The organism is Dysgonomonas sp. GY75, assembly GCF_015234155.1.
Taxonomy (GTDB): Bacteria; Bacteroidota; Bacteroidia; order Bacteroidales; family Dysgonomonadaceae; genus Dysgonomonas; species Dysgonomonas gadei.
This window is the reverse complement of the sequence record NZ_JADCLQ010000012.1, coordinates 533,089-586,646: the sequence shown is the minus strand read 5'-3', so window position 1 is coordinate 586,646 and position 53,558 is coordinate 533,089. Positions and strand designations below refer to the sequence as shown.

The window sequence follows — 53,558 nt, the reverse complement described above, 5'->3', positions numbered from 1 at the left end:
TCATAATGCTTCCTTGTATTTATAAGTTTTTCAGTTCAAAGATAATTATTACCGGCCTGATCGTTCTTTTAATATTCAATATGCCCGGAATATATTGATTATATATTGTTTACCCGACTAAACTGAGATACCGGACCAAAGCATCTTTTTCATTTTCCGCAACCAGCGTATAAAAGTCAAGAGGGTCATTTTGAGTATGCGATTTTTCCAAAGCCTCGTAATACCTTCTCTTGCTCCGGTTATCCCCCTTAAGGTTGACGATAACGTAACCCTTGCCTAATAAATACAGGTTCATTAAAAGGCGCGATGTACGGCCATTGCCGTCAATAAAGGGATGTATCTTAACCAGCTCATCGTGGAGATATGCCGCTATGATTACCGGATGCTCTTTGCTTTTGGTCATGTCATGGAAAGTCCGTATAAAAGCTTCCGTTTGCGGTTCTATAAGGTAGGGCTGGGGCGGCATATGCGTACTGCCCGAAATCATAACCGGGACATTCCGGTATTTCCCGGCATTATCCCTGTCGATCCCCCGTAAGATAATAGAATGGATGTCTTTTATGAGCCTGCCGTCTATTTCAAACTTATCCTGCGCGATATCTTTAACATATGAAATCGCTTCGGCATGGTTTATTGCCTCAAGATGTTCCTTCAATGGTTTTTCACCGATAGTGATCCCTTCATTGACAACAAGAGCCGTTTCCTGTAATGTCAACGTATTACCTTCAATGCGGTTGCTTTCATACGTATATTCAATGTCCAGCGCTTTCTGTATCTTATCCAGCGCTTCCTTAGGCAAAGGCCGCTTTTTGGATAATTCTTCTTTCAGCTTATCGATTTCGGATAATATCCGGTTTAATGGTTCCATATTCATTTATTTCAGATTACTGTTCCAGCCGTTATATGAATACTGCGGGAACGGATGATTATACAAATATAATCAGGAAAGGACCAAAATCTTATTCTTCCGGCGATTAATATTCAATAAGGTTTAAATCCCTTCCTTTTAACGTATGCCGGAATATTCCGGATTTATCCGGAGAATTTAATATTAAATGTACAATATCCAGTATATATATGATATATGGTCAAATATAAACAGGAAAAAACGGGAGTATGTCCAGTATAATGAATTACATCTTATGGAATGGGGCGCAGTCTCAGAACAACATTTTTTCTCAATTAAACAGCTTGTTAATATTGGCTTCAAATGAAGCTAACTTATCCGTTTCCCCGGCAATCCATACCACGTCACTTTCATGGAATACAAAGCCCGCACTGAAATTCGTTATGGATTCATTTCCCCTGTCTATACCTATAACCAGGCATTCGGTTTGCTCCCTGACACTTAGACGGGCGATGCTTTTATTTATCATTACCGATTCTTCTCCGATGGAATACTGGGAAAGGCTGATATGATGCTGTACGGAATCGCTCATTGCTGTTTCCCCGTCATTCCGGTTCTCGACTGATTCTACAAACCTCATTATTTCGTCGTCCGACCCGCAAATAATAATCCTGTCGTGCGGATACAGGTGTGCTTTGCCGTCAGGAATATTTATTTTTCTGTTTCCCCGTATGATCGTGATAATATTGATGCCTGTGCTTTGCCGGAAATTGAGTTCGGCCAATGTCTTGCCCACGCTTGGCGAACCGGGCGACACTTCAATTTCTTCGATATGTATATTTTTGGATAACAGGCCTTTTGCCACTGCAGATGATATTGCCGCGTTTTTTTCCTTGCTGTTAAAGTTGTCGATAAACCTTTTCTCTATCCTGCGTGACTGGACTTTCACCCCTTTTATGAAAACGATAGCGGCAAGGTAAACGATAGCAATGATTATTGCCGTTATAGATGAAGACGGGAATAATATATGCAATTCGAATATAACGGCAAAAAAACACAAGGCTATGCGGAATAAGATCAGGATAACCAGGGCCACACGGTTCGAGGACTGTTTGTCCCACAGTTTCCGGAACTCGTCCGACCTGTTTTTCTTCATTATTATAGCACGCAGTAACGGGGCCATACATGTCAGCGTTAACGCAGTAGCCAGGACTCTACCCCAGATACCCGGAATACTTTCTATTATGAACGGGTTTATAAACAGTTTGAACAGTTGTATGACAGCTATACTTATCACCAGGTACACGACAACGAATGTGAAAACTTTTTTCAGGAGGACGCTCCATGTTTTTTCCTCCGTAACCGTATTGTAAGCCGATGACGCATAGCCTTGTATTAATTTTTCCCATTTAGGCGGTATTTGTTTTATTATCCAATCGGCAAAAGGATCGGACATTTTCAGCATGTACGGGGATATGAAGGTCGTGATAACCGCCACCGCTACAATAATAGGGTAAAGCGCTTTGCTTATCACTCCCAGGCTTGTACCCAATGTAGCGATAATGAACGAAAATTCTCCGACCAGAGCCAGGCTGCATGCGGCTTTGACGGCAACCTTTAGGCCTTGTCCCGACAATAAAATACCGATCGTAGAGAACAGGGGGCGTCCGATAAGAATCACACATGTAAAAAGCGCTATATATACCCCGTATTCCGCTATGACCTTAACTTCGATCATCATGCCCACCGATACGAAAAAAATAGCCCCGAACAGATTCTTCAGGGGCAGCATCATATGTTCTATATGCTTGCCTTCCAATGTTTCGGATAAAATGGACCCCATGATAAATGCGCCCAGCGCCGCCGAGAACCCGACGTATGTGGCAAACAATACCATTCCCAGGCATAAACCGATCGCTATAATAAGCAAAGTCTCGTCATTGAGATGTTTTTTCAGTTTCTTCAGGAATGTAGGGATAAGGTATATACCGCCCACAAACCATATGACAATAAAGAAAGTAAGCTTGAGGATTTCGTATGCAAGCTGGGTACCTTCGAAGTGTTTGCTGACCGCGACCGTACTCAGCAAGACGAGCATTAAGATGGCGGCAAGGTCTTCCACGATGAGCATGCCGAAGGCAATACCTGCAAACCTGGTTTTCTGCAGCGACATATCGTTGAATGTCTTAATAACGATAGTCGTGGAGGACATGGACAGCATACCTCCAAGGAACAGGCTGTCCATATGCGACCAGTCTAACAGCATGCCGATCGTATAGCCGACGGCTACCATACAGGTCATGTTGAATAATGTCGCAATGGATGCCGTTCCCCCTACATCCATCAGTTTCTTGAAACTGAACTCGAGCCCCAGCGCAAACAGGAAAAAGATAATACCTATCTCGGACCAGGTGTGTATACTCTCCATGTCAACTATAGATGGAAAGAACGTTGTATGTGGGCTGATGAGAAGCCCGGCAACGATATATCCCAATACGACAGGCTGTTTGAGATATTTACATATAATAGTAGCTATTCCCGTAGTAATAAGGATAAGGGCAAGATCATTCACAAATCGTGGCAAGTGTTCCATCGTTGTAATTATTTAGTTTATGTTATGACGCGTCTTCCGCTTTGAAATACCTGTTATACCTGACAACCGGGATCTTTGTATGATCTTCCCGATCTAAACCTGTCATTTCCGGATTCAAAAAGTATACAATGTACCGATAAAAATAAAGTACATTGCCAACCGGTATTCAGCATCAAAAATATATACAGAATTTGAAATTCCGGCAATTTTTGCCATGATTTTTTAACAAAATCATTACAAATGGACAAATGAAAAAAATACAAATATTCCCGGCAACTTTTTTATGCCCTTATTTATTCTGCAGGAGCTTTTTGATATCGAAACATATCAATGCAAAGCACGGGTTCACCGATTTAAGAAAGTTTCCCTGCGGAATCAATTCTTCTAACCATACCTGCCTGGCCGGTTTGTCAAAATCTTTAATGTTCTATAAACCGGACATACATATTCCTGTTAGGATAGTCACCGTCATTCATCATTGCGGCAAATTCGTCCGGTGTGTATTTTTCGATACAAGGATCAGTCCCTTCGTCAGTGTTATAATCTGCTATAATTTCTTCATCGGTTGCATTGCGGTCGAAATGTTCCTGAGGGAATAAAAATACGCGGAGTTCCTTATCTGCGGGATAAACAGGTTGTTCGGGATGAATTAAATTCGTATACCATACCCATAATGTGACTAACCAATCTATACAAATTTCGGTTAATTCACGCTCTTCATTCTGCCCGGATCTGGGATTGAACAATGTACATGATGAATCCGGCCTTATTTCGATAAGCCTGTAATATTGATAGGCTGGCGCTCCGTCTACCTCTACCTCTTCTTCTACATAAACGGTATGCGGAAAGAATTCTTCGGGGAACTTCCGTATACAACTCAGCCGTTTTACCAGTATCTGATGCAGGTCATTGACTTTAGATTGTATGTTCATACTATTTCATGTTTTGATTAATATACGCTGCTAATTGGCTATCCGGAAGGGTAATTTTATCAACAGGAACATAGAATTTTATAGTTTCATCAACTTGTCTGGCTTCTTCTGAAATGTAATCCCCTTCATCGTCCAAAAGCATATCATTCAGGGTCTCTGTACTTATTCTACTCCCCTTCAGTTCTCCTTCAACATTTAATGTTCTGGCATTGAACTCATGTCCGTTTAGAGTTACAACCTCAAAGCAGGGTTCATCCAATCGTTTGCCACAATCCGGACAATATACGCTGCCTTCTTTATCACTAAAAAAGCCACGCCAATGGTCACAGGTATCACAGTCCGGAGTCTGGGTATATACCGGATCAAGGCTTATTACTTTTTCCCAGCCGTCAGCATCACACAACCCTTTACAATATGCTCTCATTTTTGCTTCAGTGCGAAATTCCACAACATCAATACACCCATCGATATCTTCATCTTTCGGTATAATACCTGTCTCATCATATTTATTTACGGCCCCTGAACCGAATATTATTGTTGCTCTTATCATGATATTATTCCTTCAAATCCCATAAATTCCCAAATCTGCCCTTCTATTTCATCATACAGGCCGTTAAATTCATCCTGAGTTTTCTCTGTAAAACGGACTCCATTTCCCTCTCCTTCATCTTCAATCATTTCCGACATTGGTAACTGATTCTGTTCAATAAGCGCAAGGTCTGCCAAATCGGAAATAATAGCCATCAAGTCGGAATTTATACCGTTCTTGTCTTGCTCCGGTTCTGAGCACTGTATATAAATGTCCTCAAGCTCTTTCGTATATTTTTGAATATTTTCCCTGTTTTCACTGTGATATTCATGTTTGATTCCTCCATTTCTACTGTAGAAATCCTGAGGCAGTTTGTTATATTTATCCACCAGGTCTTTCAGGGCAAGCCGTTCGGCATAGCTGTGAATACCCTCCCGGATTGGAGCCGTGATGAAATGAATTATATCGGAAAATTGTTCCGGATAGATGAGAAAACCCTCTTGTTTTATTTCGGATTCCTGTTCTATGCCGTCGGCATAAACCTGAACCGGACAATGTTCCTGTTCCTGCAGGTAGACATCGGTAATTGCGACATTATAAGTCCCATGCTTGCCATATAAAGCAGAGATAACCGGATACTTGTCATCCAGGCCGGTTTCATCATCATCCGCATTCGGGGATATATAAGTAATGCGTCCGCCATTCGCTCTTAAGGCACTGAGGATAAAGTTTTTCATATCCCCCTGTAACTGACCTTCTCTTTCGGTTAGTTCTTTATACTGTTTGAATTGCATGTTTTATTCTGTTTTTTGGTTTATATTCTTGTCAGGGTAAATTTTTCATCTGCATTGAGGCTGATATATTGCGCCTTAGCATAGGGTGTCCCGTTTATTTTGATCCTGCATCCATGCACCGGATGAATCTCGCCGTGCCTGTATACCCGGAATTCCGTTACGACCCATTCCCCGGGTTGCTTTTGCGGATTACCGGGAAAAGAGATAAGGTAACGCCTATTTAACTCATATCCCCGGTTTGCGATATATCCGGCTTCCGCCTGATAGACACGCTCCCTGCTCTCTAAGTCCTCTATTTTGATGGCGTCGCGTATAATAGACTCCGCGCTTCTTTTTATGGAGATTTGTTCTGCCGGACTTAACAGGCTATTGTATTCATTCAGGACGTGATAAAAGCCGGACAGATCGAATATTTTATCATGGATATCCCGGTTTAGGGCGTTGATACAAGCTTCTACTGCTTTTGATGTTTCAGGATAGATACCCTCTTGAAGCTGCCCTGAAATAATTCCTGCGACCGTATCTTCGCCAAGCGATTGCTTCAGTCTTTCGATTTCCCCCGTCCGCCTTCTTGAGCGGTCTGCTTCTTCATTCATTTTTAGTCTTTTGATATTATTTCGTATTAATGATTAGGGAGTTAAAAGAAAAAGGGTTTACCACTCTAACGCGAATAAACCCTTCATCAGAAAAAACATTATGGTTATATCTTTCTCAGGCTTCGACAAGCTGCTGCTCCGATACTTCAGCAAGTTCCGCTTTTAACTCTTCCAGGTTATTGCGTTGCATATAACTTCCGCTGTAGCAAATAGTTTCACCGAGGAAGGTGTGAGCGTATATTTTTATATTGGATACCACATCAACCTGTTTAACTCCCATATAGAGATTGAGTTGCTGTCCTTTCAATCCTTTTTGTACTTCAGGCTTGACAAATTGGGAATCATTATCTGAAACCATTTTTTCGAGCCATGTCTTATGGAATGTACCGACAGTGCGGTTGAAAACAATAGCCGGTTTTATAGTCATCGGTGAACGCCTTGTCATTATCAGCCTGTTGTAGGTATAGCCTCCGTCTTTGTCTTCATAGTAGCCGATATAACACTCACCGACAGCAAAGTATGTGAATTTCTTATGCTTGTCTTTTACATCGGGATAAGATGTTTCCCCTCCGAAAAATTCTTTTGGAAGCCCTGTTTCCATCACAAAGTCATCCAGGTAATGTTTAGGAACATATTCTTCCAATTTCCGGTGATTATTCCAACTATCCGTTTCCAGATAGGCTTTTACGGCAATATCATAAGATATAAGGTCAGGGCGAACGTGGCGAACGTTGTAAATGTTATGCTCAATAACAGCATCTGCAATTTCCTGTGTTTGTAACTCCCGGGGCATTTTGTCGAACCAACGGTATTTTTTTGCGTTTTCCATACAGAATTGCACAAATTCCGGCGTCCATATCCCGGGGGCAAACACTGGCGTATCGTATTCTTCCAACTTAATTATAGCTTTACAGATATCTGTGTCGAACTTCTTAACATCAAAACCGGAATAGATATTCGACCCCATTCTTGAATCTTTCTCCGTGCCCAAAGCCAGCAACAACCTCTTTTTAGTCTGGTACTTCTCCGGCAAAGAAGAAAGTTTGTCCGGCCATCTCTTCAGGATTGCATCGACCATTTTGCTGTCGAGTAATTCAAGCACCTTTTCTTTAATATCCGTATTCTTCTCCCGCCAGTCTCCCCAGAAATCCGTCTCATGGTTCTTTCCGGATTGAATAGCCTCAAGCATGACATTGTAGTTAATCTTTTGGAGAGGAACGCTTTTGATGCTTTTCTTTGCCATTGTCAGGTAATATTTTTCATCCTTGAACTTGTCAGGCGTAAGGAAGTCTATATCTTTAATACTCATCGAACTATCGAATAAACCCTGATAGAGAGCCGCAGTTTTCAGGCTCACCGGAACATAATACAGGAATGCCTGTACCATCCGCATTTCATCTTCTTTTTTGTCAGAATTCCTGTTTGATGAAGTGCCATAATAGATAGAGCGGATACCTTCATTAACCGCATCATTGCTCCATGTCTGTTCCGGAACCAGTGGCATAAAGTTCAGGTAGTTTGAGGCGGATACCATTAAGTTGCACAACATTCCAGTCGTCCGTTTATCCTCCGGAACATGTTTATAGTTGTCCTTGTCTTTTTTGACCGCAGTTTCGCATATCGCCTGTGTCCGGGCCTCCAAAGGTATATTGGACAGATTGAAGCTATGCCAGTTGTACCCGTCTTTATCAGTCTTTTGGATAATATTGTTGATATTCTCTTCCGTCAGGTATTCCTCCGGAAGGATGTTGAGAACTTTGATATTCCCCTCTTCTATAGCCGCCTGATATATCTGAGGTGTAATAAGGCTGTCAGGCAGGTTGTTTATTGCTGAATAAATATCTATACTTTTTCCCATAATGTTTTTAGTTTTTTGTTATGCTACTATTTTTTGCTTTCCCCAGCAGATATGGAATTTTCCATCTTTGTCCTGTTCACGGGTAAACATCGAGTCTATAATCGAGGTGGAAACTCCAAACTCATCGAATACAGCCGATTCTTCTGTCACTTCTCCTGTCTGGATAAAATCATTGAGGCGTTCTTTGGTCAGGATAAGCGCCATAATATTCTGCTCGATGGAGTCGCAGTAGTTGACGAAGTGTACATTGGTATGCCCTTCGGAATCGAAACGGATGAAACGGAAGTAAAACTGTTCCATGCGGGGAATGTTCCACTGAAGGGATTCTAAGATAACTTCGTTACATTCAGGTATGTTAATCGAACTTTTCAGGCTTTGCTGGGTACAAATAAGGATACCGTTACCGGTCGCTTCGAACTGGCGGATAAGCTTCTGCCTCCTTTGGAATGTTACATCTCCCTTTATGATAAACAACGGCCTGCTGGGGAAGGCTTGTTTGAAATGTTCCCCATAATATTTCAGGGCATCGATAGAGGTGCATCCGATAGCGACACGTTCCTGCATATTGCGTACCATGTTCTCTATATAGGCTACTTTCCGGGGAAGTTTCTCACTTATATAGCCCGGCATCATATCCGGAACGGAACAGGCCTTGATAAGCAGCTGTATCTGCCGGACAATCTTCAGGGCCGACTCTTTACGGCTATCGTCTGTACTGTTGAAGTACAGATAACAGATATCCATAAAGTCCTTGATAATCTTCTCATATACGCCAAGTTCTCCGATACCGGGTTCTACAGGGTGTGTATGGACAGTATACTTATCTCCTGCAAATTCTTTGAATTTGCGGGTAATAATGGTTCGTTCGATGATATCCCATAAGGCCTGTTTATTGTATACATCCTGATTTTGTTTTTCGATGCCGAATACAGTCGCTTTACCCGGATTGAAGCAGGCTTTGAACAGGTAAGCCCCTCCGCGTAGTGGGAAAGGTTTGAGATAATAGTTATTCAGTTTGCTCTTGATATTACGCTCATCATCTTCGAAGTAGATTTCACGGCAATAGCACATAAAATAAACAGAGCTGTTATAAAGCAGCTGGAATTGTGAGTAAAGCTCGCTGATATAGTTCCGGGTAGTAGTTCCGGTACCCAGCATCTTATACTTCGCCCTGCGGAAACATTTCAAAGTTCGTTTTGTACGCAGGCTTTGGTCGCTGGTTAACTCGTCAGATTCGTCGAATAGCAGGCAAATTTTCTGTGAACGCTTTTTCATAAATAACCGCAGTGCATCATCGACCTTACCCAGCATGGATACAGAAATAATAACAAATTTACTGGCAGGTATATCTTCGAGATGCTCCGGACGGCTTGCTAATATGTAATCTTCGTTATTGTATTTGAGAAAGGTTTCCCATGTCATGTGCAAAGCATTGGATGGAGCCACAATCACTACATTCTTGACTGTGCCCCGGTATAGCTGGTATTTACCAAAGTGGTATAATACTGCTGTCTTACCCGAACCTTGCTGCCAGTTGAGCAGGGAGCAGTTCCGCTGAAAGAGCAATCCGGCATCGTGTTTCTGGAGGTCGGAAAACTTACAGGTTTTCTTTTTCATGCCGACAAACGTGAGGCCATCGATATATTCATCGAGTTTCCCGTCCCGCTGCATATCTTTGAACTTGGTTGTCTGCCGGATAAACTCTCGTTTCTTTTTGGCGATACGTTTCTCCGCGTAGCTATATTGCAGGCGAAGCTCCGGTGTCATTGTTTTCGGATAGGGCAACAATACATCATTGGCAATGATGTCCACCATTGAAACATATTTGTCGGTAATCCTGTCGGAAAAAGGATTGGCTTTGTTCTTCAGTTTATAGCCGTACTGTGTGCTTACCAGATCGTATTTCTTCCGGGCAACAACGTTTTGCCTTTTGATAATACGTCTTAATTTGCGAAGCACCTGGTCGGCAGATATCCTGATGTGTTTCTCCCAATGTTTTCTCTGTTCGTCGGTACAGTTAAGCGGAGGCCTCTGGTTGCGATATTTGGCAACATAGGCCTCACACCGTGCATATTGGCTTCTGAGCCGTTTGTGTGTTTTAAGTTCATAGAGGTATTTTTCTATAATCCTATCAAAAGATTTACCACCAATGTTGGCAGACAGGCTTTTGAAAAGCGAGTCCATATGATTGGATTTTTGTACTACGGTTTTCTTTTTACCATCTTTGTCCGTATCACTCTTCGATTCTTTATATGCCTTTAACCGGCTTTGAAGACTACCCTCGGAATACATATTTTCTTCCTGAAGGAGTTTCAGTTTCAGCTTCTTTTTCTGAATACGCACATCATCCAGCCGTAGCCTGAGTTGTTCCATAGTAATGAATTCCTCCGGCTGGTAAGGCTGCTGTTCGATAAAGTCCGATCTGCGTAAGAAAGCCATGACCTTTGTTTCAAAGTTGTCAACGCCGACAGACTTAAATGTATTTGCAGATAAGTATGTTTGCCCGACAAATGAGAAGTCACGGTTTATCATATTAATGTAGGTCCTGTCACCGGACTCGCTCGCCAGATAGGACTTTGGCATAACAAGCAGCATCAACCCGGCAGGTTTTAGCATCCAGAAAGCTTTATGGCTGAAAAAATACTGCGATTTGACACCTTCTATATCGAGGCCAAAAGGGGGATTTCCCAGTATCATATCGAAAGACATATTCGGATCATAAAACTGCATGTCGTTTACTTCGATATTGGCATCCGGGTACAAACATTTGGCTACCTTGACCGCATTTTCATCGATATCGAAACCAAAAGCATTATACTGGTTCGGCAGGTGATTAAAGAAATTTCCGATACCGCAACACATATCCAATACGGTTTCGGAAGGTGTAGGCGCCGCCAGTTCCACCATTTGCCGGCATAGCCCATGGGGAGTGAAGAACTGGCCTGATTCGAGAGCCTTTTTAGCTTCGGTGTAATCGTAAAAGTTGGCAAAATCTTTCATCTCCAGCCCATGCAATCCCCCAATTCCGGTATAATAGTTATATATATCGGTATTGGTAAAATCTTTTTTTCCTTTAAGGACAGAAATAAGAATCCGTTCGTTCAACAGGGCACGTTCACTTTGTGATATTTTAGTATCAAGAATGGGATATATCATGCTGCTTCTTCGGTATTTTCTATTTGATTTTGAGGATGGATTACAGAAATGAGCTTTTCGTTGCGATATACATAATATTTACGTCCGAGTCTATCGGCTGTGTCCTGTACTTCGCTCCACCGGCGAAAAGCCTGAGGTTCGAGTTTGCGGTGATTATTGGTTGGCCGGTAAAAACATACGAGCAGTCCTTCCATCAGTTTTTCTTTTTTCAGGATAGAAATATCAATCGCTTCTATGGATTCTTTATGTCCTCCGACCAATATATACCATTTACCTTCATCAAAGAGGAAACCGCAGTTTACCAGGTAGTCCCTGCGATTCCTGTCGATTGCATTCAAGAATTCCTCTTCGTTGTCGGCATAGGATGCCCCATGTTTTCCGGGGCTCCATTTCCTGTCCCTTATTTTGGACAGGCAGTTGACGATATCATCATCGTCCTTATTCTTTTTATATGGTGAAAGGCCCAGCCATTCAAGGTTTCCCAACTCGATAAGGGCATCTATCCTCTCAGGCTTTTTATAGAAATTGCGAAGGGTATTTACTACCCGGCCAAACTGGCTCAAAGAATCGGATTCGAGTGTAATATAACGGATCTTTCCGTCTTTCTTTGTTGCGATAAGTATACACATGATTATTGTTTTTAGGGTTATTACCGGATATAAAAGGATGGCAGATAAGCCGGGATGCAGTGAATTAATACCAACCGGATATCTGTTGATAAAGAATAGTGTTATAAGTATGTATTGGGTTATAGGTTTACACTAATAATCTATTAGTTTGTATACCTGGGAGATTTCTTCCTTTCTAAGACCTATGTATGCCTTGGTGACAGATATGGAAGAGTGCTTGAATATGGTGTTCAAAAGGATTAACGATTCGGCGGACTTACCGGATTTTTCATATACCATCCGTCCGAATGTTTTTCGAAAAGTATGCGTGGAGAAGTTTTGGACAGGTAATTTATACTTGAACTTGAACTCTTTCAGCCTGGCATTGATATGTTGAATGGTATACGGTTTATCTGTATATGGGCTTTTAAAAATATATTCCTGTAAATCAGGTTTTCCCATTAACTGGTATATTTCGTTATACCTCTTTCTTACATTTTTATTGAGTTCAATCTCGCGGTTTTTACCTGTTTTCTTTTCGGTTATCAGGGTAGTATCCTTACCCAGAATATCAGCCCACCGTCTGGCAATCACATCTGAACACCTGAGTTGGCAGCTAAATGCCACATAACAAAACAGTTCCCACATATACTCTTTTTCGGCTCTCAGGATGCCCAGAAAACTATAAAAGTCATCGATAGGAAAATAATCAGCCGTTGTCAGTACGCCTTTTTGTGCCATAATATTATAAAATAAAAAAGGCAGACTTATATGATAGCCTGCCTGGGATGAACGATTGTCGTATTATTTATAAATAAGATTGTCTTGAAGAACCTCTTTCCCGGAGTATCCTTGTGCTGCCATTATATAACTCGCAGGCACGTTTGACTAACTTTATTCTGTTGCCGGTATCAAGGTCAGCATAGAATTTCTCTGCTGCACCTCTGGTTGTTTCTTTGGTGTGATATATCCATTTATTCCAGAAGTGTTCCCATTCCCAGCCGAATATTTTTTGAGATTCTTCCAGATGCCAGGCATTCCACATATAAAAGAAGAAACTGGAGACGATATTCTCGTTTGTTTCCTCTTTAAGTTTTTGCTTTTCGATTTCGAATAAATAAACGGTGTCGTTTTCCTGTTTAGCCAAATGGTAGCATAAATGCCTGACCATATCGGAAAGAATATCTTTTCCGGCTTCATATTTTTGTAAGGCCGGGCCGCCATAATAACCGAAAATGATTACTTCCTGATCAAACAATATCAGTTTTTTTGCACCCCAATAGCCGGAACCATCTTTATTCTCACTGAAATTTATTTCAACGCCTTTTTCCATGTTTAACAGCTTAGATGCCAATTCTGAAACAGTACATTGGGTATCTGTTTCTGAGGTTTGTTATCTGATCTGTTCATTGCTTTTTTGTATTTGTGGTGAGGGTTGGGTTCCATGTTGAACTCATTTTTCAAGACTTCGTCTGACAGATATTCTGTCATTTCGGTATCGTTCTTTGTTATTAAACCAAAATCAGGATTTCTATCCAAATCAGAGACGGAACATTCTTTCATGCCTTCATCAAACCAAGCCAATGCTCCTTCGAAATAGCAATGAGGACATTTATCGGCCCCTGTCGGTACCAGCATATTTGTGTCACACATATTGCAATGAACAAGGTCACCATCACTTATATAATGGTATACACTAGTAATTTTCTTATTCATACTCCTTTGTTATATGTTGAAATCCTTTTCCATTAAGCCAAACCGGAGCTATCCGGTCAATGGCTTTCATTGCCTGTTCCACAGTAGCGATCTTTGTGCAACCAAAGAAGCAGCCTGTCATCGAGTAATCGCTGTTCGCTCCGCAACTGAATGTGTAAGTGAATGGCGCTTTATCGATAACGTATATTTTACCTCTCCGGCATTTCCGGCTCCATACATCCTGTGTGACTACTTCACGGTTGTAGTGATCATTTGTTTTTATCCAGTTTGTCATAATAATTACAGGATTCTTTTTTTATTATATTTCATCTGAAAAATATTGCTTCTTTACCTGTATCCTTTGTATTGTATACCTAAGGTCCATCCGGCATCTTTCTAGCCTAACCCCAATACTTTTTCGCAGAATTCCTTATATTCCCAGAACTTCTCACCTTTGTAAAAATCAAACAGCGGATAAATACAAAATCCGGATTTGCCTGTTTTGTCAGTTCGAATACCAAGCTGATTTTGTTCCAGCCAATCGAGTATTTCTTCTCCTTTATTATTGGTATCGATAAACTGGCAACCGGCATTGCGGGAACAATCAGGAAGATTGACCGTGATATATTCCCCATCATCGATTAATTCTCCTTTTTCATATGTTATAAGGTTTATTACTATGGGGCTTCCTAATCCTTCAAGATATGTGTTTACTTTGGGGAATACCCATTTATTCCGATAGCGGAGTAGGGTAAATCCTATGCCGTTAATTGTAACTTGTTTTGTTTCCATGTTTTTAATATTTCCCGTTTAGTTATTTTTACCTGGCGCAGATAAAAAGCAAAAGCCATGCTTATATTAACATGCAGATGTTTTGCCTTTGAAGTCTTCGGGACTTTCATAATCCCCTTTCAGCCATTTGACGGCGTCTTCCTCGAACTCGAATTCCTCTACGTTGCATTCGCCCGAAGTATTGTCGAAAGCGATGAACTTATTGCCCTCGGGGAATATTCCGCAACGGTTATAATCCGGATTATCCCTGACAATCTGGTAAACGAATGTAGAACCGTCACCCCCCAGCAAATATTTTAGTAATTTTTCCGCTTCGGTTCCGAATAGTATTTTGTGTTCCATTGCAGATATATTGTAATAAATCGTTTGTCATATCTGTTCATTTTTATCTTCCCGTATCTTTATGGACAAAATGCAGGTTGTCGGTATCATTCAGGCAGATATGCTTTCCGACCTGCAGTTGATAAATGTGGTATCCGGACGCTGGTACCTGCCGTTTACATAATCGTTAGCCACCTTTTTATACGTGAGTCCGCAAATTAGTCCTCCTCCATCGAGAAACCTGGCATCATCGTCATTGGCGTTAATGACAGGATAACCGCGGAAAGTGCCGGGTAGTTCTTCCCCGAATACGGCTGCCACACGGTATCCTTTTTTGAGCAGCATGTCGCAATCACTCCAGTTTTCACCGGAATAGGAAAAGGTAAGGTCGTAATTGCTGTATTTCTCTGCAAGTTTGGTATGCTCCAATACTTTAGTATAGTCGTAAAACTGCAAATCCGGATAAAGCTGAAGTATATTCCTGCCATCCAGGACAAATTCCTCAAGGTTGATATCGGATATACAGTTGAGCCGGATTGCCAGTTGTAAACCGGATTCTTTTGCCTGAATGATGGCTTTGTCAATCTCATGAGTTAACAAACTCATAAATGCCGGACGATCCTCAAAAAAGAGCTTCGTCTTTTTTATACGGGATTTCTGTATCGGACCTCCTCCCTTAAATGTCAACAGCTCTATCTTGTTTCTGCCGGAACCATGCAGGCAATATTTACTGCAATTGCAGGATTCGGGACAGACACTGTAACCGCTGATATTGTGCGGCGCCAGATAAACGCCATAGGTCATTACGTTTCTACCCATACTTTTAATGAGTTTGGGAGAATTACATCCTCCCAGATAACTTATTCCTAGTTGTCTTTTCAGTTGATTCGGATTCATAATTCATTGTTATTTAGCATGTTTTTATAATCAGTCTTTGGGATAACAGGATAGCCAGTATGCTCTCGGACCAAACCTTTCGAGCCCTTTATTATCGGTTACCTTTTCGAGGATAAATCCATCTTCCCTGAGTCCGTAAATATCATTCATGTCCCCGTATTTGAATATATGGAAGATATCTTCTTTTTCAGGTTCTTTGCCAAAATGCATCCTGAACAGGTCGACAGGCAGATAAAGGGACATTTCGTTCGTCCGGTTTGTTTTAGAGATGAAGCCGATGTCACACCCAAAAAGGAATGCCGTTTTGTCTGTATATTTGAGCCATACATATTTCATACAGGACCATTCGCGCTGGCAATCCACATTCTCACAATACCAATAGCCATGTTCGAACCGGGGCTGTTCCCCGCAAAGCGGGCAGCAAGCTACGGGAAGATTGCTTGCATATCCAATAACAGGAAGCCGGACTGAACTGAGTTGCTCCCAGCTGTCTATTCCTATTTTCTTACCAAGTGTGACCATTTCATTATCCTTAATAAGGTGGGCATCGTAAGCATATTCAATCAGGTCGTCACGGTGTATAACGCAGGTGGGAAAATAATTCAGGTCCTCCCGTATCTTTCCTAACAATTCTTTTTCTTCTGGAGTCAGGGCGGGTTTGGAACCCAGATATAACCTAAGTTTTTCGAGTGTTTCTATAAATCGCATGTTTCTTCTTTTTCAGGGTTATTTAAAAACCGTTCGGGAATAGGGATTTGCATTGCAGTTTCGAAAAGTACCTGCCGTGCCGTTTTCCTGTTCCATTTCGCTTTTCCGGCGAACCGGTTAATGATGGATGCCGAGGCCTGTACCGATAAGCACCGGTCGATTCCCTCCATAAAGTCAAGGGCTTCTCCGGGGGTATAGCCGTCACGTACAAGTGTTTCAGCAAATACTTTGACTTCTGAAGTGGTCATCCGGGAAAAGCCCGGGAATAATTTCCTGTCCATAATCAATGCAGTTTTTTCCCGCAGGCGGAGCAAAAATTACCCTGCTGCGTCCTGCAGTTACCACACTCTTCACCTAAGCCTTTGGTGTAGGCGTCTATAGCTTCGGCATAGAGGTTATACAGGATGTGATGCAGTTCGTCCCCGGCTTCGTCTTCTGCCAGTCCTTCACCGGCAACAGCGGATTCTTTCCCGTCAATATAGAGTTGTAATTGGGATTGCCGCAATACATCGTCACGTTCATGATAGTCAGGAAGATATTTCTCAATAAAGTCCCAGAATTTTTCCGTTATTCCAAATGCATTAGTCTTTTTCATAGCCTATAAAGTTTTCATCATTAATCAACAGATAATAGTAACCGTTCAGGCAGTCCTTATATTCAAGGTTCAGGTAGCCCCGGATATCGCCCGGACTATTGTAGTTATCGCCTTCCTTACATGGTTCTATTGAAATAGTCATTTCATAACCCCGGAAAGGAATACGGAAAGAAGTGTACGGGCTTTTATTGGCAAGTGCCTGCCGGAACAATTTTACTTCCCAGGGATGCTTTTTAGCGATGGATGTAAGGGAGATTATTTTGCCGGAATTTATGCTTCCGCCGCTGATGCCGTTTTCGCAGGCCGTCTTATTTTCATCCGCAACCAGGCATTTGCGGATAAACGGATTGGTAAAGGAAGCCTTAGCCGCTTCCCGCTTGCATTTCAATACATGCCTGCGCTCTGTTTCCCCGGGTGTGTCAACCTTAGCATCCTGGGGATAGTATATCCTGGAAATTCCTGAAAAGTCCGTAAACGGATAACCTCTTTTGCGGCTTCCTTTCATGAACATGTAGACACTACCGTTCCTGTCATTGATAAATAACCTGCGTTTTTTACCTAGATACCGGATATAGAGCGTATTCGGGGTATCAGGGTTACGAAGGTATTCTTCCCCCGGAGATAATTGGGGTATTATGGTTGTTTCTGGCATGGTAAAATCAGGTTATAAATTTTGTTGAATAGGGTTTCTTGTAGTTCATCGAACGGGGATTCCCCGCCGTTCAGCTCCTGATAGGCCTCTTCATCAAATCCGCATTCGGAGCAGATTTCATCCTTTATTATCTGGAATTCGTTTTGTGCCAGGTCGCATATAGTATCATCTTCATAATTGTCCGGAAGATATTCTTTCCTAAGTTTAGATTCCATTTTTTCTTGAAGGGATGAACCTGCATACAAGACACTGTCATCTGTTCTATTAACCTTGGAAATAAGTGTATCCATACCCCAGCCGCATAACGCGATAAGCATCATCTCCGGATTTTCCTGCAAATATGCACGGATGAATTGCCTGCCGACTTTATGAAAGCCTTCATCGTCACTGTTTATTTCGTTAATCAGGACTTCTGCAAAACGCCCGCATTTATCTTCATTTTCGAGAAACCTGTCGATAAGCTCTTTTTCCTGTCCGGTCTTTACTATAAAATCATGCTCTTTAAGCCATGATACAATACACTCCAGTCCTTCAACTTGCACATTTTCCAAAAGTTCGTCCCAGTCCTCGCCGGCTTCACCGTTCAGCGTACACATCAGGCGTCCGTCTTCAAGGTAAATATCATAGACCGTGGCCGCTTCAAATCCGCCATAAGACCCAAAGCTGCTATTATGGACTACGACTATGGGAGAATTGGAATATTCTTCTTCGGTCCGGTCAACCGTATGGTGTACTCCGGCATTTTTATAAAAAGTTCCAATGCACCCTTTCGGTTTGACGGCATTAGCTATAGTTTCCACCAGTTCTTTGCGAACCGGATTAATCAGTCCTAATACTTTCATAATAAGCTGTTTTTTAGGGTGATACTTTTCTGCTTAACTGGTCTTAAGCAGGTTTGATTACTATTTAGAATAGGGTAAGCCGGGATAAAGGGTTTTATTTTCTCAGAAAAAAATAAAGCCGCTATATCGGAGTGAAATAGCGGCCTTGAAATGTAGTTTTAGTCAGGGTAAAGGTTCGGAAATCATATCCGGAAATTCGCTGAACGGTATCAGGAGTTGTTTGCCGTATTTACTGATACTATCGATCATACCTTTTATTTTCTGTTTATTTTCATATCTGATATGTGCGTCTATACCAGCTTTACATTCTTTGATAATGTATTCTATTTCCTGATCTCCATAATATCCGGAACAACAGCCTGTTTCCTCTCCTGTATTTTCTGAAGTAATAATATAACCGTATACCTCATTGTGTAAATAGCTATTATAGATACCAATTTCTTCCTTGAGATATGCTTCGATTTTCATCCTGCGGCTGGCTGTAATACGCTTCCAGCGGAAATCTTTCAGTACCTTTTCGACCGGAACAGCGATAATTCCAAAGCGACTGGTATCCCACCGACAAGAAAAGCCGGTTGTATTAACTGATAAACCGCTATGGTCATATAGATAAACAGGCAGGGCAATATATTCTTTCCGGAAGGATTTGGTAAAGACGCCAAATTCCCCGTCGAAAACCTCGTCACGTTCGAAGTGTTCGTCGAAATCTTTTTCAGGTTGATAGTTCCGGTGTCCTGTATATATAACGCCTAAATTTTCATAAAAGGTTCTCGGGCTTTCGGCACATTCCTCCCGGTGGATATGGATGGCATATCCTCTGTATGCTGTTGTGGAAATAATATCCTGGTAATTCATAAACTCGTTTGTTAATTTTCTTCCGGTGCGGAAAAATAATCGGGATATCTATTATATTTTGCCTGGGAAAGTGATACTTTATCCCAGTAGAAATCCATTTCAAGATGGGGAATATCTGTTATTTCTGCCAGTGATACATCTCCTAATTCACTCATTTCGGCATCTCCGTTGAGAATAACATAACAAAACAGAATATCTGTATCCCGATCCCAGCTGTGAACGAAAATATCGGTACGGCCAAAGAAATAGTGTGCATACACTGTTGTTGACTGGTAGTAGTCGGGAATCATTTCGATTTCATTGTTCAATCGTTCTATAACATCCCTGAAAGTATCGGGATTCTCGCTTACAATAAGACGTTGATTAAGCGGTAAGAATTTCTCTATGTTTTTCATTATAATTAATTGTTTTCTTTCCACCATTCAAGAATATCAGAACGTTTAAGTCCATACTGTTCTAATGCTTGTTTTAAAGTATGACAACCATGAGCTGTATAGCTCCAAAAATCACCTTTTAATCTAAAGTGAACCACTTTCTTTATATTCATATTGATTAGTTATTTATTACACATATTATAAAACATATCGGTCATTTCCTCACGTTCATACTCATCTGCGTTGAAATCGAAGAACGCTCCGGATGCCTGAAGAAGACCATAACAGTCGTCCCAACTCATTTCAGGTTCAGGGGGAGAACAGGTATTGACCATATCCCGGTGTTCTTGATCATGCTTCCTTTCCTGTTGCCGTCTATATTCATGACGGTACCAGTTCACAAACTTATCTTTCGGTATCCTGTATTCAATTTGTAAATCCCGGTAACGTCCTTCAGGATAGAGATGGTGCCGGTAAAAGTGATTTTTTACTTCCTGCACAATACCTCCTTTATTGAACAAGCGGTGGGAACGGGGTGTAAACCGGATAAGGTTATTTTCGCAGCTGCTTTTATAGGGATGCTCGTATTGGATAATTACTCCATCCTTGGCAATATGCACAACAATATAGATAGTCGGACCTTCGTACTTCCGGTAATCGACGATCTCAAATGTTTCGTCGTCTATATGAATATAAAAATCCTGTTGCTGTCCTTTGATAAAGCGTTCAAGTTGCCTTTGCGACTGGCTGTAAATATATGTTCCCGCCCGGCATTGTCCCCGGTGGCTCAGGTTGTTGTAATAATACCTGTATTGCTCACGCGATTTGCACTCGAAATGATCCGGTATATTATAATAGGCATTATAGGTAGCATCCAGCAGGCAGAAATCGTATATCTGCTGGAAGGTTTTGGTATTGTTTGGTTGCATGATTTGTTCTGATTTTACCTCCATTCTATTATTTCAGTATTCTTAACTTCTGCTGCACCGGCATGTAAATCTGAAACGTTGAAAAAGTAATCCATCTCACACAGGATGTTATCGATACCCGCTAAATCCAGATTGTATTCAATTTCGACTTCTGTTATTACTGTTACTTTCTTTATTGCCATTTTAGTTAGTCCTTAGGAAAATTTTTAATTGATTGTCGTTTTTATATGGGTGAACCTTACCGTTGTAATGAATTTCTGCCGTTATCATGCGAGTGGAAAAATACAGCGGACAAAATGAATAATCCCTTCGTTCAACATAGCGGGTAAATACAATCTTCACTTTCCGCCTGAGGATGATCTGCTCTTCTTCGATGGTTTCGAGGAAATCCCTTTCATTGACAAACCGGTAGCCGATCCCTGAATTATCCGGCCTGCAATAATTCCGGAGCTTATGTTCCATTCCCTTGTTTATCCAGTTTTGGATATTTTCCGTAACATTAGCCGCATCGGTAAATGGCGGTAAGGGTGTAAATCCGGGATATTTCAGTAGCTTACTCATCTTTTATACGAATCAAGTTCAAACTCGTCTTCATAGACTTCTATTTCTTTTCCGCTGCCACCAATGCGGACAAGCCATTTAAAACCAACTTTTTCCATAAGTATTATATTACGATACCCCAAATAGGGTTCGGTTAATGTCGCTGTTCTTCCGTCTTCCATTATGATTATCCTTTTATTACTTTCCAGTCAAGAGTTTCAATGCCTTCAGTGATCTGTGTGAACGCTTCGTCAAGATCATTAATCAAGACTGTCGCAATTTTTTGTTTTCCCCATCTTTTTACCTGGTCGCTAATACGAATATTAACTCTGACCTTAATGCCGACTATACCGGTCTTAAGAGTTTTGTTAACATGGTCAATGACTTCATCGAGAGTAGTTTTGCAGAAGCTGACCGAGCGCATTTCTCCTGTACTTAGTACCTTTATTTCGACACGGACAACCGGTGTATAGGTTAGAGGTGGATAAACTTTCATATTGCTTGGGTTTAATTATTTTTTATTAGTTCCTGATTAAGATTAAGTGAAATAAGTTGTGATTTAGTTTGAAATGAAATAAAAAAAGCGGCACTTCACAGAAATAGCCGCTTAGTGACAGTTTGTAGATACTTTTACTTATTCTCTGAAATCGTCAACATATACTTCAAAATACATCTCTGCAATTATCTGATTACGTTCAGCTCCTTCGGCAAAATTTTCGGGTTTGCTACCGTAGGTGATAAACAAGTCAGCTTCGGTTTCTTTGTCGATGTCATCTGAGTCGATAATGGCACTTATCCAGAGTGATTTGTTCTCGATAAATTCAAGAACTTCGGGGTCGTTCTTTGCATCGGCAATCAGTTTTTCGGGGTAGCCTTTATATTTTCGAAAAAGTTCCAAATCCCGTCCTTCGGCGACTCCACAAAAGTTTGACTGATCAAATTCGCAGTACCAGAAACTTGTGTCGGAAATAACGATGCAGAACTGGAGCGTGCCCGGATCGGTAAATGCGATATCGGAGCGGAATAAATTGAGTTCTATTTGGTTATTTGACATGTTATTATAATTTCTACCTAATACTAATCTCTTGGAGAATTTACTTCCGCTTTTGGAGAATTGAATTTTACATTTTTAATCTTGGATATGGTTTATGAATACCGTGACGGTGGCATCCAGCTTCAATCTCCCATTGAAGTGTTGTCTTTCTAATATTTTTAACTCTTTCCAAATGCTTTTTACGATATACTTCAGACTTATAAAAGTCTGCATCACAACAGTAGCACTGGAAAGCATAGCCTTTTATCCGGGATTTGAGCAACGGACGTCCACAATGGGGACAAAAGCGCCTTGTTTTCATATTTATTCTGTTTCTATCAAATTTTCATTCTATAGATTCCTTTTCAGGAACCAGCGAGCACTGCTTTTGTAGTTTTTCCTTAACAGGCGGATGCCGGGTGAGGGACGATAAGTACGGATATACCCAGACCTTGTCGTTGTTCTTATTTCGCAAAATTTGCGGCGGTTAAAGCAATAGAATGGTTTCATACATTTCCTTCATTTATATTACAGCAAGCTATCCAAAGGATGCGTATCAGGTTATCATTGTGATTATTTAGCTCCTCTTCAGTCCATGCTCCGTATTCCTTAAGTTCCTGTCGGAGGTTTTCCGGATCTATCTTGTTTAGCTCCGTTTGTATTTCTTCCAGCTGCATCATTTTGACCAGATCTTTTTCGCAATCGCCGGGATGATCGACCCATTCGGCTAACTCTTCTGGAATATCCAAAGGGTCTATATAATTGAATGGTACTTGCATAGCTGTATGTTTTTATTTTAGCGGTTAATGTTATCTGTTTGGTTGAAGTAGATAATCTTCAATGGATTTGTATTTGTTGGTAGTAACTACATTCTCGTTGAAGGCATTCAGGCAATGAAGTAGTGCTTTGGATAATGTATCATACCTGCGGTTGAAAGATTGAGCATTATCCAGACAGTAAGCATTCACTGAATAATTAGTGTACCCGGTGATCTCTTTTTTAATCGTGACATACCAATCGAAATGAAGTTTTAGCTTGAAAGAGTCTGCTTCACCGTTTTTCATCAGCCTTTCTTCGGCAAGTAAGCGTTGAATAAGTTCTTTGCCGAGCCAGGCGTCACAGTCCCGATAGGATTTCATCTGGGCGGTGTATTTGGCTGCATATTCTTCAATATCCTTTTCGGTGAGTGTATTATTATGGAAATAGTGAATGACTTCCGGGACGAAAACAGATATCTTTTTACTATCTATATCGAAAGTATAAGTTTTAATGTGTGTGTCCAGTGCTTGTTTTAATACAGCGATGTCTATTGTCCGGGTGAAGTTTACCCATTTAGGAGTTCTCTTACCTTCTGTTGTAATCTCGTGCTTGATAAAATCGACACGGACATTCCCAAGCGTTTCTTCGAAAGCTTCAAGTCCGTCCTGTATGGGGCTGATATTGGCATACTCATCCTTGTAATAGCATTGGAGAACGCATCGCACACGGTTGATAGTAAGTATATAGTATTTTTTGTCGCAGGATATTTCGACATTGCATTGCTGGTCGCTAGTACCGTCGAGTAAGATGTTTTTGGGATGGGCGGGTGCCCAGTAACAATCGTAATCGAGATAAACACAACTTCCATATTCAGATTTACAAAATCCCATGATGGTATATCCGGGAAAATCAATGAAACAATAGTTACGGAATGTACAGGTCTGTCCTTTTTTAAGGTCATACTTACAATCGGGCATGACATCAGAGAGCTTATCGAATATCTCGACTTTTTTCTCTTCTGCCCATCTTAAGAATTCATCTTTATATGATTTCATATTATTTTTTATTTTCTGGTTTTATAATTCAAAACTCACAGCATCCTCCTCGAATGCGGTATTATGTTTCCCGTTATATTCAATTACCATATCCTGCGGGATATAAGAGTTCCCGTCAGCTTTAAATTTACCCGACCCTATCATATCCTTCAATGTATGCTTATCACCTTGAATGACAGATTCTATTTCCTCTTTATTTCCCTGAAGGGTTATCCCCAACCGGAGCCATATCGTTCTTTCCATATGAGGTTATAAAAGGTTACTTATTTAAAGTTCAAATATCTGATGCCGGTTTTCTTATCGGGATCATTTACGATGCCATAGTATGCGCCGGTAGCGCCTAATGAACTAAACCCGAATGTCCGGAAACGGAATACGGTTTTATCCCGGCAAATAACTTTAAAGAATTCGCTATCCGGTTCGTAGCCGAATGCTGTAACGGTAGTGTTGTGCGTGTTACCTTCATAAGGTATTTCAACAGGCGTGCCGACTGTCATGAACAAATCGATTCCCCTTACTATATTCGCGTATTGTTCGTCCTGCGCTTTGGCAAAATCACCACCTGCCGTCCCATTCAGGTATTCTAAAATTTCCGGCGAAATAAGATCTAAATCCATCTTGTTGTCTGCCGCCTCCAGTATTTCTTCCCTTGTCAGTATCATACGATTCATTTTTAGCTGTTCTTTTGTGTTTCCGTCATTTTCCCGTATACGTTTATCCCAATCCCCAAACGGCTCAAACTCCTTCCTGCGATAACAGTTAATTTTGCCTGTGTATAACGTGATTTATAATGTTATGCGGTCGATACGGCCGAGGTCGATCTCTTCTTCTTTGTCATCGTTGGACAAAGTGAGAGTCCTACCGGAAACCCGTATAAAGGTTGATTTACGTTCAACCCCATCAACGGACAGTTCTATGGTTTCCCCCTGAACAAAGGATTTGAGTATGTTCTTTTTATTCATTGCTATTTTTTTTACCGGAAATAACTTTATCCAGTAATTCTTCCCGGACATTCAAAGTTCTGGCAAAATCCCGTAACTGGACAGAATACCTGTTTTGATAACAGCTCTTTTCCATATCACTTTTGGATTGGTCTATCATCTCTTTTATTTCCAGAAGATGCCTTTTTACTATATGCTTATAATAGTGGAGCTTCCGGTTTCTATTGCGGGATTCGTCCTGTATTGCTTTTCTGTCTGTCATTATCGACGAATATAAATATTTATAACTGTGCTTCATGAAGTGTTGGAATTTCCATCAGGCGGTTCAGCTTTCGTCCCTGCTGCCGTAGGATTTCCACAAAGTGATTCCTTTCTTTTTTACTCATCGGCGATTCGTCTTTCATATCGGAAAGGAACTGAAGGTAAGCTTTGTTGTCGCTAAGCCCGGCAATATTTTCACCAGGCTGCATTTTTGTATTTGAATTGTTAGTCTTACTCATATGGATGGTTATTAAGCGGTTTTTCTTAAATCGATGCTGCGTTCGGAATTGAATGCGTGGCGGATGACGGCAGCGTAGTAAGGCGCAAGAAGTTTTATCTCTTCATTGGTAGGATACGGGTATTTCTCATCGTAACCGTACTCTTCCATTGTCCTGATATTGGCTAGGTAGTCGTTGTGCCAGCCCAAGTCATGGAGCCTGGCAATGATATATTTTTCGAATCCCCGGGCGCACATTTCAATCATTGTTCCCCAATAGGGTTTTGAACGGTACTCGTCACACTTTTCGGAACGTATCCTGAACCCGGAGCTTTTGATTGCATCACGAAGAGCGCGGAAGGCAGGCAATATTTCATCGTCGCATTTTCCGGCCGCGGTATCCGACGCATAGGACAACGGACTTCCTTTGCGTATGCAGATATAGTTGTCGAGGGCGTGGAACCATTCGTGCGCCAGGGAACCCGCCCCACGAGTCTTGGTCAGGTTGATAACCTGCCTGAGCGGTTCGTAATGCGCGCTGGCCTTGCCGCTGCCCCTGGCCCCAAAGGCAAGGGCAAGCCTGTTGTCAAGGCAAAGTACGGATGGGGCTACTTCCAGGGCAAGGGCTAAATCCATCAGGGCGTCGTAGCCGTCATTCAGGCTGGCGGAACGGTCGACCTGATTGAGCCAGTTGCCGAATTCAACGCCGCGGAACGGGAAGACCGAGGAAAACTGTCCGGGAGATATATCGAGCGTTGCACGGTGGTCGCAGCCCACACGCGGACGGTTCCAGCCCCGGCGCTCTTCCGGTACGAAACGTATTTTGTCGTACGTCGCCTGCAGCTCGCCGGAATGATCGCGGATAAATGCAAGGGCGGTACCCACATCTTCGAAACCGCGTTTCAGGACGATGTTATTCTTTCCTTTCGGCGTGATGAAATGTTCCTTGGTACGGATAAAATAGCGGACGCTATACTCCGGTTCCGTATTTTTCTTCCCGGTGACGGACTGTTCCTTAATCCAGTCGATACAGCCTTCAATATTCCCGGACCTGAATTTTATATGGTTCCCTTTGGCTACGATATAACTGTTGCCGGAACTAAACTGGTGGGGGTGCACAATGCGGAAGGGATGGGGGCTGTAATCCTCCGTGGGCCAGTTGGCGGCTTTGAGTTCTTTTTCATGATTCTTAAAGTCTTCCTGCTGGAGAAAGGGCTGGGATTCGAAGGCACTGCCGCCTTCCAGTCCTGCCCTGATAACCCCGATGATGGACATAACACTATCTGCCCAGCGCCGGACACTCCTGTATGCGCTTCGCGGCTTGGCGGGAATGCTGTTGTAGAGGTATTGCAGCCTGATGGCGCAATCCTCAGTGATCAGCCCGTCGCGGGACATTTTCTGAAAATCGGGACGCGGAAATACTTTCGACAGGGGCTGTATCATCAGCGCATCGTCGGTAATCAGCCTGATGCGGTCCAGTTGTTGTCCGGCGAGGTCTTTTTTCGCTCCGCCTATCTTCTGTCCGAAATCCTGTATTGTATTGCCTGTTGTTACTATTGCTGTTTGCATAATTCCAATAATTTAATTTGTGAATACGGTGGATTTATTGCAATGACTTAGTAACGAATAGTACCAACCGGATTGAACCGGTTATAAGTCCTGCAATTTTTTGTAATGAAAAAGGCGTAAACTCCAATAGTCTACGCCTTATGATTATTTATAATATGTTTAAATGAGAGGAAACCGGTTACGGAGAGGTTCTTCGGGATATTTTTCCGCAAAGGTTTCGAGTAGCCTAGTGATATACGCCACACTACATTTATTACGGTCATCAACGGGATAGGTGGCATAGTCCTGCATCCAAGCCAGCACAAGCCCTGCAAACATCTGTTGCGAAGTGCGGTGCATCAGGCGCATTTATTGAAGGAACTCTTCTTTAGAGGTATTGAAACCTGCATTTGACAGGCTTTCTGCAATCAGGTGGATTTCCTGTTTTGACATAGCATATTTTTTAGAATGATCAATTTATATTTCGTCAACATAGATCGTAAAATCTTTCAGTTTGAGTTTTTTGATAAACCTTGCAAAAGCTACTGCCTTGGCAACCCATTTGTTTGAAGCTTTCACTTTAACTTCATGGGCGTATTTCATGTAGATGGAAACAACATATATCTTATCTTTTGTCTTCTTTTTCATGGGCTGGGGGTTATTGGGTTGTTCTTTGTTACACAGATGCTTGACGGCATAGTGTATTCCACGCAGGTAGGCAAGGGTTTCGACAATGGAGAGGTCGTAAATGAGGATTGTATCGCCGTGAGAGATTTCGTATCTTCCATCAGACTCTTCGACAATTATATTGATATCATAATCGGATGACAAAAGGCTTATTTTTCTTTCAACTGCCGCTATCATTACATTCTGCTTTAATAGATTTCTTTTGCCTTGCTTCGATACGCTTTTGCGCTATATGGCGGACATCGTTCTCGAAAACGGGAAGAAGCTTTTGCCTGTCGTAGAGGTAATAGATGTTGCTGACATCCTGAGCGTGGTATTCCGCAATACGATCGAGCAGGGTTTGTTCCCAATCTGCCGTATCGTACAAATAGAGCCATGTACCCTGATTGTTTATCTGCCAGATGAAACGCACCTGTCCGCACGTAGGCAACAACAATGGTAATATACTGTTGCTGAAATGGGACTGGTTCTCTTTGCATACCAACTGGCGGACAATTTTCTGCATAAGAATGGAAAGCCGGATTGGTTTCATAGCCGCTTGCTTTAATTCGAGGTTAGTTCTTTAATCAGATTTTCCGCATCACTCCGGACGCTTGCAGGAGAAACAAACCGCAATACTTCTCCACCAAAAACATAGCATCTGTAACGCTTATGAGAATGGCGTTCATCGGCAACCGCATCGAGTTTTTCAATTAATAGCTTTAGCCTTTCAACATCGTCCATCGGGCACAGGTATGTCGTATTCCTGCCCACAAGCCAGACAAAAGGTGCATCCGCTTTGGTGTCAATTACCTACTGTATATCGTCATAGGGATAGTCTTGTACGGAATGTCCAAGGTGTTTATGGACTAAATCAATCATTTCGTTGAAAAGGTTGTACTTCTCCATTTCTTTGATGAGCAACTTGTCTATGGTTGACTCGAAGCATGGGTAAAGCAACTGACCGTCCCACATGTAGTAGAAGATTCTGCCGTACATCCTGTTTTTATCTTTTTGCCGGACCAGCTGATGCAGATGGACATAGTTGTCGACAAAATAAATCCTGCTGCCGTGCAAACCGATTTCCCAGATGAATTTGTTGTTATAGACTTCGTCGGTGACAGCGAGTATGTTGAATCTTTCATTTTCGGACAAAGTGAGTTGCTCGCTAACCTTGTCGCTGATTGTAGCCATAACGACTGCGAGTTGTATTTTATCCATTGTTTTCTGTTTCCAAGTTGTTACATTTCTGAATTTCTTCTAAAATCTCTGGATATTTGGATTTGGCAATGATTTCGATCTTGGTGTGTTCTTCGCAGTTATTGCACCAGCAGTCGTTGCGGTCGAGGTCGCCACCAACGATCTTGTTACCATCATTGGGTAGTGTCCATGATTTGATTTCAACATCTTGTGATCCGCATTCTTCACAATACCAGACTTCTTTGTCTTCTTGTTCGGTTGCATCTTTTGGAATGGGTTCAAGTGCAACATGGGTTTCACAACGATTACAATAGCAGTTTTGACGGTCATCGTCGTCGTCAGACGGCTCAAAGTATTGCCCCCGATTGTTTGGATTGTCCCACATTTTCATCTTTACATCAGTGGAATGGCAGAGAGTACAACGAAATTTATCCTTCCTCTCATCAATCGCTTTACAGCCTTGGGTGTGATTATAGCCGGCGGTGACACAATCACTGATAATTGTATGCAGATCGATTCCATGCACATCAATACATTTGTCGATAAAATCTCTGTAATAAGCTATTACCTGTTCTTTTGCCTGCTCTATATTCTTATTCATTTTCGGATGTTTTTGCATGTTTCTTATTCAAAGTCTATATTCATAGCATTGCACCAATATGATTCTCCCGAAGTTTTTGATTCGTAAAAAATTTGTATCTGCCATTCGTCACTGATGTCCGGGTTATAGTCGGGTAATTCGCGGGATATTACATTCTGTAATTCGCGGGACGGTACTGAAAATTCTTCACCGAATTTATGTGAGTTAATATCTGCACATTGGAGAATTACACAATCGTTATCATTATCTGCTTCAATACGGGCGGAAACAATTGTTACAGGAAACTCCCGCACGTCTATTTCGCCACACTGGATGGCTGCGGTGAGGTATCCCTCTGCTTCCTGAAAGAGTTCGTAATCCCATTGAGCACGGATTTTCTCCAATTCACCGATTGATAAACCGTCCCATTCCGAATAATTTTTGTAAAGCCATTCCAGAGATTTTTCTTTACCAATCACGCAAGCCAGGTCATCGGAGGTCATAACATCATCCCTTCGCTCATAATTAGGTAGAAACTGACAGACAAAATTCCAGTCGTTACGGTCTGCCATATCTTCCCAGATACCATATCCTCGTGTGAACGAGCCATCGGGATTTTTACGGCGGAACTGGCGGGAGATATTGCCTTTACTTACTGTATTTTCCATATTTTTCCTGAATAATAGTTATTAAATCGTTGATGTGGTTTGGTGTAAAGTCTTCTTCGTAGATAGTATGTTCATCAAAAAGTGTGATAACAATTTCGCTTGTTGGGAATAACTCTATCTGGCTGTAAGGGGACGCAACACCGTAGTCCTGTTCATCCAGATAGAGTCCAAAAATATTCTCATCGCCTTCTATTTCGGAAATATTACCATACTCGCGGAGATAGCTGCGGATTTCTTCGATTGCTTCTTTTGCTTGCTTCTGAATATGATGATGCTTACACCAAAGACTGTGGAGATACCTATTTCTCTTTTGCATCTTCTTCGTGTAATAATGAAAGTATATCCATAATGTGGGTAGTGGTGAGGTCATCTTCGTAGAGCCAATAGTCATTATCGAGAAGTAAGGAGAGTTTGCCGTTCTCTTCGAGTTCGAGACGGCATAAGTGCCCTAATTCTCCATCGCCATCATCATTTACATAAAGGGCACACCATGTGCAGTCTTCGCCGAAGTCGATATTACCTTTTTCCCGGATGTGCTTTTTAATCTGTTCGATTCCCTGAGTAGTAAGGGCGTGTATCTGCGCATTGATAGAAGGCATGCACTCGAAATCCCATGTACCGAACTTGAATATTGCCTGTGCAAAGTATTCTTCGCCGGGTTCTTCTGCGATAACTCTTATATAAAGGTTTTCTTTGGCAGATAAGGAGTCGGTAATTTCTTTCAGTTCTTTCAGCGGCATCCGAATGGGACAACTAAGAGTGAGATTGAGGTATGCTTTATCCCTGTTTTCAAAATTGTCATTGATATCGAGGTAATCCCCAAATTTCTGACTGATTTTTTCTATGAATTCTTCTATTTGAGAAGGCGTACCTTCTGCATTTATGGTGTTGATACAGATATTTGACATAATGATTTTAATTTGAGGTTATTTATATATCTTGTGATTTATCGAATTGTTTTTGGTTGGTTTCTATCTGCATTTCGACGGCAGCAGCAAGGTCTTCGAGAATATCATCGTCCAGGTCTTCATAATAACCAACTACGCCATGAGAGTAATCGAAACCTTCGGTTGCTACACCTGTAATGTACCCACTTGCTGTGGCAAATTTCTCATCAAATTCAAGATTGATTGTTCCATAGTTCAAAAGCATTGTTGTATCCTTTGCTTTGGCGGCAGTATATTTTCTTGTTTGGACGATTCGGATGGAATATATTTATGTGGATGTTCCTGTATTTTCCAGATATTAGCACGGCAACAGCCTATGACGAGCGCATTTTCATCCGTCAGGAATATATCCCGCCTATCTCGCCCGAATGTATCCACAAGTATCTCACGCAATGTCTGGCTGAAATGCGGGCTATCGAGCAGGTATTCATCGAGCGTGGATTCTATTTGCGTGATATGCCCGGCATAGGATATGTCGTCCAACCGGCGTACATATACGGAACTCGGTACATCTTTCAGCATTGTTTTATATAATCCAAGTTCGATTCGTTGCAACCCGGATGACTGCAGGGACCGGATGATATATTCCGTCTTGCGTTCTTCATCATCGGCAGGAGGTGTAAGCCCGTCAAGGAAACCGGCGGAGTCTGTTATATTCAGCAGTTCCCCGTCACGATAGGTGTCGCTTTCAAATCCTGTAACCATCCATGCAAAACAGGTTTTACCCTCTTTGTCCGTATAACTGAAAGGTACCATATACGCACCGGTTGTGTATATGGTGCTTTGGGTAATATTGTGAATCCGTATGCCGGATTTCTTTTCTTCAAAGTCCCATTTGCCGTTCCGGAAGATATGCTGTTTGTTTTCCGGACAATCTGCTTCATCAGTCGTTACACGGATATAAAGGCCGTGGTTATGACCGGTATTCCCTATAATCTGTACAAATTGATTATAGGGAAAGCCTCCACCGGAAAGGAAAGATAATTCGAGATGGCACACTTCATTGACATCATCATGCCGGGAAATATAGACTTTATCCATTAGGTTCTTGAACACTTCGGCTATCAGTGAGTGTATCTGGGCATAGCTACCCGAAGCATATAGCCGGTTGACGCTTTGCCCCTGATTCTTTTTTACCGTATTATTCATGCCGGCACTCCTTTCCGCATAATTGCCTTATAGATTTCCCGCTTGGCCCTGTCATGGTCCGGCAGGGATGCGAAACGGCGTTGCAGGAAGATGACGCGCGAGATATTGGTATTTTTATCAAGCGTTACCCCGTCGTATTCTATCTTCTTTGCTTTTTTATCAGCGAGAAAGTGCAGGTTCCGGACCCGTTGCAGCAATATCTTGTCACCTTCATCTTCGGCTACAAGGTTAAACCCGGCATCCTTGCCGTTGATCATTGTTATTTCTACTCTCATATCGTTACCGCCCGTTTTATGTGTGGCCCTCACATTTTATATGATTTTATCTTTTATCTGAGATATTGTCCGATAAGGTATTGGCTCCGGGTAAGGCATTTGTCCCGGTTATCGACTACGATGATATCATAGATGCCGATATGCCCGGAGTGTGCGGATACCGCTTTGCCGAATGCCTCGAGATTATCGAATGTACCGGATAGAGGTATAACCGAAGCTGTGTATTTATAGAGCTCATGCTGTGAAACCATAGCCTTTGCCGTTCCTTTCCCGTCTACGACCAGATAGCGTTGCGGAAAGTATTTGCCCGACCGGTCGTTGGTTTTGTAACGGCCGCTGCCGGATACGGCGGAATAATAATAGCATACGGCGCTCCGGTATTTCCGGCAAACTTCGAACCATAGGCCGGGTTCAGGCTGGGATATGGTTTCCATGGTAAAGGTGATTTGCCGTGGATTATCCATCGACAGGCCGGAGAAATTTCCTTCCGTCTTATAATCCGGCCAGTGGGGACAACATACCGCCGCAACATGCCTTAGGGTTGTTTTCCCGGTTTGCACAAATTTCAGAAGGCTTTTGTGCAGGAATTTAATGTCGGTCCGGTTACCGGCTATGACACAGGTGGTGATACATGTTTCTTCCATTTTGACTGGCGCCCGTTTTTATGTGTGGCTCTCACGTTTTTATATTTATCGGTTATATTGTTGCATACCGTACCGGTTTTAAAAAAATAGGATAAAGCGGTACCGGTTTGTTTTATTCCGGCTTCGTTTTCCGCAATGCATTCTTCCAAAATATTGTGTAACAGCGGAACACAATACATTCAGGCATACTCTCCGTATTCTTTTTGTATTATGTCCCACTGTCGATATTTTTGGGAAAATGTGTCTCGCGACACTTGCGGTAATCCGGAGAAAAAATACTTGCAGTGTGGACAATCCGGGGTACAATCCCGGCATAGTTTCAATATTAGCGTCCGGATATAAAAAAGGCACGGAATATGCTCCGTGCCTGATCTATATTATATTGGTCTTTAAAGGCTTATTTTTTGATTTTCAGGTTTATTTCAAACATTGTCGCGTTTGCAAAGCAGGTAAAGCGGCTATGGTGAAGGTCTAAGTCTTCCAATTCCTCGAACTGCCCTAAAAAGGCGATCCCGTCCGTCGCTGTAGGGAATGTCGTCGCTACCGGATTGCTGTATCCGTATTTGCCGGTATCCCGCTTCATTTCAAAGTCCGTTAGCCAGCAATATCCTTTTAACAACTCAAAAACCGTTTTTACCAATGCCTCCGTTTTCAATGCGTTCGAACTCTTCTCCATCTTTTTTGCCTCTTCCGTTATATTAACAATTACGATTCACAATCCAGGTTATTACAAAATTAATGAAATCCCGGCAGGCTAACTTACATTTTTACCTGTTTTTATTCACAAGATTGTTAATAACCTGTATAGCAAACCTTTCTCCACCATGATTAATAATAGCGGATTAAAAAACAAATAAAAGCTTATATATAAATATAGTATCCCTATAAGCTATAAAGCATTTATAAATAAAAATTTTATAACTTGGAGCAGATATCATATATTCTGCTTCCAATTATTTTCAGAGTTCAGCACACTCGATCCCCACCAATACTTATCGACCTTACTTTTCGCTTTCGCTTCATGGTGTTGCCTGTTGTCGGTTTGTAATACAGCGCAGGACATTTCAGTAAGGTTGCTGCCACCCGGTTTGCCGCTAATTCAGTAACGGCTCGTTCTAATTATCTCCCCAGAACTTGCTATAAGAAGGTGTTTTTATAAGGAATAGGTATTTGAAAAAAAGATGTTTATTTATGGTGAAAATAACACAACCTCTTTCTTTCAGGGACTATCCATCCCTTTTGCATCAGTTTTTGCATTTACCCGTCCGCATGACCACTATTTTTGCTTTTTATGGATTCACAGGCTCCGTTTTGCAGCTTCACAGCCAATAATACAAAGTGCAGGAGAGGTTTGCCTGCACTTTGTATAATCCAATGGGGACAATCTGAACTTATAGGGCGCTTACAGACCATATACAGCGCCGTTTCATAGCATAATATCCCTATAATCCCACGTTCGGGTATGCTTTTCATTGGTTACATATTGGTAAAATTGAAGTATTGCAGAAAAAATCCCCGTACAGTTTCGATATCAGCATCCGGATATAAAAAAGGCACAGAACAATGTTCCATGCCTGTATTGTAGATATAAATTAGTATTTGTAACGTTAATCCCTTATTCTGTTTCTTAAATCCATACTTCCGTGTAATATCCTGACTATCTCTATCAGTTTGTCAGATATATTCCGGTAGAAAATTATATGCTTTCCGGCAATCATGCCATAGAGTCCTTCTGCTACAACATCGTAACTTTTACCAAGAGCTGGATTCTTCGCTATATCATAACAGAGTTCAATCAGCATATTATAGTAAATATCAGCTTGCTTCTCAGACCAGGTATCAAGTGTATAACTCCAGATACCCGACAGGTCTTCGACGGCTTTATTGGTAAAGCGCAACTTTGCCATATTATCCTTTAGCCTTTTTTAGCGATTCGAGATGCCTGACCGGATCGAAACCTTTGGCGACACCACTGTCAACCCCCTTGCGAATAGCCGCTTTGAGAGCAGACAGACGTTCTTCCTCTTCCTCCAAAAGCCGTAGTCCTGCACGGATTACTTCACTGGCATTTTTGTAGCGCCCTTGAGAGATACTGCTTTCAACAAACCGGTCAAAGTAACTACCCAGCGATACAGATGTATTCTTTCTCATTTTCTTTGCATTTTAGACAAAGTTACCAATTTTTGGTAATAATGCAATACTTTTTATATCTTTTAAGATTTATAGTATTGGTATCCCTGCATATCTCTCGGAAAAAATCTTTTTTGCAAATATAAAAAGCGCACCCTGTTTTTACGGGTACGCTTCATCCAATTTGTTGTTTTCTGAAGTTCAGGCAGCGGCTTTTTCGAGTTGCTTGCCGGCGGGAACAGTTCCTTCCGCCTTCACTTCCTGCGCTACCTTGTCCAGTACTTCATCCACTGTGTTTATAACTTTCGCATTCAGATCGACACGGAAGCCAAGCGCATCGAAGCTCGCTTTTGTAGCGGCGTGGATTGCCTTTTTGTAGTCACGTGCCGTACGTTCAAAGTCCTTTTTGGTCGGTACAAGCCCGATTTTCGCCCATACCGACTGGTCGAGTTGGTAAGATGTTACCCTGTTCCCCTTGTCGTCATGGAAAATGATGGAAGACGGAGTTGCGGCACGTAATTTTGAGCGGATGCCGTCATTATCCTCACGCAGTCTCGACTCTTCGGCTTTTACCGACCAGAATGTCATCACAACGTTTTTCCACATGCGGAATTTTTCATCCTCAATCGCCTTGCCTTTCAATCCGCCTTTGATTTCATAATCGGCGCCAAAGAAATGCTGCGCGGTTTGCGCGCCGTTCACAGCGGTGTAAACTAAGATAATACCTTTAAAACTACTGCCAAGTGCAGCAAACTGAACTGCGTTTAATTTAGAAGTTGCCATAATGTTTTAAATTAAAATTACTATGCAAAAGCGCATATTGCGGGCACCGGGGATTCGAACCCCGCATTTCAGCTCGGCTAAGAGGGAAAAGGCAACTACCGTGTGTTGCAAGCCCTAAACAAAAACTGCACGTTACCTTTCGCCGGACAACGTGCAATTTTTCTACATTTTTTTGCCTTGTAACTAAAACGTACTATATTTGCATTACTCTGATATATTTCGTGCAAACCCAGCTTACTCCAATTTCACTGGGTTGTTAGTATGCGAACTGTTAGGACACAATTTAGGCATACCTTCGGCACGTCCCCTATCTTTTCCAATAGGGCAGTTAACGTTTGGCGGTGGCATTTAGGCGGTTAGCCGAGGAGAGTACCTAAGCATAGCAATGGCATACGCGTTTATCTCCGTCCCTCGTGCGATGTGTTTTTATCGCAAGGTGTTTTTTATCTCCGCGCGCACTGGGCGCAATTATGGACTTATTTTAACACTTCCTGTTCAGTGGAAAAACTCCCAAAATTTTAACGTTTTTCACACTCGGATACAAAGTACACGTACTTTCTCCGTTCCAATTTGCTACATTGGTTTGCAGTCCTGCGGGGTGTGGTTATTTAACACCGTCTTTAAGCGTTCCAAAACGCACAGGCGAATTTTTGATTTTCCAAAGCTCAAAAGGCTTGCTTTCGCACAAAAAGGCTTTTTTGTTTCTCTCTTAAAAGAGGCTCTTTTGTTTTAATCCGTTCTTAATTCAAATTTTTAGTTTTTAATTACTGTTTCTTTTTTTTGTTTGCTTTCGACTTGTTTTGTGTCGGTTGCTTATGGTGGTATAATAGAAACAAGTTTTTAAACTGCAAAACATTTCAGTAACTTTTTTTTGCAAAACATTTTTTTGAGGTCGGTTTTTTAAAAGGAATAATCGCGCGTGTACGCAAGTATATAAGTTTGATATTCAATAATTTATAATCAATTGAAGGAAAAATGAAAAATTTTTGATTTTCATAAAAAACAAAAAAGATGTGAATATATGTATATATCAAAATGATTTTACACATATTTTTTACTAAAATTTCAATATCAGATAGTTACAAATTGAATAAATTAGAAATAAATGAACTGATACAAAAAATGCTTTCAAAATGATAGTCAAAGCTGAACTTTAAGCTGTTTTTGCGGTTTTCACTTTCACTTTTATACAAAGTGAAGATTGTAAAGTATTAATATTCAATAGTATATCAAAACGACAGCATAAAATAAAAAAAGAGGGTGGGTATAGCCCCCGGTGCGGATTCTGTATTTGTGCTCCGGGGAAATTTCCAAGTCCGGACTTATATTAATTTAGCTTATCTACACCCGGTTCATCTAAAATAAAACGGCGGAATATTCCTTAAAATATAGAGCACAAATACTGAACTTTTTAATATAAAATTTGCTGTAAAAACTTTTCCGGAATCGAGCCGGATATTGCCTGTATTACTCTGGTCTTGCTTGTATTTTTTTTAATTAAGAATATTTGCTCCAGTAAAAGTTTTTTCCATAAATCCGGAGCTAAAATACTTTACAGTAAAATATATATAAATCTGTCATCTGGGATTTTACGTACTTTTTTGTATGTTTTACAGCATTCTTTTTTTTATCGTAAAAAATAAGCGATACTAAAATTTTATTTCTAAAATAATTATATTTGTTTACCTTATATTATGAAATAAGCATTTAAACGAAGTAGAAAATGAAAAATAAGCAGCAGGTATCGGATTTTTTGGCCAGAGTTAGATGCAAAGATGAAAAGACGGAATCGGACATTAAACTGTTTCTGAAGCGGAACAATACCCGGGCGAAATTCTCCCGTAATCCGATGTATCCGGTTATCGACTATGAATCTTTTATCGACTGGTATAACGCTAAAGTCCCGGACGAAGGGGAAGTTGTCATTTTAGAAACGGGATTAACCGGTATTTTCAATAAGCTGGACTTTGAGGGTTTCAATTTCAGTATATCCTACGATGGGGAAAAGCTGAACCCGCTTCCTGTAACAGTCCCAGTGTGCGGGTACAGGTCCCCTAAAAAGGAGGAACTGATAAAGTTCCAGCGGGTTTTCGCTGAGAATGGTATCGCCTGGAGTATCTGGAAGGGAATAACCAAAAGGGCCGGATTACAGGATAATATCTACTACCGGATTTCCCGCCTGGGCACCGAGCTGGGCTCCGGGGTATTCCGGGAAATAAACGGAAACGGCGATGTGGTTTTCTACTGTGTCAAGATGAAGAATAAGCCGGTCCGGTTTTCCCTGTATGAAGTCATCGGAAAAGAAGATGAATTCCAGTTTGAGCCGATGAACCTGAAGGACAGGGACCTGTTCGCCAAAGAGCTGAAAGCCGTTAACCGGAAATACAACGGCTACCTGAAACGGATCGAGCCTTTGTACTTAAGGGCCGGCAAGAATGAAAAATATTATTATATAAACGATACCTGGAAGATCATTAAGACGGAGGACCGCTATAAGCCGAAAGACTTATTAAGGTTCAACAGGGGGAATTATTTCAGGACGCTGGATGATGTGCAGGAAATCCTTGAATTATTGGACTCCAACAGGAAATCCCAGCTGATCCGGTTCAAAGGGAACCTTCATGGTCCGGATCCGGATAATGAATAAGATTCCTTATTAAAAAAACAGCCGCAGGCTGTATATATTCTTTTTGTTTCTTTTTCTTTTTAAAGAAAAAGATAATTATATCATCTTATATCTTTATCTTATATATATTATATATACATCCTTTATTTCGGGGTGACTCTTACCCTGTTTTCAGGGAGACCCGGCTATCGTAAAATCCAAAAATAAAGGCCACATCATAAATTTGATATGGCCTTACAAACTTAGCATCTACTTACAATTCCTCAAGGATAGATCACATCCCAGCCGGAAAATTTTTCAACTCCTCGATCTCTTCCCCGGTAATGCTCCTTATCGGCCTGGTACGGTCAATAAAATTCTTTTTACAGAAATCACCCAGCCTGCCGATGTCGCATGTGGCGTTCAGCATATGAACCAATATCCCGTACAGCTCCATATCGAATGAGTACCGCACTTTATTCCCTTTCGCGTTGTTTGTCTTGGATAACAACCCTAAACGGATCAGCCTGCCGGCGCATTTGTCGAAGGCATATTCCGTCAGCCCCATTATCTTCATATATCCAGCCCGGTTCCAGTCCGTGTAACGCCCGCGTTGTTTTTTATATTCTATATCGACCATATGCAGTATAAACCGGGTTTCCGCCGGACTGAACATATATGACAGTCCGGTATAGTACTTCACAAACGGAAGAGTCCTTTTTTTATCTTCTTTATTCGCTGCGGACTTATTTATTTCCATTACCTTAATAAAACTTTTACATAGAAAAAGTGTATTTTACCCTTAATCATGGGCTTGTAGACTTTATATCCCAGCTCTTTCGCGTGTTTGCCGACAGTTACCCTGCTTGGCAGCTTAAAAGAATGTTCTTTCAAATGCATGGCCATTTCTTCGAAGGTCATCCGCTGTTTTAGTTCCATTGTCTGTTTTTTTAGATTTATATAAATTAATACCATCTAAAAATAGGTTGGGCGGAACCGTAATGTTTAGGCATGCCGCTGCCGGCAAAAGCGGCTGGAACATGACCAACTCGTGATTGTCCGGTATTATTTCAGCATATCCATCAGAAAGAATATCCTTATAACCTTTTTATAATTGCACATATCCAACCACTCCCTGGCCACATTCCAGCTGATCGATGACTCGAAGATGAAGTTGTCGAGCCTGGTACTATGGTGGGAGAGCTTCCCTTCGGCCGGTTTAAGCCCTAAGGCATGCAGTTCGCAAAGGCCGTCCTTGAAGAACACGCATCCCTCTTCTGTCCGGCAAGCCTGCACCATCGGTACAGGCAAGGGGAATTTACCCAGCATAACGCCGACCATCCATTGGGAGAAGGAGAGCTTGTCCCGGTATCCGGCTTCCAGAAGTTTGAGTATATCGTCCGGAGTGCCCAGGCACGGGATTTTACATTGCCTTTGGCATAATTCACAATTGCATTCGGTTTCCCTTCTTCCGGTTCTGTTTATTATCCTGTTCAAAGTCATATCTTTTATTCTTATTCTATAATCATTATATTTTGGGGGTGTTTCTCCCTGTATAATTCGATGATGAATTCCCGTCCGGCCCTGGTCCATCTCCTGGCTTTGGAATAAGCATAGGTTTTTCCGTTTTTGTTCGTCCAGTAATAAGGGTGGTCACATTGCAACGCATTATGGGAGGGATAGACGATATACTGGTTCTTTTCGAATTTGCAGATACGCTCGTCGACTAAAAACTTATGGAGATGGATAACAGATATATCCAGTTCCATAGCTATAAATGTACTCTTGAAAGTATCCCTGCGTTCAACCAGGTTATTGTAAAATTCAACTTTCGGCTTGTCTTCCTCCATTTGCTGCTGGAGCTTGGCGGCAAGCAATAAAGCCTCGCTGAAGGTTTTGGGAACCGGATACCGTGACGCGGATGCAGGCATCACTTCATCCTTACCATTATTCTGCGGATTTACTTCCTTATTTTTGTCTCCCGGATCATCACCGGCAACAACGAATTTATAAGTTCCCAGCCGGTCCATCACTTCATTGCCCTTTATCGCGAATTTCGGATCGAGCCACCGGGCAAATTCGAGGGCGAGGATATTCTCGAGGAAAGTTACGCCTTGCCCGCCCCTCTTTGTAATAATCTGGCTTTCCAGGCTTTCTGATTTCTTCTCATCCACAAGGGATTGCCTGAAACGCTGTGTTTCCGCCAGCAGCAGCCACTCCCTGGGATTCTTGCCGTACTTGCCCGCCATTTCCGTAGCATTGCGGTATATCTTTCCTCTGTATTCGAAAAAAGGAGTGCTCCTGTCGAAGTTTAAACAATCCGTGCGATCTGCGCCGTCCGCATTCTCCGGCCTGCCGTCATCCGTCATTTCCTCATAATCGACAGTTTGCGCATCAGTACTTTTACTTATCTTTTTATCGGGGGATTCCTTTATTTTCTTATCCAGGGGAAGCTTTACTCCCGGATTGTTTCTTCCCACAGGCAATGTGCCCACCCATTTTTCCAACTCGTCACAGACTTTGGCTATCATCCTGTTCTCTTTCCTGACATGGCGCAACAGGACGTATATGTCTGAAATGCTTATAAACCAGAACAGCTTTCCGTTTGTATATACGGGGAAGCGCTGGCTGGAAGGGCAGAGCTTTATCGCTTCCCGGTTATCGATCAGCTCTTTTCTTTTCAGAATCCGGCATAAGTCATGCAGGCTTACTCTTGTGACAGCACCGTCTTCATCCGGTATAATATGCAGGCTGGTATCCCGGAACGGGATTGTTTCGTTAACTGGTTTCATATCTTCTTTGATTTTAAACTGTTATTCTATTGGTTATCAATGTTATTTGTTTTTAAAACCTTTTTTATTCCGGCCGCTTTTTGCCTCATATTGTTCATGTACCCTTTTGTATGGTATTCACGTTTTTCCCCGCACAGGCTGTCATACTCTCCTATCTTCAGGACACCCAGGTCTTCGTTCGCGCTGACTTCCACTTCGGGGTGTATATACCGGAAATAGTACCCGTTGGAGGCGATGCTTTTTCCCGTGCAGCAATATGAAACGCACATCGGGCTCGATCCGGCCAGCTCAGCGGCGCTTTGCAGGGAACGGACAATGGCGATCAGCCTTCCCGAGGCGTTGAACATCAGTACCTGCTTCGGTTCATTATAGACGCTCCTTCTCATCCCTGTTTATGATATGAATGATATCTTCTTTTGAAAACCTGCCGCAAACCAGCATCATCAGGTAATTATCGGAGAACACGATCCCGTTTATCAGCATCTCGGACAGCTTTTCCAGTAAATAAATACCGAATCCGGAGTCGACATAGGCCATAAACAGGAGATCGAGGGACTCATGTATCAATATCCGGCCGGAGCCTTCCTCCCGGATAATAAGGTCTTCGAAGGGAATGCCGTAGCATTTCGAGACGGCTGTTTTCCAATGGTAAAAACCTATATCGAATTCCCGGACATTGTGCTTTTGCGTATCCCCGTACTTTGAAATAAACCGTCCGGCGTCAAAATAAGTCCTGTTGTCTTCGGACAGGCCGAACAGCAGGTCGGGGAATTCCCTGTACCGGCCCTCGGTACAGGGAGAACATTTTTTACTTTTCATTTCAATTATGTTTTAACAGATAAATATCTGCAAATATAATTTATTTATTTAGTAAAAAATATGTGTAAAAATGATTTTATTAACAGAAAAATATTTTTTATATATTGAATAATAGCTATTTATAAAATAATACTATAAAATTATAAACTGATAAAACTATAAATAATATTATTTTATTTTCAATATATAATAATATAAAATTTATACATTTTAACTATAAAGGTGCATGCTGTAAAATTGAACGTTTTAAAACATGGTAGCAGAAGTAAGATTTATTTTTCAGGTGACCGGATGAATTTTTCCTGACGGGAAAATTTTACGGTCATTAACGGGTATGAATTCCAGGTCTCCCTGAAAACAGGGTAAGAGTCACCCCGAAATAAAGGATGTATATATAATATATATAAGATAAAGATATAAGATGATATAATTATCTTTTTCTTTAAAAAGAAAAAGAAACAAAAAGAATATATGCAGCCTGCGGCTGTCTTTTCAGAATCAAAGTCACAGGATTGAACCTTATTTTGTCCGTTGCCCTATTCTTTAGGAAAAAACAGGGATGGATAAGAAACAGCCGGAAGGAACGATAAATCCGGAATTATTACACAGCATTTTTCGCACAAGCAAGAAAACTATACAGGAATATGTCAGGGAAATCGAAAGGCATAATTCCTACAAAACCATCAAACAGGATGTATTACTGGGCACTATTCTGGATGACCGCTCCCGGTTGATAGATTTGTACGAGGCCTGCCTCCAGCAAGATGCTCATATCCGGGCCGTAATAGAAACATTACTGAGCCAGATACTGGGAGACCGCTATATGCTGGCACGAATAAATGATAAAGGCAAGTACATAAAGGATATAGCTGCCACACAAAGGATACAAGGGTCTCAATTCGATAAAATCATACGTGGAATTGTCGAAGCCAAGCTGTATGGATATACCTTACTGGAGATATTACCGCGCATCAACCCTAAAACAGGAAAACTGGCAGAAGTCAATATCATCGAACGAAGGAATGTATTGCCCGACCAGCGCACTGTCGTCAAGCGCCAGGGCTTATGGCTACCGAACTGGAACCTGGATAACCCGCAATACCACAAGAACTATATCCTGATCAACACCGGGGATATAGGCTTGTTTTCGGCTACTACTCCGTTGATACTGGCCAAGAAATTTACAATTGCCAACTATGTCAATTTCAGCCATACATACGGACAGCCCATTATACATGGAAAGACTGTCAGTGAAAGCAACAGCGACAGAAAGAAACTTGCAGGAGAAATAGCGAATGCCGCCCAAAACAAGGTCATAGTTACCGGACTCGAAGATGAAATAGACATCAAGACTTTTACGATGTCCAATTCCGAGAAAATATATACCAGCCTTATAGAAGTGGTTAACAGTGAAGTTTCCAATATGATACTGGGTTCGGAATCCATGGCGGGAGGTATGCAATCTTATGTGGGAAGCACAAAAGCCCATCAGGATATATTCAGGGAGCGTATAGAAGTATATCGCCGGTATATCGAAAATATAATGAATGAGGAGATTGTACCCCGGTTAATATCCTTTGGCTACATAGAAAATGGGTTGGAGTTTAAATATTCCAACCGGATAGAAATGAATAACGAAGACCGGATAAAGTTGTACGGGCTCATAACAGACAAATACGAAGTCGCAGCCGATGAAATAGAAAAGGAATTCGGGATTATCGTTGGAAAACAACTCAATGTTATGACTATGGAAGCAATGGATAGTGCGGGTATGTCTTCCGGAGAAAGCTCTAATGACAGGCACATTATGTCTGATCAGGAATACTATAAACGCTACGGACATCCCAGGAGGAGCAAGGTTGAAAATTTTCTGAGGGGGACGGATTAGGCAGCGAAATCCCGCCCCCCGTTACTAAAAATTTAGCTGCAGACAATATTGTCAGCCAATTATCTGAATCGAATAAAAAGCAATCACAAGAAGAATATAAAAAACTTCTTGCCGTATTTGAAAAGCTATTAGAGAATTACGAAAACAGCGAAGACAGGATCAGGGCTATTGAAGACTTAATCATATTAAGAACTTCATTCCTGATTGAAAGGGTAGTATTTGGCTTGAAGCTGGATTTCGACGAAGCTGTAAACCTGTTGAAAAATAAGGGACACTCCCTGACCGAAAGGGATAAACGCAAAAGAGAGCTGCTACTTGCCGCATTTGACAACCTGATTGAATTTGCTGCCGCTGAAGAAATACGGATGATAAGCGAACTGCCGGAAATTCCGGATAGGAAAAATTTAAGCGTATATCAGCCAATATGTAAGAAGTATAATTTGAAATATGCCACACAGGAAAACGAAGATGTGCTGCATGCGGTAAATATAGCTTTCTGGTGGATAGGAGTGCCGGAGGAATGCCTGGTGACTTTTATGACACAGGGGGATGAACGGGTACGGGCATGGCATTTATCCTATGAAGGGTTGTCATTCCCTAAAAATAATTTTCCTCCGGAGCTGATTCCCCCGATAGAATTCGGATGCCGCTGTTACCTGATAACAAATGGCTTCGGGTCGGTTTATGGATCGGCAGATAAGAAAAAAGCAATGATTAAAGAAACAAATCCGGTATTTAAAGAAAGCCTGGCTAAAGGAGGACGGATCTTCTCATTAGAGCATCCTTACTTCAGGGGTGAGCTTCCGGAATATGCTAAAGATATTGTATACCGGATAAAACGAAAACTGGGTGTAATATGACTAAGATCACACTGGAAATATTTTGCAGGCAATGGGTAAAATCCGCCAGGCTGGAAAGAAGTATGGCAAGCCGCTTTGAAAAGAACGTGTTGGACTTTACGATAATGGCCGGTACAGTTTCAAAGCGGTTTTTCCGCCGGTCGTTCAGTTATGGAGGGTTCTATGGGAGCGGAACGAAATGGACGCCCCGCCAGTCCCGTTGGGGAAAACGATTTACCCATCCGACATTATTTGATACCCATAAGCTAAGGGATAATATCACAGGATATGAAAAAGAGGTTAAATTAAAAGGCTTTTCTCATAACCGTACCCACAAAATAAACAGGCGCGGAGCAAAATATTACATAAATACAGGTGAATACAGCAGTCCGGAAAAAGGAAAAAGAGGACGAAAAAAAGGGAAATATACCAACTATGCAGCCATCCATAACTCCGACCCTAAATATCACAATTTTACGGTAAACCAATATTCATCCGAAAAGCCTGTCCAAAGACAGTTCATGGGGCATAGCTTAAGGCTCGATTACGAAGTTCAGCAATACATCTACTTACTATTCAGAGGATTTCCAAATGATTAAAGATAAAAAGCCAAATAAGCCTGAAATAGAGGAAAAGAAAATCCAAAGGGCGGTCTCTGTTCCTGAACAAGTGAGTGAGAACCCGTTTGTTGAGATGTACAAGGCTGTAAAAAGAGTAATTCTCACACTTAAAGAAAATGAAGAAGATATCCATAGTGAACCCTATTTTAAAACCATCGCTATCGACACCGGACAGTTCAACCGTATCCTCAGGGATGAAAATATAGAAGGGGAGATTGTTTTTCCTGCCGTCTTTATCCATTTCATAAATGTACGGTATCTGGTACAACAGCAGCGTATCGGTGAAGGCCGCGCTACTATGCGGGTCAGGTTTATACTAAATACCCTGAATAACCGGGACCCGGAAAGGGAGTGCGATGCATTCTTTATTTTCCAACGCCTGAATGTAGCTATCCAGGACGCGAAGAACAGGGAGCCTGCATTGAATGAACGATGTAATCTCATCTATTTTGATATGCCGCTTACAACAAATATGTTACAGGCTTACTGGATCGACTATGAAGTCTGGTTCCGTGAGTCTTCGGCATGGAAATACAAAGACTGGGTAGAACGGTACCTTGTTATGCCGCCCTTCACCAATCATACAGATGCACCTAAACAAGACACAGAGGGACATGGTAATCATAAAACTCCGGTTTATGACGAATCTTCCAATTTCAATGGAGTAACAGGTATCCCCTCTCTTCCTGAGGAATAAAATCCTGAAACAGAGTTATCTGAATGAGATTTAAAACATAAAATATCCATTGATGCTATTCTTTGAAAAATAGTTTTCAATGGATATTAAAGACTTAAAAAATGTAATTGGTGAAGCTAAGGCCGGAGAAGTGGCAACGATACGTTTCTTCGGGAAGATTACAGAAGAGTCGGCTTTATGTTTTAATAACGAATTTGATTATTTAGAGACATATGTACGCCCCTCGCTTATTCGTGTACTAATAAACTCCGAAGGGGGCTCCGTACTCCATGGGATGAGTATTTATTCCACTATCCAGAACTCTACCATACCGACAGAATGTATAATCGAAGGAATGGCTGCGTCGATGTCCTCTATCATATGGGCGGCGGGGAATAAATCCCTGATGCGGGACTATTCTATCCTAATGATACATAATCCGTTCCTGCCGTCTGAGGGCAGTGAAGAATCAGACATGGTGGAAGCTTTCCGTAAACAAATCACAACCATTTACAGAAAACGGTTCGGCTTAAAAAAGGAACAGGTCGCAGCTATTATGGATGGAGCGGAAGGCAAGGACGGCACTTTCTTCGATGCCCGGTCTGCCGTTGAACAGGGTATTATCCCTGCCGGCAATGTTTTGCATACCACCAAACAGCTTTGTGAAAAAGTAAAGAACGCCCTTGCCGCGATTAAAAGTGCAGCTGAAATACAAGCGCTTATGGAAGTTATAAATATTGAAGCGCCCGCCGTCGAAAATGAAAATAAACACTTTTCCAAACCTGCCCCTATTCATAAGCAAATACATAATAACGAAACCGATATGACTGAAGAAAATAAAAAATCAACCGAATATGCAGCTGTTGCAGCTACACTTGGAATGAAAGACAATTTCGAGGTAAAGGATGTGGTTGCCCGTATTACCGGACTGATGTCTGTCGAGGCTAAACTGGGCGAAAAAGAAAAGGCTTTGGCAGATGCTCAAACGGTAATTGCCGGAAAAGACGCGGCTATACAGAACCTGCAAAAGGATAACGCGACTTTGAATTCCACACTGGAACAATACAAAAAGAAAGAGGAAGACGAAATTACCGCGAAGATCAACAGCATGATAGAGACTGCAGTTACCGAAGGAAAGATCGATAATGAATCCAAAGGGCAATGGGTGGAAATGGCAAAATCAAACTTCGGGCTTGCCCAAAATACGCTTGCGTCTATTCCTGCCAGGGAAGTCATATCAAAGGAAATCGCCTCAGACCCTGAAAACGCGAAAAAAGCGGCTGAAGCGGTAAGAACTACCGAAGAGATCGTAGCAGAGAAGGTGTCGGCAGTTGTCGGAAAGGACTTCGAATTCAAAACACTTAGGTAAACACTTAACACAAGCTTATATAAATGGCAAATACAGTAACTTTTTTGCAGAACGGATATAACGGCGAGGTCCTTGAGGACCTGCTGACCTATACGGCCCAGGGCAATGACACCTTTAAAGAGGGATTGATCCATATAAAAAGCGGCATCCAATATAAATATACCCTTCCGGCAATAAAGCTGGGGGATATTATCCAGGATAACAATCCCGTTCCGACAAGCGCTCTGGGAGCTAAAGGGCCGCAAGGGGAAAATGAATATCAGCTTACAGCCCGTCATCTGATTCCACAGGACTTCATGGTATATCTGGAATTCAATCCGAGGGATTACGAGAAATACTGGAAATTCGCACAGCCTGAAGGAAATCTGGTTTTCCGTGAGCTTGACCCGAAGATACAGGCTGTCATGCTAAGACTCCTGATAGAGAAGAAAAACGAGTATATAGGAAATGCAATATGGACTTCCTGCAAAGGCGGTTCTGCTGCCTCAGGAATTGTCGTTCCCGGAGGAGCTACCTCGATTGGCGGGGGAAAAGAAAAATACTTCGATGGATTTATCAAACGTGTTATCGACAACGCAAATGCAACTGATGCAGAGACCATTGCAGGAGGCCAGGTTATTATTTCGGGTAACACTGAATTGAACACAGGGGAAGAGGTAGAGAATGCTATGTATACCATGTGGAAGAAATGCCCGAAAACGATCCGGAAGAAATCAGACCTGGTATTCCTGTGTTCATGGGATATATGGGATTATTATGACCAGTATATTTCAAATAAGCAGGTGAAATACGCTGAGAATGGTGATTTAAACCGCTACCGTTTCAAGGGGAAACGGATTATCCCTCTGGTTGGCATACCTGAACACACCATTATACTTGGGCAATTCTCTAACTCAATGGACAGTAACTTATGGATGGGGGTTGACTATGCCAATGATACGGAAATCCTGAAAATAGACCGCCTGCAGTCAAACTCGGAGCTCTTCTTCTTCCAGATGAGGATGAAGATGGACGTAAATATCGTTCGCCCCGCTGAAATCGTCGTTCATACAGCATATAAGAAAGAGCCTTAATCACAAACAACAAGCCTTGAAAGGGGGAGTGGAGGTTTCATGCCCCGTTTCCCCTTTTTAGCTAAATCACAAAACCAGAATGGCAAAAAAAATAACGAATCCGGAAGATCCGGGCAAAGATGAATCAATTGATACACAAAGCGGTATTAAACCTGAACCGGAAGTGCAAACCGGAATACCGGCCAAGCCGGGAAAAGAAGCGGTAATAGAAGACATAAACGAAATGCCCCCGCATATAGCCGGTATCCTGAAAAAGAATACGAAGTACGAATCACTGTATATCGATTCGCACGGCGGCTGCTTTACGCCGGATACCCCGGCCGGTATCAGGGGCAGTGCGATCCTTTACAAAAATCCTTTTCACAAGCAATAACACAAACGGGCAATGGCTATAGGCAATGTATTTATAAAAGACGTGGACGGGAATATTCCGAACCAAACCTCTGCAAACAATGAAAAGGTGACGGGAATCCTGTTCGATGTCTCCCTGCAACCCGCGCTGTTTACCTCCGGTTACGGGCTGAACAACGCGGGGAAACTTAATATAAACGATGTCCTGTTTATAACCAATTTCAAGTCGGCGGTAAAAGACTTCGGAATAATAGAGCGAGTGGATATTCAGGAAGACGAAGAAAACAACCGGAACTTCATGCACGGTATCCCGGCATATCATATCAAAGAGTTCTTCCGTATGTCGGGGGGAGTCGACAGCTATGGGAAGCTGTATGTCATGTTTGCCGATTGTTCAGCTAACTGGGATGCGGTTGAGGTCATGCAAAGGTCATCAGGGGGAATAATAAACCAGCTTGGGATATGGACAGAACAGCCTGTCTGGAAATTAAACGGGACGGCTGACAAGTATAACCTGAACCTGGTTAAAGGCCTTAATGACAAGGCGGTTTCCCTTGCGGAACAAAACCAGCCGCTTTCGCTGATCCTGTGCCCTAATACATCCAATACCGGAGCGAATACCACCGAAGGCAAACAAATAAACCTGAATAAGATACCGGGTTGTATTTGCGACAGTTCGCGCGTCAGTGTGATATTCGGACAAGCCAGGACAGAGAATGTTTCCATGATGCAAAAGCGCAATGCCAATAATACGCCTGTCGGATTCTTGGGGGCTATGATGGGGGCTATCGCAAGGGCTAATGTACAGGAATCGGTCGCCTGGGTAAAGCAATTCAACCTGTTCGATGATGCGTTCCAGGAGATTGAGCTGGGCTTCGGGGATATAAACCTGACAGGGGAGGATGAGTTTGTCAGCTTAAACCAATATGAATCCCTGTCCCCTATGCTATTGGATGATCTGGATGACAAGGGGTATATTTTTCCTATTAAATATGCCGGAAGGGAGAATGGTATTTACATATCCAAAGACCAGACCTGCTCCAATGGCGATTTCAGGACAATTGCCCGGAACAGGACTATCAATAAGTCGCGGCGGGCTGTTCGTGAAGCGTTATTGCCTTATGTGAACTCTCCTTTAATGGTTAATCCGGCCACAGGGTTCCTTGCCGCATCGAAGATAACCGCTTTCAAGACGCTGATCGGGGACATATTGGCTAAGATGCAAGCTGCACAGGAAATATCCGGTTATGCTGTGAATATTGATCCGAATCAGAATGTTTTGGTCAATGATACGCTAAGAATCGCTTATGTCATCGTTCCTGTCGGGGTTGCCGTAAAGATATATGTTGAAGAAGGCTTATCACTAACTGCTAAATAACACAAACTATGCCTGTTATAAATAATGTGGCTTACTCATGGTCTATGATTACCCTGTCTTCTACTGCATTAGGCATTGATGAAGGCAGTACAACGCTGGAAGGGGTGTCCGGTATTAAATGGAATAAAAAGCGTAAGATTGAAAGTAACTACGGTATGGGTGGTAAGCCTATATCGAGAGGTTTTGGTAATATCTCCTATACGGCTTCCATAACGATGGATTACGCCACTCAGCAGATGCTACGTTCGACTTATGGTTCGTTAATGGATATAGGTGAGTTCGACCTGATTGTCTCATTTGCTAACCCAATGGCTTCGGATGACTGGACTACGACCACTGTTACTCTGAAGGGTTGCATATTCTCTGAAGACGGTATGGAGAGTAAACAGGATGATACGGATATTACGCATGAATTTGATCTGAATCCGTTTGATATTCAGATCGGGGACAGTATGTAAATATTTACATACTGTCCCTTATGTAACATTTTAGAATATGTAACCTTTCTAAGCCAAATGTCAGTAAATCAACATAAATTAAAAAGAAAGGTTACATAATATTCTTATTATAATCACGTCTACACTTTCTCTTTCCATTCAATCACGGCAAAATTACCATTGGAGATTTCATTTACTTTCTCAATCCACTGAATCTCACTTTGTGCCTTTGTTTTCAAAAACGGGCTGTTTGTAGGAGTTAGCAATAAACTTGAATTTACTACCCACCAATTATTCTTAATGCCTGCACGTTGTAAATCCTGCTGCAAGCGTTGGGCTTCAAAAACCGGCGTTGTTTCGGGCAGGGTAACGATTACGACTTCTGTTTCTTTTTCATTACGTAGACGGGGCAGTAAGTTTTGAACGGCAGGGGTAATATTACCCTGTGTACGCTCCACTTCCTTGTGATAGCTTTGTGTCGAATCCAGAAGTAACAGCGTGTGTCCTGTCGGTGCTGTGTCGATTACTACGACTTCATTATCTGCTTTTGCTACAATCTCGGCAAAGGAGTTGAAAACGGCTATTTCCTGTGTACATGGAGAACGCAAATCTTCCTCGATATAGCTTAAATCGGCATCGCCCATTGTTTCCCTTGCTTTATCCAGTACATTTTTCTGATAAGCTGCCAATACCGCTTTTTCGTCAATATGGCTTACTGTTATACCTTCTATTTTTGTTTCTATGAAAGATAAATGGTTAGCAGGATCGGTAGTCGTCAGATGTACTTTTACCCCTTTTTGGGCTAAACCTCTTGCGATGTTGCCTGCAATAGTCGTCTTACCAACACCACCTTTACCCATCGTAAAGATTACCCGTTTGCCTGAATTATAGAGGTCTTCAATGATATTATCAATCGTCTGGAAACCTTTCGTATCTATTTCTGTGACCTTTGTTTCTGCCTGTACGTCACTGTTGAGCATATTACGGATATTGTCAATACCTGTCATGTTATAGGAGCGAAGCGGAACAATGTAAGTATTGAGCTTTAATAAGGCTTCGGAACGGCTATTCAGTGCATTTTGCTGACGTTGGTATATCTGTTTTGAAACGGTATCGTCTTCGTCATAATTTTCCAACACACCGTTTATAATCAGGTTTTGAGATATGATATTCAAATCCAGTAATTCATTAGATGAACGTTCTACTTCTTTCAAAGGGCTTTCATCCGGTCGGCTAACTAATATCAGAGTGGTTTGCTTGCTGTCGGAAAGGGTATTAACTGCATTTTTATATATTTCCTTTTTCTGCTCCAATCCTGAAAGCTGACCTAAGCAGGATGCACCTGTTGTATTCTCTGCTATGAAGGTATTCCATGCGGAAGGTAATTGCAACATCCTTAACGTGTGCCCTGTGGGTGCTGTGTCAAAGATGATGAAGTCAAAATCTTTGCGTTTTTCCTCATTGGTTATAAAGTCCGAAAACTCGTTAAAGGCTGCAATTTCTATGGTACATGAACCAGAAAGCTGTTCTTCCATATTCGTGATTACACTTTCGGGCAGTTTGCCCCTGAACGGTGCGATAACCGATTCTCTGTATTCGGCTGCTGCCTGTTCAGGGTCTAAGTTAACTACGGTCAGGTTAGGAACTTCATTAATCTGTGTGCCTTTGTTATCTAAGTCCATATTAAATACATCCTGCAAATTGGATGCAGGGTCGGTGCTGATAAGCAAAACTTTCTTACCGCTATCGGCAAGGTTTACGGCTGTTGCACAAGCGATGGATGTTTTGCCTACACCGCCTTTACCTGTAAAGAATATATACTTTGTCAGGTCTATTGCTGAGGGATTGTACTTTTTCATTTTTCTAATGTATTTATTTGTTTTTTTTAGATAATAGCATCCCTTTCTATTCCGATGGAACAGATTAAGCTATTGAAAAAGAAAGGGATATTGTTTTATTTTTTAACCGTAAGTTCTTCTTCTTTTACATTCAGCCATTCGGCTATCTGTGTGTTGGAGGGGTATTGTTTGGTCAATACTATTTCATCATCCAACGTTATGATGGGCAGGACATCAGCAGTTTCTTTCATCAGACATTCATTAACCACTTTTGTATCTATATATACTTGCGGGTTATCTTTGAGGTTGTAGCGTTCTACGGGAATCCCTTTTCGTTTCAAGGTTTCCACCACTACGGCAATACGCATTAGTTCAGGGTCTATATTCACACCGCATAATCCTGTGGGACAACATAATGCGGAATCATATATTTTCATTATTTTTCGGTTATCTAATTTCAAATCCAACAGCGATACCACATTTGATTAAAATTATCATTTAACCAGTGATTGCTAAAAGGTTTATCATGGATATTGGGGAAGAAGACGGTTCTATCCGGCATAATGTTTTCTATTGCCATATCATATCGTACAAGAAGTTCACGCATAGAATCATGTAGGACTATAATGTGTTCACTGTAAGTTTTGGAGATCACAATATTTACTACTCCTGTTTCGAGATTAACGTCACATCTTCTCAGATCTCTGGCTTCACAGGTTCTTATGCCACTGCTATAAAGGAGTCTGAAGATTACAGGTACTATAATTCTTCTAATCCTTTCAAATTTCCTAATCTTATATTTAGATTCTATATTATCACAAGCTTTGAAGAATTTACATAGTTCTTCTTCTGTAAATTCATGAGGAACTCTGTGGCCTGTTTTCTCATTAGGCAAATATGAAGG

General features: G+C 41.7%; 77 protein-coding genes (1 of these 77 running past the window's edge). 10 read left to right on the top strand and 67 right to left on the bottom strand.

Annotated elements, in window-relative coordinates; translation table 11 throughout:
• The 58 genes from IR083_RS07900 to IR083_RS07615 form a co-directional block, all read right to left on the bottom strand.
• Window positions 1-4, bottom strand: the 5' portion of a protein-coding gene (locus IR083_RS07900; protein ID WP_194223886.1) for a DUF3990 domain-containing protein. The gene continues 452 nt to the left of window position 1, outside the view; only the first 4 of its 456 coding nucleotides appear in the window; its start codon is at window positions 2-4; its stop codon lies beyond the left edge, outside the window.
• 105 nt (window positions 5-109) lie between these two features.
• Complete coding sequence (locus tag IR083_RS07895) at window positions 110-874, bottom strand: Fic family protein (RefSeq protein ID WP_194223885.1); 765 nt, start codon at window positions 872-874, stop codon at window positions 110-112.
• A gap of 304 nt (window positions 875-1,178) precedes the next feature.
• Complete coding sequence (locus IR083_RS07890) at window positions 1,179-3,440, bottom strand: cation:proton antiporter (RefSeq protein WP_194223884.1); 2,262 nt, start codon at window positions 3,438-3,440, stop codon at window positions 1,179-1,181.
• 419 nt (window positions 3,441-3,859) lie between these two features.
• Window positions 3,860-4,372 carry a hypothetical protein gene (locus IR083_RS07885; protein WP_194223883.1) on the bottom strand — a complete coding sequence of 171 codons (513 nt, stop codon included), beginning with the start codon at window positions 4,370-4,372 and terminating at the stop codon, window positions 3,860-3,862.
• A gap of 1 nt (window position 4,373) precedes the next feature.
• Window positions 4,374-4,922 carry a hypothetical protein gene (locus IR083_RS07880; RefSeq protein ID WP_194223882.1) on the bottom strand — a complete coding sequence of 183 codons (549 nt, stop codon included), beginning with the start codon at window positions 4,920-4,922 and terminating at the stop codon, window positions 4,374-4,376.
• On the bottom strand, window positions 4,919-5,695 hold the full coding sequence (locus tag IR083_RS07875; protein ID WP_194223881.1) for a hypothetical protein: 777 nt from the start codon (window positions 5,693-5,695) through the stop codon (window positions 4,919-4,921). Before IR083_RS07875 ends, IR083_RS07880 begins: the two co-directional genes overlap by 4 nt.
• A 20-nt stretch (window positions 5,696-5,715) precedes the next feature.
• Window positions 5,716-6,291 carry a hypothetical protein gene (locus tag IR083_RS07870; protein ID WP_194223880.1) on the bottom strand — a complete coding sequence of 192 codons (576 nt, stop codon included), beginning with the start codon at window positions 6,289-6,291 and terminating at the stop codon, window positions 5,716-5,718.
• 115 nt (window positions 6,292-6,406) lie between these two features.
• Window positions 6,407-8,149 carry a hypothetical protein gene (locus IR083_RS07865; protein ID WP_194223879.1) on the bottom strand — a complete coding sequence of 581 codons (1,743 nt, stop codon included), beginning with the start codon at window positions 8,147-8,149 and terminating at the stop codon, window positions 6,407-6,409.
• Between the two features lie 18 nt (window positions 8,150-8,167).
• Window positions 8,168-11,305 (bottom strand): N-6 DNA methylase, encoded by a 3,138-nt coding sequence (locus IR083_RS07860; protein ID WP_199343201.1) that lies wholly within the window; start codon window positions 11,303-11,305, stop codon window positions 8,168-8,170.
• Complete coding sequence (locus IR083_RS07855; RefSeq protein WP_194223878.1) at window positions 11,302-11,934, bottom strand: hypothetical protein; 633 nt, start codon at window positions 11,932-11,934, stop codon at window positions 11,302-11,304. Before IR083_RS07855 ends, IR083_RS07860 begins: the two co-directional genes overlap by 4 nt.
• Before the next feature lie 132 nt (window positions 11,935-12,066).
• Window positions 12,067-12,654 carry a tyrosine-type recombinase/integrase gene (locus tag IR083_RS07850; protein WP_199343200.1) on the bottom strand — a complete coding sequence of 196 codons (588 nt, stop codon included), beginning with the start codon at window positions 12,652-12,654 and terminating at the stop codon, window positions 12,067-12,069.
• A gap of 67 nt (window positions 12,655-12,721) precedes the next feature.
• On the bottom strand, window positions 12,722-13,246 hold the full coding sequence (locus IR083_RS07845) for a hypothetical protein (protein WP_194223877.1): 525 nt from the start codon (window positions 13,244-13,246) through the stop codon (window positions 12,722-12,724).
• A 2-nt stretch (window positions 13,247-13,248) separates the two neighbouring features.
• A complete protein-coding gene (locus IR083_RS07840; RefSeq protein WP_194223876.1) occupies window positions 13,249-13,629 on the bottom strand; it encodes a hypothetical protein in 381 nt (126 codons plus the stop codon).
• On the bottom strand, window positions 13,622-13,903 hold the full coding sequence (locus tag IR083_RS07835) for a hypothetical protein (RefSeq protein ID WP_194223875.1): 282 nt from the start codon (window positions 13,901-13,903) through the stop codon (window positions 13,622-13,624). The genes IR083_RS07840 and IR083_RS07835 overlap by 8 nt, the downstream gene beginning before the upstream one ends.
• Window positions 13,904-14,004: 101 nt before the next feature.
• Window positions 14,005-14,400: a DUF4313 domain-containing protein gene (locus tag IR083_RS07830; protein ID WP_194223874.1), complete on the bottom strand. Its 396-nt coding sequence runs from the start codon at window positions 14,398-14,400 to the stop codon at window positions 14,005-14,007.
• Window positions 14,401-14,466: 66 nt separating this feature from the next.
• Window positions 14,467-14,742 (bottom strand): hypothetical protein, encoded by a 276-nt coding sequence (locus IR083_RS07825; RefSeq protein ID WP_194223873.1) that lies wholly within the window; start codon window positions 14,740-14,742, stop codon window positions 14,467-14,469.
• A 90-nt stretch (window positions 14,743-14,832) separates the two neighbouring features.
• Complete coding sequence (locus IR083_RS07820; RefSeq protein WP_194223872.1) at window positions 14,833-15,618, bottom strand: hypothetical protein; 786 nt, start codon at window positions 15,616-15,618, stop codon at window positions 14,833-14,835.
• Window positions 15,619-15,648: 30 nt separating this feature from the next.
• Window positions 15,649-16,326, bottom strand: a complete 678-nt coding sequence (locus tag IR083_RS07815) for a hypothetical protein (protein ID WP_194223871.1) — start codon at window positions 16,324-16,326, stop codon at window positions 15,649-15,651.
• A complete protein-coding gene (locus tag IR083_RS07810) occupies window positions 16,314-16,607 on the bottom strand; it encodes a hypothetical protein (protein ID WP_194223870.1) in 294 nt (97 codons plus the stop codon). The genes IR083_RS07815 and IR083_RS07810 overlap by 13 nt, the downstream gene beginning before the upstream one ends.
• Before the next feature lie 2 nt (window positions 16,608-16,609).
• Window positions 16,610-16,921, bottom strand: coding sequence for a M48 family metallopeptidase (locus IR083_RS07805; RefSeq protein WP_194223869.1), 312 nt, complete (start codon window positions 16,919-16,921; stop codon window positions 16,610-16,612).
• Window positions 16,908-17,573, bottom strand: a complete 666-nt coding sequence (locus IR083_RS07800; protein ID WP_194223868.1) for a hypothetical protein — start codon at window positions 17,571-17,573, stop codon at window positions 16,908-16,910. Before IR083_RS07800 ends, IR083_RS07805 begins: the two co-directional genes overlap by 14 nt.
• Window positions 17,555-18,415 carry a hypothetical protein gene (locus IR083_RS07795; RefSeq protein WP_194223867.1) on the bottom strand — a complete coding sequence of 287 codons (861 nt, stop codon included), beginning with the start codon at window positions 18,413-18,415 and terminating at the stop codon, window positions 17,555-17,557. The genes IR083_RS07800 and IR083_RS07795 overlap by 19 nt, the downstream gene beginning before the upstream one ends.
• A gap of 162 nt (window positions 18,416-18,577) precedes the next feature.
• The gene (locus IR083_RS07790) at window positions 18,578-19,270 is read right to left on the bottom strand and encodes a hypothetical protein (protein WP_242052382.1); all 693 of its coding nucleotides are present in this window, start codon (window positions 19,268-19,270) and stop codon (window positions 18,578-18,580) included.
• 11 nt (window positions 19,271-19,281) lie between these two features.
• On the bottom strand, window positions 19,282-19,665 hold the full coding sequence (locus IR083_RS07785; protein ID WP_194223866.1) for a hypothetical protein: 384 nt from the start codon (window positions 19,663-19,665) through the stop codon (window positions 19,282-19,284).
• Window positions 19,666-19,670: 5 nt separating this feature from the next.
• Window positions 19,671-19,817 carry a hypothetical protein gene (locus IR083_RS07780; protein ID WP_194223865.1) on the bottom strand — a complete coding sequence of 49 codons (147 nt, stop codon included), beginning with the start codon at window positions 19,815-19,817 and terminating at the stop codon, window positions 19,671-19,673.
• Between the two features lie 9 nt (window positions 19,818-19,826).
• Window positions 19,827-20,597 (bottom strand): hypothetical protein, encoded by a 771-nt coding sequence (locus IR083_RS07775; RefSeq protein WP_206759856.1) that lies wholly within the window; start codon window positions 20,595-20,597, stop codon window positions 19,827-19,829.
• The gene (locus IR083_RS07770) at window positions 20,588-20,755 is read right to left on the bottom strand and encodes a hypothetical protein (RefSeq protein WP_194223863.1); all 168 of its coding nucleotides are present in this window, start codon (window positions 20,753-20,755) and stop codon (window positions 20,588-20,590) included. Before IR083_RS07770 ends, IR083_RS07775 begins: the two co-directional genes overlap by 10 nt.
• Before the next feature lies 1 nt (window position 20,756).
• Window positions 20,757-21,134 (bottom strand): hypothetical protein, encoded by a 378-nt coding sequence (locus tag IR083_RS07765; RefSeq protein ID WP_194223862.1) that lies wholly within the window; start codon window positions 21,132-21,134, stop codon window positions 20,757-20,759.
• Entirely contained in the window at window positions 21,131-21,295 is a 165-nt protein-coding gene (locus IR083_RS07760) for a hypothetical protein (RefSeq protein WP_194223861.1), read from the bottom strand. Before IR083_RS07760 ends, IR083_RS07765 begins: the two co-directional genes overlap by 4 nt.
• Before the next feature lie 5 nt (window positions 21,296-21,300).
• Window positions 21,301-21,609: a hypothetical protein gene (locus tag IR083_RS07755; protein ID WP_194223860.1), complete on the bottom strand. Its 309-nt coding sequence runs from the start codon at window positions 21,607-21,609 to the stop codon at window positions 21,301-21,303.
• Window positions 21,610-21,747: 138 nt separating this feature from the next.
• Window positions 21,748-22,167 (bottom strand): hypothetical protein, encoded by a 420-nt coding sequence (locus IR083_RS07750; protein WP_194223859.1) that lies wholly within the window; start codon window positions 22,165-22,167, stop codon window positions 21,748-21,750.
• 67 nt (window positions 22,168-22,234) lie between these two features.
• Window positions 22,235-22,468 carry a hypothetical protein gene (locus tag IR083_RS07745; RefSeq protein WP_194224041.1) on the bottom strand — a complete coding sequence of 78 codons (234 nt, stop codon included), beginning with the start codon at window positions 22,466-22,468 and terminating at the stop codon, window positions 22,235-22,237.
• A 184-nt stretch (window positions 22,469-22,652) separates the two neighbouring features.
• On the bottom strand, window positions 22,653-22,925 hold the full coding sequence (locus IR083_RS07740; protein ID WP_194223858.1) for a hypothetical protein: 273 nt from the start codon (window positions 22,923-22,925) through the stop codon (window positions 22,653-22,655).
• Window positions 22,926-22,955: 30 nt separating this feature from the next.
• Entirely contained in the window at window positions 22,956-23,960 is a 1,005-nt protein-coding gene (locus IR083_RS07735; protein WP_194223857.1) for a hypothetical protein, read from the bottom strand.
• A gap of 21 nt (window positions 23,961-23,981) precedes the next feature.
• The gene (locus IR083_RS07730) at window positions 23,982-24,203 is read right to left on the bottom strand and encodes a hypothetical protein (RefSeq protein WP_194223856.1); all 222 of its coding nucleotides are present in this window, start codon (window positions 24,201-24,203) and stop codon (window positions 23,982-23,984) included.
• Window positions 24,204-24,223: 20 nt separating this feature from the next.
• Complete coding sequence (locus IR083_RS07725; protein WP_194223855.1) at window positions 24,224-24,622, bottom strand: hypothetical protein; 399 nt, start codon at window positions 24,620-24,622, stop codon at window positions 24,224-24,226.
• 123 nt (window positions 24,623-24,745) lie between these two features.
• Window positions 24,746-24,922: a hypothetical protein gene (locus IR083_RS07720; RefSeq protein ID WP_194223854.1), complete on the bottom strand. Its 177-nt coding sequence runs from the start codon at window positions 24,920-24,922 to the stop codon at window positions 24,746-24,748.
• Window positions 24,915-25,163, bottom strand: a complete 249-nt coding sequence (locus IR083_RS07715; protein WP_194223853.1) for a hypothetical protein — start codon at window positions 25,161-25,163, stop codon at window positions 24,915-24,917. Before IR083_RS07715 ends, IR083_RS07720 begins: the two co-directional genes overlap by 8 nt.
• Window positions 25,164-25,182: 19 nt before the next feature.
• Complete coding sequence (locus tag IR083_RS07710) at window positions 25,183-25,401, bottom strand: hypothetical protein (RefSeq protein ID WP_194223852.1); 219 nt, start codon at window positions 25,399-25,401, stop codon at window positions 25,183-25,185.
• Between the two features lie 11 nt (window positions 25,402-25,412).
• Window positions 25,413-26,948, bottom strand: a complete 1,536-nt coding sequence (locus IR083_RS07705; protein WP_194223851.1) for an LPD5 domain-containing protein — start codon at window positions 26,946-26,948, stop codon at window positions 25,413-25,415.
• Window positions 26,949-27,107: 159 nt separating this feature from the next.
• Window positions 27,108-27,287 (bottom strand): hypothetical protein, encoded by a 180-nt coding sequence (locus IR083_RS07700; RefSeq protein WP_194223850.1) that lies wholly within the window; start codon window positions 27,285-27,287, stop codon window positions 27,108-27,110.
• A 117-nt stretch (window positions 27,288-27,404) separates the two neighbouring features.
• Window positions 27,405-27,791 (bottom strand): hypothetical protein, encoded by a 387-nt coding sequence (locus IR083_RS07695; RefSeq protein ID WP_194223849.1) that lies wholly within the window; start codon window positions 27,789-27,791, stop codon window positions 27,405-27,407.
• Window positions 27,775-28,146: a hypothetical protein gene (locus tag IR083_RS07690; protein WP_194223848.1), complete on the bottom strand. Its 372-nt coding sequence runs from the start codon at window positions 28,144-28,146 to the stop codon at window positions 27,775-27,777. The genes IR083_RS07695 and IR083_RS07690 overlap by 17 nt, the downstream gene beginning before the upstream one ends.
• An 11-nt stretch (window positions 28,147-28,157) precedes the next feature.
• A complete protein-coding gene (locus IR083_RS07685; protein ID WP_194223847.1) occupies window positions 28,158-28,367 on the bottom strand; it encodes a hypothetical protein in 210 nt (69 codons plus the stop codon).
• A gap of 39 nt (window positions 28,368-28,406) precedes the next feature.
• Window positions 28,407-28,814, bottom strand: coding sequence for a hypothetical protein (locus IR083_RS07680; protein ID WP_194223846.1), 408 nt, complete (start codon window positions 28,812-28,814; stop codon window positions 28,407-28,409).
• A complete protein-coding gene (locus tag IR083_RS07675; RefSeq protein ID WP_206759855.1) occupies window positions 28,807-29,394 on the bottom strand; it encodes a hypothetical protein in 588 nt (195 codons plus the stop codon). Before IR083_RS07675 ends, IR083_RS07680 begins: the two co-directional genes overlap by 8 nt.
• Window positions 29,395-29,417: 23 nt before the next feature.
• On the bottom strand, window positions 29,418-30,041 hold the full coding sequence (locus IR083_RS07670) for a hypothetical protein (protein ID WP_194223844.1): 624 nt from the start codon (window positions 30,039-30,041) through the stop codon (window positions 29,418-29,420).
• The gene (locus tag IR083_RS07665) at window positions 30,022-30,357 is read right to left on the bottom strand and encodes a hypothetical protein (protein ID WP_194223843.1); all 336 of its coding nucleotides are present in this window, start codon (window positions 30,355-30,357) and stop codon (window positions 30,022-30,024) included. The genes IR083_RS07670 and IR083_RS07665 overlap by 20 nt, the downstream gene beginning before the upstream one ends.
• On the bottom strand, window positions 30,341-30,949 hold the full coding sequence (locus tag IR083_RS07660; protein WP_194223842.1) for a hypothetical protein: 609 nt from the start codon (window positions 30,947-30,949) through the stop codon (window positions 30,341-30,343). The genes IR083_RS07665 and IR083_RS07660 overlap by 17 nt, the downstream gene beginning before the upstream one ends.
• 22 nt (window positions 30,950-30,971) lie before the next feature.
• The gene (locus IR083_RS07655) at window positions 30,972-31,193 is read right to left on the bottom strand and encodes a hypothetical protein (protein WP_194223841.1); all 222 of its coding nucleotides are present in this window, start codon (window positions 31,191-31,193) and stop codon (window positions 30,972-30,974) included.
• Window positions 31,184-32,137 carry a hypothetical protein gene (locus IR083_RS07650; RefSeq protein WP_194223840.1) on the bottom strand — a complete coding sequence of 318 codons (954 nt, stop codon included), beginning with the start codon at window positions 32,135-32,137 and terminating at the stop codon, window positions 31,184-31,186. The genes IR083_RS07655 and IR083_RS07650 overlap by 10 nt, the downstream gene beginning before the upstream one ends.
• Complete coding sequence (locus tag IR083_RS07645) at window positions 32,134-32,412, bottom strand: hypothetical protein (RefSeq protein WP_194223839.1); 279 nt, start codon at window positions 32,410-32,412, stop codon at window positions 32,134-32,136. Before IR083_RS07645 ends, IR083_RS07650 begins: the two co-directional genes overlap by 4 nt.
• Before the next feature lie 53 nt (window positions 32,413-32,465).
• The gene (locus tag IR083_RS07640; RefSeq protein ID WP_194223838.1) at window positions 32,466-33,056 is read right to left on the bottom strand and encodes a hypothetical protein; all 591 of its coding nucleotides are present in this window, start codon (window positions 33,054-33,056) and stop codon (window positions 32,466-32,468) included.
• A 397-nt stretch (window positions 33,057-33,453) separates the two neighbouring features.
• Window positions 33,454-33,732 (bottom strand): hypothetical protein, encoded by a 279-nt coding sequence (locus IR083_RS07635; RefSeq protein WP_194223837.1) that lies wholly within the window; start codon window positions 33,730-33,732, stop codon window positions 33,454-33,456.
• A 581-nt stretch (window positions 33,733-34,313) separates the two neighbouring features.
• On the bottom strand, window positions 34,314-34,529 hold the full coding sequence (locus tag IR083_RS07630; RefSeq protein ID WP_194223836.1) for a hypothetical protein: 216 nt from the start codon (window positions 34,527-34,529) through the stop codon (window positions 34,314-34,316).
• A 134-nt stretch (window positions 34,530-34,663) separates the two neighbouring features.
• Entirely contained in the window at window positions 34,664-34,963 is a 300-nt protein-coding gene (locus IR083_RS07625; protein ID WP_194223835.1) for a type II toxin-antitoxin system RelE/ParE family toxin, read from the bottom strand.
• A 1-nt stretch (window position 34,964) separates the two neighbouring features.
• Window positions 34,965-35,207 carry a type II toxin-antitoxin system ParD family antitoxin gene (locus IR083_RS07620; RefSeq protein WP_194223834.1) on the bottom strand — a complete coding sequence of 81 codons (243 nt, stop codon included), beginning with the start codon at window positions 35,205-35,207 and terminating at the stop codon, window positions 34,965-34,967.
• A gap of 180 nt (window positions 35,208-35,387) precedes the next feature.
• Window positions 35,388-35,792 (bottom strand): hypothetical protein, encoded by a 405-nt coding sequence (locus IR083_RS07615; protein WP_206759854.1) that lies wholly within the window; start codon window positions 35,790-35,792, stop codon window positions 35,388-35,390.
• 1,900 nt (window positions 35,793-37,692) lie between these two features.
• Between IR083_RS07615 and IR083_RS07610 the strand changes: the two genes are divergently transcribed.
• Entirely contained in the window at window positions 37,693-38,616 is a 924-nt protein-coding gene (locus tag IR083_RS07610; RefSeq protein WP_194223832.1) for a hypothetical protein, read from the top strand.
• Window positions 38,617-38,869: 253 nt separating this feature from the next.
• On the opposite strand, the gene IR083_RS07605 is transcribed toward IR083_RS07610, so the two are convergent.
• The 6 genes from IR083_RS07605 to IR083_RS07580 form a co-directional block, all read right to left on the bottom strand.
• Window positions 38,870-39,334: a hypothetical protein gene (locus IR083_RS07605; protein WP_194223831.1), complete on the bottom strand. Its 465-nt coding sequence runs from the start codon at window positions 39,332-39,334 to the stop codon at window positions 38,870-38,872.
• Entirely contained in the window at window positions 39,334-39,513 is a 180-nt protein-coding gene (locus IR083_RS07600; RefSeq protein ID WP_194223830.1) for a hypothetical protein, read from the bottom strand. The genes IR083_RS07605 and IR083_RS07600 overlap by 1 nt, the downstream gene beginning before the upstream one ends.
• A 126-nt stretch (window positions 39,514-39,639) precedes the next feature.
• Entirely contained in the window at window positions 39,640-40,077 is a 438-nt protein-coding gene (locus IR083_RS07595; RefSeq protein WP_194223829.1) for a hypothetical protein, read from the bottom strand.
• 11 nt (window positions 40,078-40,088) lie between these two features.
• On the bottom strand, window positions 40,089-41,366 hold the full coding sequence (locus IR083_RS07590) for a phage antirepressor KilAC domain-containing protein (protein WP_194223828.1): 1,278 nt from the start codon (window positions 41,364-41,366) through the stop codon (window positions 40,089-40,091).
• A 26-nt stretch (window positions 41,367-41,392) separates the two neighbouring features.
• Window positions 41,393-41,752, bottom strand: coding sequence for a hypothetical protein (locus IR083_RS07585; RefSeq protein ID WP_194223827.1), 360 nt, complete (start codon window positions 41,750-41,752; stop codon window positions 41,393-41,395).
• Entirely contained in the window at window positions 41,733-42,185 is a 453-nt protein-coding gene (locus IR083_RS07580; protein WP_194223826.1) for a hypothetical protein, read from the bottom strand. The genes IR083_RS07585 and IR083_RS07580 overlap by 20 nt, the downstream gene beginning before the upstream one ends.
• 559 nt (window positions 42,186-42,744) lie before the next feature.
• Between IR083_RS07580 and IR083_RS07575 the strand changes: the two genes are divergently transcribed.
• The 9 genes from IR083_RS07575 to IR083_RS07535 all read left to right on the top strand — a co-directional run bounded on the left by IR083_RS07575 (window position 42,745) and on the right by IR083_RS07535 (window position 50,837).
• Window positions 42,745-44,073 (top strand): DUF935 family protein, encoded by a 1,329-nt coding sequence (locus IR083_RS07575; protein WP_194223825.1) that lies wholly within the window; start codon window positions 42,745-42,747, stop codon window positions 44,071-44,073.
• A 224-nt stretch (window positions 44,074-44,297) separates the two neighbouring features.
• On the top strand, window positions 44,298-44,933 hold the full coding sequence (locus IR083_RS07570) for a hypothetical protein (protein ID WP_199343199.1): 636 nt from the start codon (window positions 44,298-44,300) through the stop codon (window positions 44,931-44,933).
• Window positions 44,930-45,511 carry a hypothetical protein gene (locus IR083_RS07565; protein ID WP_194223824.1) on the top strand — a complete coding sequence of 194 codons (582 nt, stop codon included), beginning with the start codon at window positions 44,930-44,932 and terminating at the stop codon, window positions 45,509-45,511. Before IR083_RS07570 ends, IR083_RS07565 begins: the two co-directional genes overlap by 4 nt.
• A complete protein-coding gene (locus IR083_RS07560) occupies window positions 45,504-46,229 on the top strand; it encodes a hypothetical protein (protein ID WP_194223823.1) in 726 nt (241 codons plus the stop codon). The genes IR083_RS07565 and IR083_RS07560 overlap by 8 nt, the downstream gene beginning before the upstream one ends.
• A gap of 79 nt (window positions 46,230-46,308) precedes the next feature.
• Complete coding sequence (locus IR083_RS07555; protein WP_194223822.1) at window positions 46,309-47,577, top strand: Clp protease ClpP; 1,269 nt, start codon at window positions 46,309-46,311, stop codon at window positions 47,575-47,577.
• Window positions 47,578-47,600: 23 nt separating this feature from the next.
• Window positions 47,601-48,650 (top strand): hypothetical protein, encoded by a 1,050-nt coding sequence (locus IR083_RS07550; RefSeq protein WP_194223821.1) that lies wholly within the window; start codon window positions 47,601-47,603, stop codon window positions 48,648-48,650.
• 79 nt (window positions 48,651-48,729) lie between these two features.
• A complete protein-coding gene (locus IR083_RS07545) occupies window positions 48,730-49,023 on the top strand; it encodes a hypothetical protein (protein WP_194223820.1) in 294 nt (97 codons plus the stop codon).
• 12 nt (window positions 49,024-49,035) lie between these two features.
• The gene (locus IR083_RS07540) at window positions 49,036-50,379 is read left to right on the top strand and encodes a DUF2586 family protein (protein ID WP_194223819.1); all 1,344 of its coding nucleotides are present in this window, start codon (window positions 49,036-49,038) and stop codon (window positions 50,377-50,379) included.
• An 8-nt stretch (window positions 50,380-50,387) separates the two neighbouring features.
• A complete protein-coding gene (locus tag IR083_RS07535) occupies window positions 50,388-50,837 on the top strand; it encodes a hypothetical protein (protein ID WP_194223818.1) in 450 nt (149 codons plus the stop codon).
• Between the two features lie 119 nt (window positions 50,838-50,956).
• Here IR083_RS07535 and arsA read toward each other — a convergent pair whose 3' ends face one another.
• The 3 genes from arsA to IR083_RS07520 all read right to left on the bottom strand — a co-directional run.
• Window positions 50,957-52,675 (bottom strand): arsenical pump-driving ATPase, encoded by a 1,719-nt coding sequence (gene arsA / locus IR083_RS07530; RefSeq protein ID WP_194223817.1) that lies wholly within the window; start codon window positions 52,673-52,675, stop codon window positions 50,957-50,959.
• A gap of 95 nt (window positions 52,676-52,770) precedes the next feature.
• A complete protein-coding gene (gene arsD, locus IR083_RS07525) occupies window positions 52,771-53,091 on the bottom strand; it encodes an arsenite efflux transporter metallochaperone ArsD (protein WP_194223816.1) in 321 nt (106 codons plus the stop codon).
• Window positions 53,092-53,111: 20 nt separating this feature from the next.
• The coding region (locus IR083_RS07520; protein WP_194223815.1) for a tyrosine-type recombinase/integrase at window positions 53,112-53,558 on the bottom strand (447 nt) is incomplete at its 5' end.

What these genes read in the sequence shown, in the direction of transcription:
- IR083_RS07845 (WP_194223877.1), bottom strand. Translation starts at nt 13,246, where the DNA reads ATGGAAAAAGGCGTTGAAATAAATTTCAGTGAGAATAAAGATGGTTCC.
- IR083_RS07885 (WP_194223883.1), bottom strand. Translation starts at nt 4,372, where the DNA reads ATGAACATACAATCTAAAGTCAATGACCTGCATCAGATACTGGTAAAA.
- IR083_RS07760 (WP_194223861.1), bottom strand. Translation starts at nt 21,295, where the DNA reads ATGGAAGACGGAAGAACAGCGACATTAACCGAACCCTATTTGGGGTAT.
- IR083_RS07735 (WP_194223857.1), bottom strand. Translation starts at nt 23,960, where the DNA reads ATGAAATCATATAAAGATGAATTCTTAAGATGGGCAGAAGAGAAAAAA.
- IR083_RS07545 (WP_194223820.1), top strand. Translation starts at nt 48,730, where the DNA reads ATGGCAAAAAAAATAACGAATCCGGAAGATCCGGGCAAAGATGAATCA.
- IR083_RS07535 (WP_194223818.1), top strand. Translation starts at nt 50,388, where the DNA reads ATGCCTGTTATAAATAATGTGGCTTACTCATGGTCTATGATTACCCTG.
- IR083_RS07655 (WP_194223841.1), bottom strand. Translation starts at nt 31,193, where the DNA reads ATGCTTTTGAACTATGGAACAATCAATCTTGAATTTGATGAGAAATTT.
- IR083_RS07865 (WP_194223879.1), bottom strand. Translation starts at nt 8,149, where the DNA reads ATGGGAAAAAGTATAGATATTTATTCAGCAATAAACAACCTGCCTGAC.
- IR083_RS07640 (WP_194223838.1), bottom strand. Translation starts at nt 33,056, where the DNA reads ATGGAAGAAACATGTATCACCACCTGTGTCATAGCCGGTAACCGGACC.
- IR083_RS07840 (WP_194223876.1), bottom strand. Translation starts at nt 13,629, where the DNA reads ATGAATAAGAAAATTACTAGTGTATACCATTATATAAGTGATGGTGAC.
- IR083_RS07590 (WP_194223828.1), bottom strand. Translation starts at nt 41,366, where the DNA reads ATGAAACCAGTTAACGAAACAATCCCGTTCCGGGATACCAGCCTGCAT.
- IR083_RS07575 (WP_194223825.1), top strand. Translation starts at nt 42,745, where the DNA reads ATGGATAAGAAACAGCCGGAAGGAACGATAAATCCGGAATTATTACAC.
- IR083_RS07895 (WP_194223885.1), bottom strand. Translation starts at nt 874, where the DNA reads ATGAATATGGAACCATTAAACCGGATATTATCCGAAATCGATAAGCTG.
- IR083_RS07665 (WP_194223843.1), bottom strand. Translation starts at nt 30,357, where the DNA reads ATGCAAAAGAGAAATAGGTATCTCCACAGTCTTTGGTGTAAGCATCAT.
- IR083_RS07750 (WP_194223859.1), bottom strand. Translation starts at nt 22,167, where the DNA reads ATGTCAAATAACCAAATAGAACTCAATTTATTCCGCTCCGATATCGCA.
- IR083_RS07755 (WP_194223860.1), bottom strand. Translation starts at nt 21,609, where the DNA reads ATGAAAGTTTATCCACCTCTAACCTATACACCGGTTGTCCGTGTCGAA.
- IR083_RS07695 (WP_194223849.1), bottom strand. Translation starts at nt 27,791, where the DNA reads ATGATAGCGGCAGTTGAAAGAAAAATAAGCCTTTTGTCATCCGATTAT.
- IR083_RS07775 (WP_206759856.1), bottom strand. Translation starts at nt 20,597, where the DNA reads ATGGAGGTAAAATCAGAACAAATCATGCAACCAAACAATACCAAAACC.
- IR083_RS07680 (WP_194223846.1), bottom strand. Translation starts at nt 28,814, where the DNA reads ATGGATAAAATACAACTCGCAGTCGTTATGGCTACAATCAGCGACAAG.
- IR083_RS07615 (WP_206759854.1), bottom strand. Translation starts at nt 35,792, where the DNA reads ATGTGGAAAAACGTTGTGATGACATTCTGGTCGGTAAAAGCCGAAGAG.
- IR083_RS07870 (WP_194223880.1), bottom strand. Translation starts at nt 6,291, where the DNA reads ATGAATGAAGAAGCAGACCGCTCAAGAAGGCGGACGGGGGAAATCGAA.
- IR083_RS07645 (WP_194223839.1), bottom strand. Translation starts at nt 32,412, where the DNA reads ATGAGAGTAGAAATAACAATGATCAACGGCAAGGATGCCGGGTTTAAC.
- IR083_RS07710 (WP_194223852.1), bottom strand. Translation starts at nt 25,401, where the DNA reads ATGAGTAAGACTAACAATTCAAATACAAAAATGCAGCCTGGTGAAAAT.
- IR083_RS07850 (WP_199343200.1), bottom strand. Translation starts at nt 12,654, where the DNA reads ATGGCACAAAAAGGCGTACTGACAACGGCTGATTATTTTCCTATCGAT.
- IR083_RS07715 (WP_194223853.1), bottom strand. Translation starts at nt 25,163, where the DNA reads ATGACAGACAGAAAAGCAATACAGGACGAATCCCGCAATAGAAACCGG.
- IR083_RS07630 (WP_194223836.1), bottom strand. Translation starts at nt 34,529, where the DNA reads ATGAAAAGCATACCCGAACGTGGGATTATAGGGATATTATGCTATGAA.
- IR083_RS07730 (WP_194223856.1), bottom strand. Translation starts at nt 24,203, where the DNA reads ATGGAAAGAACGATATGGCTCCGGTTGGGGATAACCCTTCAGGGAAAT.
- IR083_RS07835 (WP_194223875.1), bottom strand. Translation starts at nt 13,903, where the DNA reads ATGACAAACTGGATAAAAACAAATGATCACTACAACCGTGAAGTAGTC.
- IR083_RS07860 (WP_199343201.1), bottom strand. Translation starts at nt 11,305, where the DNA reads ATGATATATCCCATTCTTGATACTAAAATATCACAAAGTGAACGTGCC.
- IR083_RS07610 (WP_194223832.1), top strand. Translation starts at nt 37,693, where the DNA reads ATGAAAAATAAGCAGCAGGTATCGGATTTTTTGGCCAGAGTTAGATGC.
- arsD (WP_194223816.1), bottom strand. Translation starts at nt 53,091, where the DNA reads ATGAAAATATATGATTCCGCATTATGTTGTCCCACAGGATTATGCGGT.
- IR083_RS07770 (WP_194223863.1), bottom strand. Translation starts at nt 20,755, where the DNA reads ATGGCAATAAAGAAAGTAACAGTAATAACAGAAGTCGAAATTGAATAC.
- IR083_RS07815 (WP_194223871.1), bottom strand. Translation starts at nt 16,326, where the DNA reads ATGCGATTTATAGAAACACTCGAAAAACTTAGGTTATATCTGGGTTCC.
- IR083_RS07550 (WP_194223821.1), top strand. Translation starts at nt 47,601, where the DNA reads ATGGCAAATACAGTAACTTTTTTGCAGAACGGATATAACGGCGAGGTC.
- IR083_RS07790 (WP_242052382.1), bottom strand. Translation starts at nt 19,270, where the DNA reads ATGAATTACCAGGATATTATTTCCACAACAGCATACAGAGGATATGCC.
- IR083_RS07825 (WP_194223873.1), bottom strand. Translation starts at nt 14,742, where the DNA reads ATGGAACACAAAATACTATTCGGAACCGAAGCGGAAAAATTACTAAAA.
- IR083_RS07785 (WP_194223866.1), bottom strand. Translation starts at nt 19,665, where the DNA reads ATGAAAAACATAGAGAAATTCTTACCGCTTAATCAACGTCTTATTGTA.
- IR083_RS07690 (WP_194223848.1), bottom strand. Translation starts at nt 28,146, where the DNA reads ATGAAACCAATCCGGCTTTCCATTCTTATGCAGAAAATTGTCCGCCAG.
- IR083_RS07740 (WP_194223858.1), bottom strand. Translation starts at nt 22,925, where the DNA reads ATGCAAGTACCATTCAATTATATAGACCCTTTGGATATTCCAGAAGAG.
- IR083_RS07585 (WP_194223827.1), bottom strand. Translation starts at nt 41,752, where the DNA reads ATGAGAAGGAGCGTCTATAATGAACCGAAGCAGGTACTGATGTTCAAC.
- IR083_RS07890 (WP_194223884.1), bottom strand. Translation starts at nt 3,440, where the DNA reads ATGGAACACTTGCCACGATTTGTGAATGATCTTGCCCTTATCCTTATT.
- IR083_RS07595 (WP_194223829.1), bottom strand. Translation starts at nt 40,077, where the DNA reads ATGACTTTGAACAGGATAATAAACAGAACCGGAAGAAGGGAAACCGAA.
- IR083_RS07830 (WP_194223874.1), bottom strand. Translation starts at nt 14,400, where the DNA reads ATGGAAACAAAACAAGTTACAATTAACGGCATAGGATTTACCCTACTC.
- IR083_RS07600 (WP_194223830.1), bottom strand. Translation starts at nt 39,513, where the DNA reads ATGGAACTAAAACAGCGGATGACCTTCGAAGAAATGGCCATGCATTTG.
- IR083_RS07675 (WP_206759855.1), bottom strand. Translation starts at nt 29,394, where the DNA reads ATGAATAAGAATATAGAGCAGGCAAAAGAACAGGTAATAGCTTATTAC.
- IR083_RS07875 (WP_194223881.1), bottom strand. Translation starts at nt 5,695, where the DNA reads ATGCAATTCAAACAGTATAAAGAACTAACCGAAAGAGAAGGTCAGTTA.
- IR083_RS07670 (WP_194223844.1), bottom strand. Translation starts at nt 30,041, where the DNA reads ATGGAAAATACAGTAAGTAAAGGCAATATCTCCCGCCAGTTCCGCCGT.
- IR083_RS07805 (WP_194223869.1), bottom strand. Translation starts at nt 16,921, where the DNA reads ATGAAAAAGACTAATGCATTTGGAATAACGGAAAAATTCTGGGACTTT.
- IR083_RS07555 (WP_194223822.1), top strand. Translation starts at nt 46,309, where the DNA reads ATGGATATTAAAGACTTAAAAAATGTAATTGGTGAAGCTAAGGCCGGA.
- IR083_RS07855 (WP_194223878.1), bottom strand. Translation starts at nt 11,934, where the DNA reads ATGTGTATACTTATCGCAACAAAGAAAGACGGAAAGATCCGTTATATT.
- IR083_RS07800 (WP_194223868.1), bottom strand. Translation starts at nt 17,573, where the DNA reads ATGCCAGAAACAACCATAATACCCCAATTATCTCCGGGGGAAGAATAC.
- IR083_RS07820 (WP_194223872.1), bottom strand. Translation starts at nt 15,618, where the DNA reads ATGAATCCGAATCAACTGAAAAGACAACTAGGAATAAGTTATCTGGGA.
- IR083_RS07605 (WP_194223831.1), bottom strand. Translation starts at nt 39,334, where the DNA reads ATGGAAATAAATAAGTCCGCAGCGAATAAAGAAGATAAAAAAAGGACT.
- IR083_RS07880 (WP_194223882.1), bottom strand. Translation starts at nt 4,922, where the DNA reads ATGATAAGAGCAACAATAATATTCGGTTCAGGGGCCGTAAATAAATAT.
- IR083_RS07560 (WP_194223823.1), top strand. Translation starts at nt 45,504, where the DNA reads ATGATTAAAGATAAAAAGCCAAATAAGCCTGAAATAGAGGAAAAGAAA.
- IR083_RS07635 (WP_194223837.1), bottom strand. Translation starts at nt 33,732, where the DNA reads ATGGAGAAGAGTTCGAACGCATTGAAAACGGAGGCATTGGTAAAAACG.
- IR083_RS07650 (WP_194223840.1), bottom strand. Translation starts at nt 32,137, where the DNA reads ATGAATAATACGGTAAAAAAGAATCAGGGGCAAAGCGTCAACCGGCTA.
- IR083_RS07620 (WP_194223834.1), bottom strand. Translation starts at nt 35,207, where the DNA reads ATGAGAAAGAATACATCTGTATCGCTGGGTAGTTACTTTGACCGGTTT.
- IR083_RS07705 (WP_194223851.1), bottom strand. Translation starts at nt 26,948, where the DNA reads ATGCAAACAGCAATAGTAACAACAGGCAATACAATACAGGATTTCGGA.
- IR083_RS07540 (WP_194223819.1), top strand. Translation starts at nt 49,036, where the DNA reads ATGGCTATAGGCAATGTATTTATAAAAGACGTGGACGGGAATATTCCG.
- IR083_RS07660 (WP_194223842.1), bottom strand. Translation starts at nt 30,949, where the DNA reads ATGTCAAATATCTGTATCAACACCATAAATGCAGAAGGTACGCCTTCT.
- IR083_RS07745 (WP_194224041.1), bottom strand. Translation starts at nt 22,468, where the DNA reads ATGAAAACAAGGCGCTTTTGTCCCCATTGTGGACGTCCGTTGCTCAAA.
- IR083_RS07580 (WP_194223826.1), bottom strand. Translation starts at nt 42,185, where the DNA reads ATGAAAAGTAAAAAATGTTCTCCCTGTACCGAGGGCCGGTACAGGGAA.
- arsA (WP_194223817.1), bottom strand. Translation starts at nt 52,675, where the DNA reads ATGAAAAAGTACAATCCCTCAGCAATAGACCTGACAAAGTATATATTC.
- IR083_RS07565 (WP_194223824.1), top strand. Translation starts at nt 44,930, where the DNA reads ATGACTAAGATCACACTGGAAATATTTTGCAGGCAATGGGTAAAATCC.
- IR083_RS07765 (WP_194223862.1), bottom strand. Translation starts at nt 21,134, where the DNA reads ATGAGTAAGCTACTGAAATATCCCGGATTTACACCCTTACCGCCATTT.
- IR083_RS07725 (WP_194223855.1), bottom strand. Translation starts at nt 24,622, where the DNA reads ATGATACTGACAAGGGAAGAAATACTGGAGGCGGCAGACAACAAGATG.
- IR083_RS07700 (WP_194223850.1), bottom strand. Translation starts at nt 27,287, where the DNA reads ATGCACCGCACTTCGCAACAGATGTTTGCAGGGCTTGTGCTGGCTTGG.
- IR083_RS07625 (WP_194223835.1), bottom strand. Translation starts at nt 34,963, where the DNA reads ATGGCAAAGTTGCGCTTTACCAATAAAGCCGTCGAAGACCTGTCGGGT.
- IR083_RS07720 (WP_194223854.1), bottom strand. Translation starts at nt 24,922, where the DNA reads ATGAATAAAAAGAACATACTCAAATCCTTTGTTCAGGGGGAAACCATA.
- IR083_RS07780 (WP_194223865.1), bottom strand. Translation starts at nt 19,817, where the DNA reads ATGAATATAAAGAAAGTGGTTCACTTTAGATTAAAAGGTGATTTTTGG.
- IR083_RS07795 (WP_194223867.1), bottom strand. Translation starts at nt 18,415, where the DNA reads ATGAAAGTATTAGGACTGATTAATCCGGTTCGCAAAGAACTGGTGGAA.
- IR083_RS07810 (WP_194223870.1), bottom strand. Translation starts at nt 16,607, where the DNA reads ATGGACAGGAAATTATTCCCGGGCTTTTCCCGGATGACCACTTCAGAA.